The sequence below is a fragment of the Ellagibacter isourolithinifaciens genome (assembly GCF_008831035.1).
Taxonomy (GTDB): domain Bacteria; phylum Actinomycetota; class Coriobacteriia; order Coriobacteriales; family Eggerthellaceae; genus Ellagibacter; species Ellagibacter isourolithinifaciens.
Genome location: NZ_WAJR01000017.1, coordinates 1 through 48,122 on the forward strand (window position 1 = coordinate 1; position 48,122 = coordinate 48,122).

The 48,122-nt window shown below is 58.4% G+C and carries 45 protein-coding genes; 25 read left to right on the plus strand and 20 right to left on the minus strand.

What is annotated here, in order from left to right; genetic code table 11:
- Positions 1 to 237 precede the first annotated feature (237 nt).
- Both F8C90_RS07205 and F8C90_RS07210 read left to right on the plus strand, forming a co-directional pair.
- Positions 238 to 522, plus strand: coding sequence for a hypothetical protein (locus tag F8C90_RS07205; RefSeq protein WP_158049846.1), 285 nt, complete (start codon positions 238 to 240; stop codon positions 520 to 522).
- Between the two features lie 10 nt (positions 523 to 532).
- Entirely contained in the window at positions 533 to 1,207 is a 675-nt protein-coding gene (locus tag F8C90_RS07210; protein ID WP_158049847.1) for a DUF3800 domain-containing protein, read from the plus strand.
- 346 nt (positions 1,208 to 1,553) lie between these two features.
- Here F8C90_RS07210 and F8C90_RS07215 read toward each other — a convergent pair whose 3' ends face one another.
- Positions 1,554 to 1,775 carry a hypothetical protein gene (locus F8C90_RS07215; RefSeq protein WP_158049848.1) on the minus strand — a complete coding sequence of 74 codons (222 nt, stop codon included), beginning with the start codon at positions 1,773 to 1,775 and terminating at the stop codon, positions 1,554 to 1,556.
- 170 nt (positions 1,776 to 1,945) lie between these two features.
- Here F8C90_RS07215 and F8C90_RS07220 point away from each other — a divergent pair, with 170 nt between their 5' ends.
- A complete protein-coding gene (locus F8C90_RS07220) occupies positions 1,946 to 2,683 on the plus strand; it encodes an EcsC family protein (RefSeq protein ID WP_158049849.1) in 738 nt (245 codons plus the stop codon).
- A 408-nt stretch (positions 2,684 to 3,091) separates the two neighbouring features.
- Here the strand turns inward: F8C90_RS07220 and F8C90_RS07225 are convergent, their stop codons facing one another.
- The 6 genes from F8C90_RS07225 to F8C90_RS07250 all read right to left on the minus strand — a co-directional run bounded on the left by F8C90_RS07225 (position 3,092) and on the right by F8C90_RS07250 (position 8,585).
- Entirely contained in the window at positions 3,092 to 3,763 is a 672-nt protein-coding gene (locus F8C90_RS07225; RefSeq protein ID WP_158049850.1) for a DUF3800 domain-containing protein, read from the minus strand.
- 704 nt (positions 3,764 to 4,467) lie between these two features.
- Positions 4,468 to 5,298 (minus strand): class I SAM-dependent methyltransferase, encoded by an 831-nt coding sequence (locus F8C90_RS07230; RefSeq protein WP_158049851.1) that lies wholly within the window; start codon positions 5,296 to 5,298, stop codon positions 4,468 to 4,470.
- A 115-nt stretch (positions 5,299 to 5,413) separates the two neighbouring features.
- Positions 5,414 to 5,968, minus strand: coding sequence for a class I SAM-dependent methyltransferase (locus tag F8C90_RS07235; protein WP_211361059.1), 555 nt, complete (start codon positions 5,966 to 5,968; stop codon positions 5,414 to 5,416).
- Between the two features lie 37 nt (positions 5,969 to 6,005).
- The gene (locus F8C90_RS07240; protein ID WP_158049853.1) at positions 6,006 to 6,635 is read right to left on the minus strand and encodes a class I SAM-dependent methyltransferase; all 630 of its coding nucleotides are present in this window, start codon (positions 6,633 to 6,635) and stop codon (positions 6,006 to 6,008) included.
- A gap of 406 nt (positions 6,636 to 7,041) precedes the next feature.
- Positions 7,042 to 7,392, minus strand: a complete 351-nt coding sequence (locus F8C90_RS07245) for a YjdF family protein (protein WP_158049854.1) — start codon at positions 7,390 to 7,392, stop codon at positions 7,042 to 7,044.
- 542 nt (positions 7,393 to 7,934) lie between these two features.
- Positions 7,935 to 8,585 carry a Crp/Fnr family transcriptional regulator gene (locus tag F8C90_RS07250; protein WP_158049855.1) on the minus strand — a complete coding sequence of 217 codons (651 nt, stop codon included), beginning with the start codon at positions 8,583 to 8,585 and terminating at the stop codon, positions 7,935 to 7,937.
- Between the two features lie 95 nt (positions 8,586 to 8,680).
- On the opposite strand from F8C90_RS07250, the gene hcp reads away from it, so the two are divergent.
- The gene (gene hcp, locus F8C90_RS07255) at positions 8,681 to 10,255 is read left to right on the plus strand and encodes a hydroxylamine reductase (protein WP_211361060.1); all 1,575 of its coding nucleotides are present in this window, start codon (positions 8,681 to 8,683) and stop codon (positions 10,253 to 10,255) included.
- 177 nt (positions 10,256 to 10,432) lie between these two features.
- On the opposite strand, the gene F8C90_RS07260 is transcribed toward hcp, so the two are convergent.
- Together F8C90_RS07260 and F8C90_RS07265 are read right to left on the minus strand one after the other, a co-directional pair.
- Positions 10,433 to 11,566 carry a hypothetical protein gene (locus F8C90_RS07260; protein WP_158049856.1) on the minus strand — a complete coding sequence of 378 codons (1,134 nt, stop codon included), beginning with the start codon at positions 11,564 to 11,566 and terminating at the stop codon, positions 10,433 to 10,435.
- A gap of 93 nt (positions 11,567 to 11,659) precedes the next feature.
- The gene (locus F8C90_RS07265) at positions 11,660 to 12,082 is read right to left on the minus strand and encodes a peptide deformylase (RefSeq protein WP_158049857.1); all 423 of its coding nucleotides are present in this window, start codon (positions 12,080 to 12,082) and stop codon (positions 11,660 to 11,662) included.
- 199 nt (positions 12,083 to 12,281) lie between these two features.
- On the opposite strand from F8C90_RS07265, the gene F8C90_RS07270 reads away from it, so the two are divergent.
- From F8C90_RS07270 to secA, 4 genes are all read left to right on the plus strand, one after another.
- Positions 12,282 to 12,515: a hypothetical protein gene (locus F8C90_RS07270; RefSeq protein ID WP_158049858.1), complete on the plus strand. Its 234-nt coding sequence runs from the start codon at positions 12,282 to 12,284 to the stop codon at positions 12,513 to 12,515.
- Between the two features lie 415 nt (positions 12,516 to 12,930).
- Positions 12,931 to 14,160 carry an IS110 family RNA-guided transposase gene (locus tag F8C90_RS07275; RefSeq protein ID WP_170264591.1) on the plus strand — a complete coding sequence of 410 codons (1,230 nt, stop codon included), beginning with the start codon at positions 12,931 to 12,933 and terminating at the stop codon, positions 14,158 to 14,160.
- Positions 14,161 to 14,281: 121 nt separating this feature from the next.
- A complete protein-coding gene (locus F8C90_RS07280) occupies positions 14,282 to 16,768 on the plus strand; it encodes an S-layer homology domain-containing protein (protein WP_158049860.1) in 2,487 nt (828 codons plus the stop codon).
- 260 nt (positions 16,769 to 17,028) lie between these two features.
- Entirely contained in the window at positions 17,029 to 19,650 is a 2,622-nt protein-coding gene (secA, locus tag F8C90_RS07285) for a preprotein translocase subunit SecA (RefSeq protein WP_158049861.1), read from the plus strand.
- Between the two features lie 289 nt (positions 19,651 to 19,939).
- Here the strand turns inward: secA and F8C90_RS07290 are convergent, their stop codons facing one another.
- Positions 19,940 to 20,866 carry an amidohydrolase family protein gene (locus F8C90_RS07290; protein WP_170264592.1) on the minus strand — a complete coding sequence of 309 codons (927 nt, stop codon included), beginning with the start codon at positions 20,864 to 20,866 and terminating at the stop codon, positions 19,940 to 19,942.
- A gap of 323 nt (positions 20,867 to 21,189) precedes the next feature.
- Between F8C90_RS07290 and F8C90_RS07295 the strand changes: the two genes are divergently transcribed.
- A complete protein-coding gene (locus tag F8C90_RS07295; RefSeq protein ID WP_211361061.1) occupies positions 21,190 to 22,128 on the plus strand; it encodes a LysR family transcriptional regulator in 939 nt (312 codons plus the stop codon).
- A gap of 134 nt (positions 22,129 to 22,262) precedes the next feature.
- Here the strand turns inward: F8C90_RS07295 and F8C90_RS07300 are convergent, their stop codons facing one another.
- Positions 22,263 to 22,535 (minus strand): hypothetical protein, encoded by a 273-nt coding sequence (locus F8C90_RS07300; RefSeq protein ID WP_158049864.1) that lies wholly within the window; start codon positions 22,533 to 22,535, stop codon positions 22,263 to 22,265.
- Between the two features lie 517 nt (positions 22,536 to 23,052).
- Here F8C90_RS07300 and F8C90_RS07305 point away from each other — a divergent pair.
- A complete protein-coding gene (locus F8C90_RS07305; protein ID WP_158049865.1) occupies positions 23,053 to 24,357 on the plus strand; it encodes an ATP-binding protein in 1,305 nt (434 codons plus the stop codon).
- Between the two features lie 80 nt (positions 24,358 to 24,437).
- Here F8C90_RS07305 and F8C90_RS07310 read toward each other — a convergent pair whose 3' ends face one another.
- On the minus strand, positions 24,438 to 24,902 hold the full coding sequence (locus F8C90_RS07310; RefSeq protein ID WP_343030127.1) for a 4Fe-4S dicluster domain-containing protein: 465 nt from the start codon (positions 24,900 to 24,902) through the stop codon (positions 24,438 to 24,440).
- Between the two features lie 101 nt (positions 24,903 to 25,003).
- A complete protein-coding gene (locus F8C90_RS07315; protein WP_158049866.1) occupies positions 25,004 to 26,122 on the minus strand; it encodes a molybdopterin dinucleotide binding domain-containing protein in 1,119 nt (372 codons plus the stop codon).
- A gap of 443 nt (positions 26,123 to 26,565) precedes the next feature.
- Here F8C90_RS07315 and F8C90_RS07320 point away from each other — a divergent pair, with 443 nt between their 5' ends.
- The 6 genes from F8C90_RS07320 to F8C90_RS07345 all read left to right on the plus strand — a co-directional run bounded on the left by F8C90_RS07320 (position 26,566) and on the right by F8C90_RS07345 (position 29,150).
- Positions 26,566 to 26,835 carry a type II toxin-antitoxin system RelB/DinJ family antitoxin gene (locus tag F8C90_RS07320; RefSeq protein WP_211361062.1) on the plus strand — a complete coding sequence of 90 codons (270 nt, stop codon included), beginning with the start codon at positions 26,566 to 26,568 and terminating at the stop codon, positions 26,833 to 26,835.
- Positions 26,832 to 27,095 carry a Txe/YoeB family addiction module toxin gene (locus tag F8C90_RS07325; RefSeq protein ID WP_158049868.1) on the plus strand — a complete coding sequence of 88 codons (264 nt, stop codon included), beginning with the start codon at positions 26,832 to 26,834 and terminating at the stop codon, positions 27,093 to 27,095. Before F8C90_RS07320 ends, F8C90_RS07325 begins: the two co-directional genes overlap by 4 nt.
- A gap of 434 nt (positions 27,096 to 27,529) precedes the next feature.
- Positions 27,530 to 27,769: a type II toxin-antitoxin system TacA family antitoxin gene (locus tag F8C90_RS07330; protein WP_211361063.1), complete on the plus strand. Its 240-nt coding sequence runs from the start codon at positions 27,530 to 27,532 to the stop codon at positions 27,767 to 27,769.
- Positions 27,760 to 28,239, plus strand: a complete 480-nt coding sequence (locus tag F8C90_RS07335; RefSeq protein ID WP_158049870.1) for a GNAT family N-acetyltransferase — start codon at positions 27,760 to 27,762, stop codon at positions 28,237 to 28,239. The genes F8C90_RS07330 and F8C90_RS07335 overlap by 10 nt, the downstream gene beginning before the upstream one ends.
- Positions 28,240 to 28,578: 339 nt before the next feature.
- A complete protein-coding gene (locus F8C90_RS07340) occupies positions 28,579 to 28,851 on the plus strand; it encodes a type II toxin-antitoxin system RelB/DinJ family antitoxin (RefSeq protein WP_170264595.1) in 273 nt (90 codons plus the stop codon).
- Positions 28,851 to 29,150 (plus strand): type II toxin-antitoxin system RelE/ParE family toxin, encoded by a 300-nt coding sequence (locus F8C90_RS07345; protein WP_158049871.1) that lies wholly within the window; start codon positions 28,851 to 28,853, stop codon positions 29,148 to 29,150. Before F8C90_RS07340 ends, F8C90_RS07345 begins: the two co-directional genes overlap by 1 nt.
- A gap of 514 nt (positions 29,151 to 29,664) precedes the next feature.
- Here F8C90_RS07345 and F8C90_RS07350 read toward each other — a convergent pair.
- Both F8C90_RS07350 and F8C90_RS07355 read right to left on the minus strand, forming a co-directional pair.
- Positions 29,665 to 30,645 carry an AEC family transporter gene (locus tag F8C90_RS07350; protein ID WP_158049872.1) on the minus strand — a complete coding sequence of 327 codons (981 nt, stop codon included), beginning with the start codon at positions 30,643 to 30,645 and terminating at the stop codon, positions 29,665 to 29,667.
- Between the two features lie 118 nt (positions 30,646 to 30,763).
- Positions 30,764 to 31,921 (minus strand): TetR/AcrR family transcriptional regulator, encoded by a 1,158-nt coding sequence (locus tag F8C90_RS07355; RefSeq protein ID WP_158049873.1) that lies wholly within the window; start codon positions 31,919 to 31,921, stop codon positions 30,764 to 30,766.
- Positions 31,922 to 32,324: 403 nt separating this feature from the next.
- Here F8C90_RS07355 and F8C90_RS07360 point away from each other — a divergent pair, with 403 nt between their 5' ends.
- From F8C90_RS07360 to F8C90_RS07390, 7 genes are all read left to right on the plus strand, one after another.
- Entirely contained in the window at positions 32,325 to 33,221 is an 897-nt protein-coding gene (locus tag F8C90_RS07360; protein WP_158049874.1) for a hypothetical protein, read from the plus strand.
- Positions 33,222 to 33,787: 566 nt separating this feature from the next.
- Positions 33,788 to 36,184: a molybdopterin-dependent oxidoreductase gene (locus F8C90_RS07365; protein ID WP_158049875.1), complete on the plus strand. Its 2,397-nt coding sequence runs from the start codon at positions 33,788 to 33,790 to the stop codon at positions 36,182 to 36,184.
- A gap of 15 nt (positions 36,185 to 36,199) precedes the next feature.
- The gene (locus F8C90_RS07370; protein ID WP_158049876.1) at positions 36,200 to 36,535 is read left to right on the plus strand and encodes a 4Fe-4S dicluster domain-containing protein; all 336 of its coding nucleotides are present in this window, start codon (positions 36,200 to 36,202) and stop codon (positions 36,533 to 36,535) included.
- A 140-nt stretch (positions 36,536 to 36,675) separates the two neighbouring features.
- Positions 36,676 to 37,932, plus strand: coding sequence for an MFS transporter (locus tag F8C90_RS07375; protein ID WP_158049877.1), 1,257 nt, complete (start codon positions 36,676 to 36,678; stop codon positions 37,930 to 37,932).
- A gap of 112 nt (positions 37,933 to 38,044) precedes the next feature.
- Positions 38,045 to 38,332, plus strand: coding sequence for a hypothetical protein (locus F8C90_RS07380; protein WP_158049878.1), 288 nt, complete (start codon positions 38,045 to 38,047; stop codon positions 38,330 to 38,332).
- Positions 38,333 to 38,379: 47 nt separating this feature from the next.
- Positions 38,380 to 40,773 carry a molybdopterin-dependent oxidoreductase gene (locus F8C90_RS07385; RefSeq protein ID WP_158049879.1) on the plus strand — a complete coding sequence of 798 codons (2,394 nt, stop codon included), beginning with the start codon at positions 38,380 to 38,382 and terminating at the stop codon, positions 40,771 to 40,773.
- Between the two features lie 8 nt (positions 40,774 to 40,781).
- On the plus strand, positions 40,782 to 41,120 hold the full coding sequence (locus tag F8C90_RS07390) for a 4Fe-4S dicluster domain-containing protein (protein ID WP_158049880.1): 339 nt from the start codon (positions 40,782 to 40,784) through the stop codon (positions 41,118 to 41,120).
- 180 nt (positions 41,121 to 41,300) lie between these two features.
- Here F8C90_RS07390 and F8C90_RS07395 read toward each other — a convergent pair whose 3' ends face one another.
- The 5 genes from F8C90_RS07395 to F8C90_RS07415 all read right to left on the minus strand — a co-directional run bounded on the left by F8C90_RS07395 (position 41,301) and on the right by F8C90_RS07415 (position 45,850).
- Positions 41,301 to 41,975, minus strand: a complete 675-nt coding sequence (locus F8C90_RS07395; protein ID WP_158049881.1) for a DUF3800 domain-containing protein — start codon at positions 41,973 to 41,975, stop codon at positions 41,301 to 41,303.
- 150 nt (positions 41,976 to 42,125) lie between these two features.
- A complete protein-coding gene (locus F8C90_RS07400) occupies positions 42,126 to 43,790 on the minus strand; it encodes a PucR family transcriptional regulator (RefSeq protein ID WP_170264596.1) in 1,665 nt (554 codons plus the stop codon).
- Positions 43,791 to 44,048: 258 nt separating this feature from the next.
- Entirely contained in the window at positions 44,049 to 44,555 is a 507-nt protein-coding gene (locus tag F8C90_RS07405) for an aldo/keto reductase (protein WP_158049883.1), read from the minus strand.
- Positions 44,552 to 45,025 (minus strand): hypothetical protein, encoded by a 474-nt coding sequence (locus F8C90_RS07410; protein ID WP_158049884.1) that lies wholly within the window; start codon positions 45,023 to 45,025, stop codon positions 44,552 to 44,554. Before F8C90_RS07410 ends, F8C90_RS07405 begins: the two co-directional genes overlap by 4 nt.
- Before the next feature lie 357 nt (positions 45,026 to 45,382).
- Complete coding sequence (locus F8C90_RS07415) at positions 45,383 to 45,850, minus strand: DUF1893 domain-containing protein (protein ID WP_170264597.1); 468 nt, start codon at positions 45,848 to 45,850, stop codon at positions 45,383 to 45,385.
- A gap of 225 nt (positions 45,851 to 46,075) precedes the next feature.
- On the opposite strand from F8C90_RS07415, the gene F8C90_RS07420 reads away from it, so the two are divergent.
- Together F8C90_RS07420 and F8C90_RS07425 are read left to right on the plus strand one after the other, a co-directional pair.
- The gene (locus tag F8C90_RS07420) at positions 46,076 to 46,231 is read left to right on the plus strand and encodes a M20 family metallopeptidase (RefSeq protein ID WP_158049886.1); all 156 of its coding nucleotides are present in this window, start codon (positions 46,076 to 46,078) and stop codon (positions 46,229 to 46,231) included.
- An 849-nt stretch (positions 46,232 to 47,080) separates the two neighbouring features.
- Positions 47,081 to 47,998 carry a LysR family transcriptional regulator gene (locus F8C90_RS07425; RefSeq protein WP_158049887.1) on the plus strand — a complete coding sequence of 306 codons (918 nt, stop codon included), beginning with the start codon at positions 47,081 to 47,083 and terminating at the stop codon, positions 47,996 to 47,998.
- Positions 47,999 to 48,122: the final 124 nt, after the last annotated feature.

The following is a 48,122-nucleotide window of genomic DNA, read 5'->3' on the forward strand; positions in this document are numbered from 1 at the left end:
TTTGCTGGAAAAGGAAGCGCCCCTTGCGGGGCGCGTGTCAATTCTTCTCGTTGGGGTGTATCAGCCAACCGTGGAACACTGTAGCAGCGATGTTTGGAATGGCGTAGCAAAAGCGGTGAAATAGTCACCCGATACTCTTCGCCGGAGAGCTTGTACTGTTGCCCCCCGGAAAGGATCATTTCCCCCGAGCTTCGCGATGCTTGCCTCCATGGCTTCGCGATTGTTGTAATCGACCTCATGTTCGGTCTGGTAGCGCATCGTCTGAAACTCATCCATGCCCTTTGGAATGGGGACGAGGAGGCTGTCGAGAGCGCTTTTGCTGCCGAAGCAGTACCACTTTTGGCCTCTGAAAAGGTTCGTCTCTGCCAACTGGAGGACAAGCTGTGCATGCCCAAAGTCCTTTGCGAGCAAAAACACGCGCATCCAGGAATAGAGGATTACCGAAGACAGCGACCGCTGGGCTTCAAAAATCTCGAGAAACCAAGTGCCGGGGGCTTATCCCCCGGCTTTTATTATATCTAGGGGCATTATATTGGCGCGAGACCTGAGCATGTTCGTCGACGAGAGCGGTGATCGCGGCGGTAAAGCGTGCTACTACTTGCTCTCGCTCGTGATCCACGACCAGGCCGACTCCATATCCGACATAGTTGCGCGCTACGAGGAGTCCCTCCTCAGGTCCGATCTGCCGAACATACCGTTTCATTCCGAGCCACTGCTGAACGGCCATGGACCTTACCGAGGGATGTCCCTTGAACAGCGGAAGAAGACGCTCTACTCGTTCAACGTCCTCGTGCAGAGGCTCCCCATCAAGTACGCGACGTTCGCATACCGAAGATGCGAGTTCGACGACCTCGCGAAGCTCACCGCCCGCATGAAGCGGGACATCTCCGGGCTCCTGTTCGACCACCTCGACTTCTTTCAATCGTTCGACGACGTGAAGGTCTACTACGACAACGGCCAGGACATCGTCAAGAAGGCCCTCGACCTGTCCTTCGGGTTCGCCCTCTCCAAGGGCGTCTTGGAGCGCCGCAAGACATCGATGACCGACTATCGGCTCGAACAGGCAGCGGACTACCTATGCACGATCGAGCTGGCGGCCATCAAGTACGCCGCGAAGGAAGACGGGGAGACCTACAACAAGTTCTTCGGCGGCATCGGCCCCTTTAAGAGGAATTGGCTCAAGCAGGCGAGGCGCAAGGCCATTTAGCAACGGCCCTCGCAAGCGATGCGCTGGCGTGATTTCGTCCCGAGCCGCCACATCAATCGCAAGCGGAGCGGCCGAAGGGCCGCAGTGAGCGCATCGCGATGACTTAGAGGTGCGTTCGAAAACGCCATCGAGGCCAAAGAGTCCTGGAGGCATACCAAGGCCTTCCCCAGCTCGACTATCACGGGCGAGAGCATGGATATCGTCATGGCTACGCACAGCGAGCGCCGTGTGGAGTCGAGTGCGGCTACGCTCGAAGCAGGTTGACGTTGGCCATCACGACCTCCAGGACGCTTTGGACGACCGTGAACAGAGGGAACCCTGCCACTTGTTGCTCGTCAGAAACGGTTCATCTGTCGCTTTTCTCCTCAAGCGTGTCAGCATCACGCCTGACCACAGCCACGTCCTGCTCGAGTTTGTAGATGTGCTCGATAAGGCAGTTGTATTTCTCGATATGCCGCGTGAGCTCGTCGATTTTGGGCTCCATCACCGTGCGGCTTCGCAAGTTCGGCGCGATCACCCTGGCCAGCGTTACGACACCGCCGGTGAGTGCCACCACAGTAGACTCCACAAGGGCCTCTCAGTGGGACATGGGTCAATCGCATCGGCCCCATCATCCGTCGCTATCTGAAAGTTGAATAGTTGCTATAAAACGCGAGGTAAAATGTCCAGAGATTGATGGACGGTTCGCAGTATTTGCAAGGGTTATTGAGAAAGCGAAGCTGCGAGAAAGGGAGAGCCATGGCTAAGAAGACGGAAGAGAAAGAAACGGTCGGAAAGGCCAAAGGCTTCGAGATGCCCATCGACGAGGAATCGGCCGGCAAGGTGCTCGATGCCATCTACAGGAGCGCACTGAACGGCGTCCCTAAGGTGATTCGTTCGGTCGACGAGATGGTTGCCGACTACATGGGGAAGGCGAAGTCGCCCGATGAAGCCGCGAAGGCGCTCGCAAAGTGGCAGGTCATGAAGTGCGGAACTTCAGGATTCGTCACTGGGCTTGGAGGCTTGATTACGCTTCCAGTCGCCATTCCCGCGAACATAAGCAGCGTTATGTACGTCCAGATGCGCATGATCGCCTGCATCGCGAAGATGGGTGGCTATGACGTCATGTCCGATCAAGTCCAGACGATGGTCTACATGTGTCTCACGGGTACGACGATGAGCGACCTGGTCAAAATAGGGCTCATCAAGACCGGGACAAAGTCAATCGAGGCCGCAATCAAGAAGATTCCCGGCGCGGCGCTCGTGAAGATCAACCAGAGAATCGGCTTCAGGTTCATCACGAAGTTCGGTGAAAAGGGCATTATCAATCTTGGCAAAATGGTGCCTCTCGTCGGCGGCGTCGTAGGCGGAGGCATGGACGTGGCTTCCACAAGCATCGTGGCTAAGAACGCCATCAGGATGGTCATGGAGGGCGAGGACCCGACGATGCCCTGCCCACCGAGGCGGAGGTCGATGGCATCGAGGACATTGAGGTGAAAAGCGACCTGATTTAGTCCTCGCTACACGCCGCCACACCTTGTCGCCTTGCTCGCGCCGTAGAGGCGCGCGCTCACCCCTGGCGGCAGCGTAGTAAGGATACCTGCGCAGCTGCCAAGGGTGCCACTTTGTGCAGGCCCAAGTTGCTATCCGGCAGTGAGATGGCCCGCTCGCCCCCAGCTTGAGAACGGAGGCGCCGTCCTTTCACGGTGCCTCGTCGCGACCAGGTGCGTTGTCTTTGCCATCCGCACCATCTCGGTTAGGAGCGTCGATGGGCCTGAACTCCTGCGACCGTTCATGGAAATAGACGGCGACAAGAGGCTGGTTCGCTTCGGGGGTGCGTGGAACCAAAGGCGGCGGTACATCTCGATGAAATCCTGCAACGAGCACGGCGCTGTTGGCGTTTCATTAGACGAGCTTCTTGCGCGTCTCCTTAAGAATGCCCTTCTTGAAGTCTGACCACTTTCCGAAGAACTTCTCGTCCGTAGCGGTGGTTGTATGGTCCGCGTACTTGATCGCTGTGAGTTCCATGGTGCAGATGTAGTCCGCCGCCTGCGAAAGCCGGTACTCGGAGGGCTGTGCGGAGCGGTAGACTACTGCGTCCTTCGACAGCGCGTACTCGATTGCGAGGTGGAGAGACTCGGCGATGGAGTGCTGGCCGTTGTCGTAGTAGACCTTGACCGCGTCGTAGGCCTGCAGCTCCGCGAGGTTGTCGAACAGGAAGTTCACGATGTCCCTTCGCATCGTCCCCGCGAGCTTGTCGAGCGAGTCGAACTTTTTGGTCGCGTATGCGAAGGTGTGGTACCTCACAGGCATGTGGCGGAAGAAGACTCGGAACGAGCCGAGCAGCATCTTGCGCGTCCTTAGGTCGAGTCCGGAGTACAGGTCCTTGCCGTTCATGAGCGGCGACGCATGGAAGGGTATGTTCGGAAGTCCCTTGGCGCGGAGGGCGTCCTCGTATGCCTTGATCGACTCCGCGATGCTGTCCGATTGGTCGTGCATAACGACGGTAAGCAGGTAGTATCGGTCGGAGAGGCCGTCGCTTCCCGATTCGTCGACGAAGATGCTGAGTTCTCGCATTGCTCTCCTGAATAAGAAAAAAGCCGGGGAAAACGTCCCCGGCACTTGGAGGCCTTCCTTGCGGAAAACCAATTATTTTATATCATGGGCTGCGCGGAAATTCAAGGGAGCTCGAAGCGTTTCCGGTCGTCAGCGGAATCTCAAGGCCCGTTCGCCAACTCATGCGCAAGCCACCTGAGACTACTCACTTTGCTCACCGATGGCGAAGAGTCGCGACCTGGGGTTTTGCAAATGGTGCGCAAACCACCCGCGTTGACTCACTTGCGATTGCGGCTGGCGGCTTGTGCGCTAAAGGGCAGTTGAGTTTCAAAACGGGCGTTTTCGGCGCTATCGAGCCTCCAAAGGCGTCCCGCCGCGCCCTTTGGAACAAAAACGAAAACTCAATGCCTTGAGTTCGAAATGAGTTTTTGAAGTTGTCCCAGCTTTTGTCCCCGAAGGTGACGAAACACGACATGGTGTGACTTGGCGGCACTCGCTTCGAGACGCCGCCGAAAACTGGGCGCAACTGGAATGATCAGACGCTAAAACCAGAGCCATTGAGTGAAAATAGAACAGACGTTCGATAAAATAATATAGTATCAGATAGCGGGCACGGATTCGATTGAATCCGTGCCCGCTGCTGTATGCATGTCCTTGCACGCCCAATATGCGCCGTAAAAGCCGTCTTCTTCAACGTCAAAGTGAGTGCGCCTCGTTTTCGCCTCTCAAAATCTTATTTTCACGATTTGCATTCTCATCCCGTTGTCACCGACCCTTGCGAGAAACCGGAAAAAGCCGCCGACAGAAGGGTCCCTCAAATCGTTGTAGCCCAGCATATAGCCGCGACTCGTGACCTGCAGACGGCTGTCCCACGCGCCGATTTCCCTGGCGGCATCCGAAACCGCAAAATATGCCCCCACATCCTTGATCTTTGCAGTCTTAAGCCATGTTTTTGCGATCATCTTCACTGCCGTCCGATTGGCAGCATCAAAGACCAGCACACCGCCGGGGAAAGCGTCCGCCATCCCCCGCACCAGTTCCCGGACCTGCTGGGTCAGAAAGTAATAGAACACCCCGGAGGCAAAGAACACCGCCCCGCCGGAGGCGTCGACTTCGCCGAACCATGCGGTGTCTTTCAGGTCGCAGGGGATATTTTGCTCCCGATCCCTGGCGGGCAGCAGCTGCTGCCGCAAGGCAATCACATCCGGGAAGTCCAGATTGTAGATCTTGCATCTACCGTTGTCGCAGGTTCTGCCGGTGTTGTCCAGCCCGCAGCCCAGATTGACCACCGCCGCATCGGGGTGGCCTTTCAGGTAATCCCGCACCTCGAAAGCAAGATCACCCTGCCGCATGGCCACCTCCAGCGCACCAAAGCGCTGCATCAGGCCGCGGGAGTTTTTCTCTGCCTCTGAAAAGTCGTAGTCGATCTGGTCGAGCAGGCGAACCGCCGTTTCATCCCTGTAAAGGTTCGGGTACAGCTCCGTACACAGCTTCCGGGAATACAGCGGGAGGATCAGCGTCTCCTGCACGGTGTTTCTCTCGATTTTGCATTTCATAGGTTTCTTCCTCAGTGAATAAAAACTGTCGTAATTGCCGCCGGCGCAGCCGCTATGGCCGTCATGCCTAACGTCATGTGCGGGATGGATGCGAAAATGCCCGTGCTTGATGCCCTTACTTCCGTGCCGTGACGCAGAGCCACCTTTTCTTTTTGCGTATCTGCACCTCGTGAAAGCCCGCCTGCTCCAGGCACGCCTTCAATTCAATGTCCTTGTAGATGGTCATGCCGCCGATGATCTGCGTCCACCTCTCGTCCTTGTCCGTATCGCCATTGCTCTCGTTGCAGATAAGGATTGTCCCGCCTGGCTTCAGCGTCCGCCGGACCTCGCGGAAGCATCGGGGCAAATCAGGCCAGAAATAGACGGTCTCGAAGGCCGTGGCGGCATCGAAGCAGCTATCCTCAAACGCCATATCCGCCACACTGCCTTGCAGAACGGCGCAACGCCCCTCCTGAATTGCGGTTCGGTTGAGCTTCCTGGCCTTCTCCACGCTGACGGGCGAATAGTCGACGCCCTTGACGACGCCGTGCGGGCATTTTTCCAGCAGCCGTTTTATGTTCGCCCCGCCGCCGCAGCCGCAATCCAGCACCTTGGCGTTTGGCGCAAGCCGTAGAAATCGAAGTCCCCACCGCGCCACAGGGCCGTGGCCCAGGTTCATCATGGCAACCATAAGTTTTCCGCCGAGGCCCACGGGCTTGCGGGTGTTTTCAAAGAACGACATCCGGCCCCTCCGATTTCGCGCATTCCGCATAGGTCAACGGGAACGAGGCCTTCAGCACCGCGCTTTTCCGCACCGCCCAGCCGTTTTGACGCAGGAAACGCAGGTATTCCTCGCTTGTCCACCTGCTGTGGAGGGGGAATCCCGCCATACTCATGAAAAAGGCTTTTGCCTTGCCGGAAACCGAGTTCCCCGCGTGGGTGAAGGTTGGCGCGATGAGCACGCCGTCGTCCTTCAGCACCCGCCTGATTTCTTGCAGGGCCTTTTCCGGATGCGGCACTATGTGAAGCGCGTTGGACGCGATCACCACTTCGAAGGACCTCTGCGCATAGGGCAGGCGGAACATATCCTGTACGGAAAAGTGCAGCTTCGCGGATTGATTGCCCCGCTCTGCCTCAAGGATCATCTTTGCAGAGGCGTCCGTAGCCTCGATGCGCGCCGCCGCATCCACGACGCTCTTTGCGATAAGCCCCGTGCCGGCGGCAACCTCCAGCACGGTCTTTGCTTTCACCACCGGCCGGATCAGCCCATACATCTTCTCATACGCCGCCCGGTCCTTTCGCATGAAACGGTCGTACCGACCGGCATTCCTGTCCCAGAAGCCCTTGCGTTCGTGCATGGCTATCGCCCCCAATCAGTTAGAGCCATCTAACTATAACACACGAATCATGCAGTAAGATAAGGCTAACCTTATTTTGTCGGGGTGGCAGACGGGGGCAAAGTCGGCTGAATTAATCAGCGTTTCCCTAGCAAAGCCGTGACCCACCGTGACCCACGAAAACGCCTCGGATGACCCGAAAAACCGTGACCCAAATTTGACCCCATGGATTCGCGGCAATTATTAAGACTGAGTGTAAATAGAACAAACTAAGGCAAACTGCGGCAAGCTGAAACAAACTGGAGAGAGTTTCTAACTATTGAGTGGGAAAGTAAATTGCCCTTTGCGAGGGAGGTCGATATGGCCTCCCTCGTTTTTTGAACAGGGGACGTAGCCCTGTTCACGTCAGGACCCATGTCGGCGCCGATCAATGCCCGCGATGCTTCCGCTTGCGCTTCAGCTTCCGTTGCTCGAAGCGCGCATCCGCCTTTTCCACGTGGCGTTGTCTTCTTGCTCGAGCTGATTCCCGCTTCATTATCTCCCGCTGATTCGCGAGCGCTTGTTGCGCCTTGGTGCCCATCGCCGGCCGCTTAAGGGCCTTCGCCGCCTCGCGGGCGCGTCGCTTGGGGTTCCTCGCGGGCTTGTTCGCCTTGGCGGGATCGTCGCCGAAGACGATGCGGGCGACGCCGTACCTTCCGCCCTCGACGCGCTCCGCCAGCCCGACCCAGAATTGGCCGTCGTGATATACGGTCAAGGTGGACGACACGCTGATCTGCATGGCTGGTTCCTCCTTTATGTAGATGACCATGCAGAGAAGGGACAACCAAGGAGGTAGGTTACTGATGCGGACTCCCGCACGCCCACGACTATCCGACGGGGACTGTGTTTTCATCTCTGGTGGTTGGATTGTAGCACGTGCGAATGCGCCCGGCATCGCTGCTGACATGGCGCTACTGGGATTCGCTCCTCGATGCATCCTTGTGCACATTGCCTTCTCGATTTCGAAACTTAAAAATAATTCGAGTTTCGAAACCGAGAAGGAGAGTTTAAGCGAGATACGACATCAGCTCCGAATCGGCGCTAGAGAGGGAGCTCGCGCCGCTTCTGTCCATCAGGGATGCATTCCCGAAGGTCCTCACCACCCGCAGCCCCATCGGAACTCGATCTGTTGTTCAAGGGTAAACAATAGCGCCAGCTGGAACCGCTGTAGACCACGACCTACCCCTCTGATGCTGGTTTGCTGGCTAGGGGCTAAGGCGCATCTTGGATATGCGGAAGGTCATCTGATTTTGCCGCAGCGTGGCAGGAAATTGTCGTGCGCTACAGCAGCCGGTATGTGCGGCCTTCGTAGTCAATGACGCCTTCCTTGCGCAGCTTCGAGAGCTCGTTCGACAGCGCGCTGCGGTCGACGCTGAGGTAGCTTGCCAGCTTGGTCTGGCTGTAGGGGATGGTGAAGGCGCTGGTGCCGGCCTTCTTCTGCTGCTGCGATAGGAAGGCGAGGATCTTGCCCCGTATGGTCTTGGGAGTCATGGCTATGGCGCGGTGGTTCATGTCCAGGTTGCTTAGCGCCAAGGCGCGCATGAGGTTCGAGGATATGTGCGCGTGGCAGCCGCACTGCTTAGGGCAGGAATGGATGATGCGTTCGGCTTTGAGCAGCACCACCTCGCAGGCCGTATCCGCCAGCACGTCGATATCAAGGGGCTCCATGCTGCAGGCATAGCCGTGCGCGAAAAGCGAGCCGGGCCCCAGCATCTCCAAGATCGTCGTCTCGCCCCAGGCATCCGAGACCTCGATCCGTACGCGTCCGGACAGGACGACGCCGAGGTATTCGGTGGGCTGGCCGGCGCGCATGATCCGCTCCTCCCGGCTGAAAACCCTTCTTGTCGCCCCAAGGCAAGGCAGCATCAGCTTCGCTTCGTCTTGGGTTATGCCGGCGAATAGCATCGAAGAAGAAGTAGGGATATCAAGCATTGGTTTCACCTGTAGGTTCTACAACAGAAATGTATGTGATACCACAGTATAGTGTAGTTGCTTCGAAAATACACCCCCGAGTAGAGGAGCGCGAAATGACTGACGAGAACATGTTTTGCTTCCAGTGCGAGCAGACGGCGGGATGCACCGCCTGCACCGGAGCTGCCGGCGTGTGCGGCAAGACCGCCGACGTGGCTCGGCTGCAAGATGATCTGACCGGGACATTGGTCGCCTTGGCCCGAGCCGAGAGCGACGGAAGGGGGGATACCGAATCCGACGGGCTTATGCTGGAGGGCATGTTCGCCTGTGTGAGCAACGTCAGCTTCGACCCTAAGGCCATTGCCGCTCTTGAGCGTCGCGTTCGCGCGAAGGCTATTTCTCTGGGCGAATTTAGCTCGTACGACATGCGCTTGCTGTGGGACGCGCAGGAGGATATCCGCAGCCTGAAGAGCCTGCTGCTCTTCGGCATGCGCGGCGTGGCGGCGTACGCCTATCATGCGCAGGCGTTGGGGAAGTCGGACCCTGTTGTGGCGGCGTTTCTCTACGAGGGCATGAGGGCTGTCGGCTCCGACCTGGACATGGACGAGCTGCTGCCTTTGGTTCTCAAATGCGGCGAGGTCAACTTAGCCGCCATGGCCGCTTTGGAGGAAGCGAACGTCTCCGCCTACGGCAAACCCGAGCCTGCGACGGTTGAGCTCAAGGTCGAGGCGGGACCCTTCATCGTGGTCACCGGCCACGACCTGCACGACCTCAAGCAGCTTCTGGAGCAGACCGAAGGCCGCGGCGTGAACGTGTACACCCACGGCGAGATGCTCCCCGCGAACGCCTATCCCGAGCTGCGCAAGTATCCGCATCTGAAAGGCAACTACGGTACCGCGTGGCACAACCAGCGCAAGGAGTTCAAAGACCTTCCCGCGCCTATCCTGTGGACGACCAACTGCTTGCTGAAGCCAGACGAGTCGTATGCCGACCGCGTGTTCGCCACCGGACCCGTGAGCTTCCCTGGTGCGCATGTCGTCGAGGCGGGCGAAGACGGCGCCAAGGACTTCTCTGCCCTTATCGACAAAGCACTGGAGCTGGGCGGTTGGGACACTGATCGGACCTTTGCCGGCATCAACGGCGGCACCAGCGTCACCACCGGATTCGGCTACGACACCGTGATGAGCGTTGCTCCCGCCGTCATCGATGCGGTTAAGTCCGGCGACATCAAGCGCTTCATCCTGCTGGCGGGCTGCGATGGCATGCGCAAGGAGCGCAGCTACTACACCGACTTCGCCAAGCTTGCTCCCTCCGACTCCGTCATCTTGACTCTGGCCTGCGGCAAGTACCGTTTCAACGACCTGGATCTGGGCAGCATCGATGGCATCCCGCGCCTGCTGGACGTCGGCCAGTGCAACGACGCCTACGGTGCGATCAAGATCGCGCTCGCGCTGGCGGATGCTTTCGGTTGCGGTGTGAACGATTTGCCGCTTTCCATGGTGCTCTCCTGGTACGAGCAGAAGGCGGTGTGCATCTTGCTCACGCTGCTGCATTTGGGCATCAGGGGCATCTACCTGGGCCCCACGCTTCCGGCGTTCGTGAGCCCTGGCGTGCTGCAGGTGCTGGTAGATAACTACGGCATTCGTCCCATATCCACTCCCGAGGCCGACCTTGCCCAGATCATGGGCTAGCCGCTCTTTTCGAACAGAACCCATTCTCGTTCCCCCGAAGCAGGACGGCATCGTCGGTCCCTGGAATGTAACTCCAGTAGAAACTATCGATCAAGTGGCAGGGGCTTATCCCGCTCGGCGGCATTGGGATTCCAGGCTGCCGCGAAATCGTCGTCCATTCCCTCGCCGATGATATCGCTACGAATTCGCTTTCCATACCGAGAGCGTGATCTGCGGCCTCGAGTATTCGTCGAATTCCTCCTCTGATTCGGTATCGAAGGAGCAGGCGACGCGAACGGGGGTGTCGTTACTGTATACGCGGACACCCCCGTAGAACGACCCTGCTAGGAACGTCTCTTTGAAATCGACGGGGATAGCAGACGTTGCAAGCAGCTCGGGGTCGGCAACGGATATGTTCAGGCCGTTGAGCGGGGCGTTAAGGGTCTGGAAGTCTCGCTCGGCTTGGCTCAGGTTTTCCTCGAGGCTCGCCGCGATATTGACGCCTTCGCAATAATTGATCTCAGTAATCGTCCCGTATTCGTCGAAGGTCAAGTAGACGTAAGCCCCTTCCCAGCTGTAATCGCCTTCTCGCAGATAGCCTCTCACGTGATAGCCGTAATCTTTGTACTTCTCGTGCGGGTCATCTGCCGAAACGCGCTCGCATACCTGCTCCAGCGCGTTTTCCGCCATATCGATTTGCTCGGCGGCGAGGGCGATCTTCTCCTGCGCCTCCTGGCTTCCCTGGGCGTATTGCGGAATATATATCGCAATAAGGACCAGAACGGGCACGATTGAGAACGCAATCAATTGCTTCTTGATGTTCGGAACGGGAACGCCGTAGGCATCGGCCATCGCCTCGGCGTTGTTCGCGCTTTCCGAAAGCATGTCTGCCGCCGTGCTTACCGCGCCAACCGCTCCCGCGACTTGGGCCGCGCCCCCGAGAGCCTGAGCCGCCTTGTTGTCGCTTTTTTGCAGCAGGCGCCCCGCCGCCTGCGTCGCAAGCACGCCGGCAACTTGAGCCGAGCGGTCGCTTTGAGTCTGCTTTACCGCAAGGCGATTCTGCAGGTCAAGCCATTGCTTTCCGCGCATGCCGAACTTCGGGCGAAGCGCGCAGAAGCAGAACACGGCAACGCAGAGCGCGACAAGGGCGATCCCAGCATTGATTCCGGTCGGCTGGAAGCCGTCGTTATGGAAAACCAGGTCGTCGATCATTTCCAATGGCACGATAAGGGCGCACAGCGCAAAGGACATGATGAGCGCCCGCAGGGCGATCTTGGGATACACGCAGTAGCGCTTGATCTGCTTCTTCTCTTTTTCGCTGAGTGCCCGCATGCGATGCCTTTCGTATGCCGTCGGGATAAGCTTGGTGCCGATCGGCAGGGAGAGCGACTGCCGCAAGGTCACTGCTGGGCTGGCTCTTGCGGCTTAGACCAGCTTGCCCTTGCTGTGGTCGATCATGTGCTGGATGATCTCGGCCGTCCAGTCGGTGAACTCGCGGTTCTTCGTGACGAGCTTGTCGCCGGCAAGCTCCTGGTAGCTGATTTTCGCCTTGGCATAGCGCGTGACCTTGGATTCCTCCTCGCGGGACAGGCAATCCTCCGTGGTCTTGAAAGCGCCGAGCGCGCGGATCATCTTCGCGTTGAGCATGATGTGCGGCTTGTCATCGGCATCGAGGTAGATGAAGGCGGCCTTGGTCACGCCGAGCTGGTTGGCGTGCAGACACGCGACGTTCTCAAGCGACTCAAGCGTGTCGGTGAGGTCGGCGGCGAGTGCTGCGGCTTCCTCGGCAGTGACGGCATCGCAGGGCTGTGACAAGACGGCTTCGTCTTTCACCAGGTCTTTGATCATGAGGGTATCCTCCCATAGGTTGCGAACAAAGCGCGCCCGCAAGTTGGGCGCTCGTGTTTGGAATTGTACCACGGAAGGAAAGGCTCGCCCTCGCTGCGCACGCTCGGAACGAGGATAGCGGCTTCGACGGATGGCGCATGTTCGGAGAGCACTATTCCAAGGGACGATTTTGAGACAATCGAGAGGTGCGATGTCCTCCATGATGTACCAAAAAGCGGACAAGCGCCTATTAGCCGAAGATATCCCAAAAAACACTATCACAAACAAAAATAAATTGTTGAAAGGGAATTATTCCTATTGGAATGTGGATACTGCTTTGGGAGCAATTTCACTTCCTCCACGGATGAAACCTAAAGCTAGTGTGCCACCCGTGAAGCAAGCTTCACAACGCCCAAATAACTCTTTTGCATTATACACAACACCGTCAATTTGAAACATTTAATTTTAGTTTTCAGCAGAAATTAACAAGCTGCTCACATTGTTTGCCCTTTTCTCGATAGGGCTTTACTGGCGACGAAATTTACCCTTTCCCTTTCTTAATTCTCACGATGCCGCACCTGAGCTGGTGTTAAATTCGCTATTTTGTCAAGACGCCGTCTTCGCTCATTGTTCTTTTCTGCTTTGGTTCTATACTAACGATTGGGCTCGGCTATGCATGGCCCGCCCATGGCCGCCGCGGGGTTCGGGTACAGGCTCATGCACATTGCCGCCCTATGGCCTTTGGAATCATGCCGCCGTGCCCGGCGGCGTCCGCTCATCACTCATAAGGTTGCTGCTATTTGCTCTTTGGAATGTTGTCGAGGGCTGGCGCGCGGCGGCTTCGTCTCCTTTTTGGGAAGGAGTTGTCTTTGAACAAAGTCGATATTGCTCCATTTGAAGTGTTTTGCGGCATAGATGTTGGGAAAACTTCGAACCATATTGTCGCCCTGGACCGTCATGGCGACAAGCCGTTGATTAATCGGAAGGTTCCTCAGGAGGAAGCGGAGATTCGCGCCGCATTGGAGGAAGCAGTCGATTTTGGGCTTGCTCTCGTTATCGTCGATCAGTTCGGCGCGTTCGGCCGTCTTGTTGTCGGCGTCGCTAAGAGTATGGACATTCCTGTGGCGCACATGCCGCCACGCCGCTTTCGCCAAGTCGCTGAAACGTACGGTGAGGATAAATTCGACGAAAAGGATGCGTTCATCCTGGCTGATGCTTCACGAACGACGCCACGCAACATCGAGTTCGTGGGCAATCGGGCTGAGTTGATGGCCGAGATCAAGGTGCTATCCTCGCGCCGCGACGACATCGTCGAGGAGCGCACGCGCTGCTATAACCGGCTTCATGATTTCATCCATCAGGTAAGCCCTCCCCTTGAAGAGCTCTTCTCGAAGAGGAAACTTCATAACGACCTGGAAATTCGACTGATTGCGCGCTATGGCGGGCCGATTGGCTTTCGCCAGGCGGGCCGCGCTCGCGCGTCGACGTGGGCGGCGGAGCTGAAGTATCACTGCGTGGACGGCCCGAAGAAGGTGGAACAAGTTTTCGACGTGCTCGACCGACAAACTGTCATGCTGCCGGGTGCTGCGGTGATCGAGGAGCAAATACGTTCGATTGCATCGCGCATAATCGAACTTTTGGCCGAAGAGAAGCGCCTGAATCTGATGATCGAGCAGCGCGCGAAGATGATTCCCGAGGTTGATCTTTTGCAGAGCATTCCTGGCGTCGGCCCGGTGTATGCGGCGCTGATCGCCGTCGAGATTGGCGATATTGGTCGGTTTCGCGATTCGAATCATCTGGCATCATACGCGGGTGTGGCACCGCGCAAGGAGGAATCGGGAACGAGCGTTCATAAGAGAAGGAAACGCAAAGGCGGCAATCGCCGGCTGAAGAACGCGCTCATGCAGTCATCGCAGCGTTCGGTGCAGTGCGACTCTTTGGCAAGGGCGTATTACGAACGCAAGCGAGCCGAAGGAAAGAAGCACTTGCAGGCGCTCCGAGCGTTGGCGAGACATCGGGTGACGGTGATCTTCGCGATGCTGAACGAAGGTACTTTCTACGAGCCGCCGGTTGAAGTGGACGAGAATGGCCGCGGATAGGATATGACGCGCGTGGTGGCATACGGCGGTGGGCGAGCAAGTCGTATGAGCGCAATCAGCCAGAGAGCAGAAGGCTCGCTGTTATGAAAACCCTTATAGGTTGATTCCAATAGGAGGAAAAATGACAGCTTGCAAAGACTCCCTTAGCGGGAAGAAGGCAGTGAGCGCGACCCTCGCGGGCGTTCTCGCAGTCGGCATGGTGCCGGCAGCGGCCTTCGCGGCGGAAGCACCCGCCGACGAGGTCCAGAACGACGGCATCGAACTTCTGGACACCACTAGCCCTGTGACCCTGTTCAATGCTGGCACCATTGCGCTGGGCAGCACGTTCAGCCCTGTGAGCGGCCAGACCAACCAGTTTACCGCTAACGCGACCACCGACGGTACCGCGCTCAATCTTGGCACCGTCACGGTTACCCCAAAGGGCCAGTCTGCGGTTGCCGCCACGGGTGACGATTTCAAGGTGACCATCACCAAGAACGGCGCCGAGGTGAAGGAAATCAAGACTCCCGGTACCTACACCGTGACCGTTGAGGCTGTTGGCGGCGACTACGAGGGCGGCCAGGTTTCCGCTACCATCACCGTCAAGGGTGCCTCTCTTGCTAACGCAACGCTGTTCCAGGTGAACCCGGATAACGCCAATGACGTTTCCGATACGACGTTCACCTACACCGGCAATGTGCTTGACCTCGGCGTTCAGGTCGATGGCAAGGCTCTTAAGGCCGGCACCGACTACACGATCAAGTTTGTGAATGCTGGCGGCGACGCCAACAACGATCCTGCAGTCGAAGTGAAGAACGCCGGTAAGTACTATGCGGTCATCACTGGTCAAGGCAACTTCACCGGCAACGTCAAGAAGATTGCCAACGTCACGGTCGCTCAATTCAATCTCGCCAGCGCCACGATTTCTGTCGATGATGTTTACGGCGCAACTGCCGCCAAGCCTTCTACTCCGACTTCTGTCAAGAACGGCTCCGACGTGCTTGCGAACCCGGCTGAAGTCAAGCTGACGCTCAACGATGGCCAGACCTGGGACGCCAAGAGCCAGTACACCTTCACCGCCGCCGCGGACAAGACCAACCCGAACATCACGGGTTCCAAGACTGATGTGACCTGCAACAAGGTCGACGCAGTTGCCACCTTCGAATACGATGGCGCCGCATTCCCGACGGAGTTCACCTCCAACAATGGCGACAAGAAGCCTGTCTACTTCGACCTCGACAAGATCGCCGCCAAGGACGCTGCCGGCAAGGCTGTTGACGAATCCCTGATCGATGTCACCGTCACCGACAAGGACGGCAGCGACGCCACGGCTGATTTCGAGGCTCACAAGGCCGGTACCTACACCGTGAAGGCCGCTATCAACGATGACACCTATGCTCTGGGCGGATCCGTTGAGTGCAAGGTCGTCATCAAGGAAGCCACTGTCGTTACTGCTGAGAACGTTGTCGTTAAGTACAATGGCAAGATCGTTACTTCTGTCGAGAAGAATTATGATGGCGATGATATTGTAGCGAGCGACTTCGAGGTGACCGTCACCGACGCCAAGGGCAATGTGATCGAGGGTTCGACGCAGGGGCTTGTCGATGCAGAAGGCAAAGCTGTCGACAAGGCGCTTAACGCAGGCTCCTACAAACTCGTCATCGAGAACGAGAACGTCGACTTCCAGGGCGAGGCTGTTGTGCCTATCACCATCAACAAGGTTGACCTGAGCACCATCAAGGTCGGTGCTGAGCAGAAGGCGTGGCTCGACCATACCGAGAATCCGGTTCTTACCTATGTCCAGAAGGGTACCGAGGTTGCTGACCTTGACCTCGAATACCAGTCTGGCACCGACGAAAATGGCGAGCCTGTGTGGGAGGCACTCCCCGCTGCCGCTAAGGTGACGGTCAAGGATGCTTCTGGCAAGGAAGTCACCAAGCTTGAGGACGAGGGTATCTACACCATCGAGATCGCGGCTGCAGATGACGACGCTGCTCTGAACTACACGTTCCCGACGGAGGTTTCCATCACGGTTGCGGATGAGGCAAACCTGAAGTTCGCCGACAATGTCGATTCGAGTGCCTGGTACTACAACGAGGTCAACAAGGCTGCCGAACTCGGTCTTATGAACGGTTACGCTGACACCAACCTTTTTGGGCCGAACGACACCATCACTCGTGCTCAGGTTGTACAGGTTCTGTTCAACATGGCTGGCGGTCGCGCCGATATGGACCTTCCCGAGGGCTCTTACAACGAGATCTACGGATATGCGTCCTTTGGCGACGTCAATGGCAAGATGTGGTACGGCAAGGCCATCGCGTGGGCTAAGGCTGCTGGTATCGTGACTGGCTACGGCGACGGCACCTTCGCTCCCGAGAACAACATCATGCGCGAAGAGTTTGCGACCATGCTTGCCCGTTATGCTCAGAAGTACGGCAACTACACTGCCGGTAGCGCTGCTGATTTTGCTGCGTATGGCGATGCTTCCGCGGTTGACTCCTGGGCTGCCGAGTACGTCGCATGGGCGGTCAAGGGCGGTTACATGGGCAAGAACACGAACGTTCTCACGCCGCTCGCCAACATGACTCGCGCCGAGGCGGCTGCTATGGTCGTCCGCTACGCTGGCTAAGCTAACTGCCTAAACGAGGCTCATTTTTCGCCTGCTGGGAGCTCATTCCAGCAGGCTGGCCATGGGGCATGCGGGGATGTCGCCATCCTGCAACAGGCGCGAGAATCCCCCTGCCTCAGGGTCAGCCTTAGGCAATCAATCGCAAGCTGTCGCGTAAGGCTTCGGGCGCGCCGACGCCCCCTCATCCGGGAAACCTGGGAGGGGGCGTCGGCGTTTTCTGACGAAATGCCCGCCCATGTTTTCCCAGGAGGCTTTTTCCCATGCCCAACCCCATATCCAAACTGCTCTCGCTCGGCGACGGCAAGCGTCTTAGGCAGTATCGCCGTATAGTCGACAAGATCAACTCGCTCGAAGACGGCCTCTCCGCATTGACGGATGCCGAATTGCGCGCTACGGCCGACCGTCTGCGCGAGCGTGCGGTTGCTGGCGAGGCCAACGAGAGTCTTCTGCCCGAGTCGTTCGCGCTTATGCGCGAGGCGTCGAAGCGCACGGTGGGGCTGCGCCACTACGATGTGCAGCTCATCGGCGCCATGGCCTTAAACGATGGGTGCGTCGCCGAAATGAAGACTGGCGAGGGAAAGACGCTCGTCTCCACCTCGGTGGGCTTTCTGAGCGCACTGTCGGGCGATCCTGTTCACGTCGTTACCGTCAACGATTACTTGGCGAAGCGCGATGCGGAATGGGTTGGCCGCATATACGGGTTGCTCGGCATGAAGGTTGGGCTTATCCAAAACGGCATGGAGCCCGAGGAACGCAGACCCTCGTACGCCGCCTCCGTCACCTACGGTACCAATTCCGAATTTGGCTTCGACTACCTTCGCGACAACATGGTCTCTTCGCCTCGCGATCGCGTGCAGCGCGGCCATGCGTTCGGCATCGTCGACGAAGCCGATTCGGTGCTTATCGACGAGGCGCGCACGCCGCTTATCATCTCAGGGCTCTCCGGTGCGCCTTCTGCTATCTGCACCACCTTCGCCGAAATTGTGGCTAAGCTCGATCCCGAGAACGACGTCGTCCTCGACGAGAAGCGCCGAACGGTGTACGAGACCGAAAACGGCCTCGCTAAAATCGAGAAAATGCTCGGCAGCGAGGTATATGCTGACCTCTCAGGGGCCACAGCGAACCGGCTGCGCCAGGCGCTCAAGGCCCAGTTCCTGTTCAAGATCGACCATGACTACGTGGTCGACGGGGGCGAAGTGAAGATTGTCGATGCCTTCACGGGCCGCATCATGGAGGGCCGCCGCTATTCCGAGGGTCTCCATCAGGCAATCGAGGCGAAGGAACACGTTCAGATCAAGCCCGAGACGCACACCATCGCAACCGTCACACTGCAGAACTACTTCCGCTTGTACAAGAAGCTCTCCGGCATGACGGGCACGGCGCTCACCGCCGACAGCGAGCTCGATCATATCTACCATATGCCCGTCGTCCCCATCCCCACGAACAAGCCCGTGATCCGCGAAGACAAGGGCGATTTGATCTTCCGCACTGCCGAGGCCAAGTTCGCCGCCGTTGCTGACGAGGTAGAGTGCCGCCATGCCAAGGGGCAGCCCGTGCTCGTGGGCACGGCTTCGGTGAAGGCTTCCGAGCGGTTGTCGGAGAAACTAACCGAACGTGGCATCGGACACCAGGTGCTTAACGCGAAAGAACATGAGCGCGAGGCCGCGATCGTTGCCGAGGCGGGCCGGCTTGGCGCGGTCACCGTTGCCACCAACATGGCTGGCCGCGGAACCGACATTCTGCTCGGAGGCAACTATGAGATGCTTCGGCAGGCCGCCCTTAAGAAATTCGGCGTGGAAGACGAGGAGTCGGCGGCGGAGTGGCAGCTCCATGCGGCCGACGCTGAGGCAAGGTACATCACCGACCGCGAGGGCTATGCCGTCCGCGTGCTCGGAGGACTGTGCGTCATCGGCACCGAGCGTCACGAGGCGCGGCGCATCGACAATCAGCTGCGCGGCCGCGCTGGGCGTCAGGGAGACCCGGGCGAATCCCGCTTCTACCTCTCGCTCGAGGACGACCTTTTGCGCCTTTTCGGGAGGGAGCGCATACACAAGGTTTCTGAGATGATGGTGCAAAGGGGCATCCCTGACGATTCGCCTTTGGAGGACCCGCTGGTCTCGAAGGTGATCACTGCCGCTCAGCAACAGGTGGAGTCGATGCACTTCGCCTCGCGCAAAAACGTGCTCAAGTACGATGATGTCATGGACTTGCAGCGCAAGGCCATCTACGGCGAGCGCAATGCCATCTTGGACGGCAAGAACGTCTGCGAAGGCATGGCCGAGTTCGTGGAGAGCATGGTCGACAGCTTGCTTGAGGAGAACTGCCCTGCTGAAATTCCTTCGGACGACTGGGATTTCGGGACGGTCGATGCGTGGGTTGAGTCGATGACGGGAGAAAAGGGCTACGACGCAAGCGAAATCGAATGCGATCAGGATCCCGATGTGCTCGCCGAAGACGTTCGCAATCATCTGATGAGGGTTTTCGACGAAAAGCGCGAGGCGGTGGGCAATCCTTTGTTCGAGGAGCTCTGCACGCAGATAATGCTTCGCATCATGGACACGCACTGGGTCGCGCATCTTACCGACATGGAGGGCTTGAAAGCGGGCATCGGGCTTCGCGCATACGGACATCGCGATCCGCTTGTTGAATACAAGGAGGAGGCCTACCAGGCGTTCTCGCGGCTCGTGGATTCCATCTACGAGGACAGTCTGCGCGCCATCCTGCGCTTACCCGTCGAGAGCGCAGGCGCTGCCTCTAGCGGGCTTTCCGAGGAGGATAACCCCTTCCGCCCCGAGAGCATGGTGTACTCCGACTCGCGATCGGCCCCCGAGGCCTCGCCGCTCAACGAGCCTGACCCTGCGGGAGGAAACCCCCTAGGGTAGAGGGCGACCCGCATCAATTGTTTGGCAAGTCTTCGGGACAGCTGACAAAGACCCTAACTATCATGCGAAAACGCCCTCGTCGGAGGGTGTTTTCACTATTCGGGATGTGAAGGGGCTTGGAGCTGCTGTGGAAATCCTTCTCGTGATTCCATTCGGCCTAGTCCACGCTAGCTCAGCTTTGCGGAGAAATCCCGAATCTTGATGATGATATAATCCGAATTCTTTTTGCATGAAAATCCGAATAGCGGGAGGGGGAAATTCCGAATGAGCTTCCCCCTCCCAATCTCTCTCAGACAATATGGAGAAGGCGGTTGGCGTTTTCGAAGAAGACGAGGTTTCGCAGCTTTGGGTCTCCTTCCGTGGCTATCATCACTTGCTCGACCTGACGCTTGTAGCTTCCGAACGGATAGTCGGTGCCGAACATGATTCTCTCGCGCCCGAGCAGCTCGATCATAAGCTCGATGTCCTCGTGCGACCTGAAGGAGGTGTCGGCGTATACGTTGTCGAGCCCCTGGGACAATTTTGCGAGCCGCTCGATGTTTCCTGCCGCGGTTCCGCCGCAATGAGCTGCGACGAAGTTGATTTCGGGATGTTTCCTTGCGCATTCGACCAGATGGGCGAGGTCGCCGAACTCGGGTGTGGCGTACTGGTCGTTGATCTCGGGGTAGTAGTACATCCCGGCTCCGCAATGTGATGTCACGGGCTTCCCTGTTTCTGCCCAATAGCGCAGCGCTTCTTCGGTCAGAGGATCGTCGAGGGCGCGCTTGCTCAAAATCGGGTGGAGCTTGAGGGCATAGGCACCCTTTTCGGAATCTTCGAGCAGCTTTTTCCCGGCGTCCTTGCCGAGTCGGTAGTCGATGCAGGTGAACGGGATGCACCGCGGCTCGACCATATGGGCGACTTCGTAGTCCTCGAAGGACAAGGCGGGCATGATCGGCAGCACGCAGATGTAGTCAATGCCGCACTCGTCCATTTCGCGTTGCATGTTCTCGAGCGTGTTCGTCCGGCAGCGCTCGTGGTTCACATCGATGAACTCGCGCAGCGCCTCGTCGGTGTCCTCTGTGATGAACGGCCCTTTGAACCCACGTTCTTCCCTGACGGTAAACGGGTCGGGCATGTCAGCGGGCTTGAGACCCAACTTGTAGATGACGTTGTGCGCATCCTTGAAAATGTCGCCGAGATGCGCATGAAAATCGATGATGGGTTGATCCTTCATTATGTCCTCCATCTGAAACGGCTGGTGGTCGTCGCTTTACGCAACGCTGCCGCGGCAGGCACCGTGAGGGGTGGCTGTAGTGGCTCAGAAAGAGGCGGACATGATGCACTTGCTGAATGCATCATAAACCCCGCAGGCGGTATGCGTGAAATTCGTTTTATGGCGATTGCGAATTCGGAATCTCATTCGCCGTCTTTGCAATCTGAATGAATCGTATTCGATTTGGGAATAGGACTTCCAGAATAGAGGAGCTGAAAGTTGTGCCGTGTTCGAATGCGCTATGCTATGAGCATGCAAAAAAGCGCGGCAGGGGGAGGATGGGCATGCTGAACGCCAACTATGTTATCGAGTTCACGGAACTTGCGAAGCGGCTCAACTACACGGAGACGGCGCGGGCGCTTAACATGAGCCAGCCGTCTCTGAGCAAGCACATCAGCCAATTCGAGAAGGAGCTCAAACTCGAGCTGTTCAAACGCGACGGAAACTCGCTGCGCTTGACGAAATGCGGCGCCGAATTGCTTCCTTTAGCGTACCGCGCGATCGAGGCGATGGAGGAGCTTGATAGCAAGGCGCACTATCTGCGGCGGCATCCGCCCGCTCACCTATCGATTAGCGGCCTGACGGATGAGGGCCCTTCAACGGAGGTTCTCGGCTTCCTCATTTCGCTGATCAACAGCGAATATGGTGCGAATTGCCTCGAGGTGAAGCACCGATACAACAAAAACCCGGCCGAAATGCTCGAGTCGGGGGATGTTGACATCGTGTTCGATCCCGCTCCGGTAGAAGAGATGCCCGAGGGCAGCAACGTTGAGGTGCTGCGAGTCGCCGACTTGAAGCTGACCGCAATCGTCGATGCGGGAAATCCGCTGGCATCGAAGGGGCGAATCGGCGTTAGCGACCTTGAGAAATCGACCTTCGTCAGATATGAGGGAATCTATTTGAGCAGGTCATGGTGCTATATTGAGGAGGCGTGCGAGCGCCACGGTTTCACGCCCAAGACCCGTTCGTGCCTCTGCTCAGGCATCCCCGAGCTGTTCGCCCTGTGCGCTGGCCTCGGAGACATGGTGCTTGTCGTGGGGTCGAACTTCGGTGCGCGAATTCCCGAAGGCATCAAACCCTTCTGCCGCGTGCTCGATGTGGCGGATGGCGATTTCTGCATGCCATTGCAGCTTATGTACCGGAAAGATAACGACAATCCGGTTCTGACGGAGCTCGTTGCACGCATCGAGGCGATGCCGAATCCCCCGTTGAGGTTCGAGTAGGTATCGGCTGCGCGAAGGTATGCCAGCGCAAAAGGGGGAGCCCGTAACGAGGCTCCCCAAAGTTGTGTGCGTATTCCCCTATGATGCACGTTCTGCGTGTGGGCGCAGGCTCCGAGGCGCTGCGCACTCGTTGCCTACCGCTTCTTCGCCTTCTCCGCGATTAGCTGTTTGCCGCCGATGACCATGCCGAGCAGCCCCCATGTGGTGAGCGACCCCATGAGCGCGCCGGGGTTCGGGTCGTTCGGCCAAAATGTGTGGGCGACGAACAGGTTGGTCGAGTTGATGATCATGAAATCGTAGCCGTCGAGCACCTGGGCGAGCGATAGGATGATAAAGAGAACCCAGGAATGCTTCGTGATTCCGAAAGAGTCGATGACTTCCGAAATCGTGAACCGCTTTTCGTTCATTGTTCCCCCTCCCCCTCAAGAACATCAAGGTGAAGTCATATGTTGGCGAAAAAGATTGCAAGTGCTTTGTCCGCCGTGGAGCGACGAGCTTCTCCCTTCTCCCTTTTGCTCGCCGCCTCACGGAAGCTAGTCTATTCCGATAAGGGGACATAAGAAAAATCGCACTTTTTCAAGAAGCGTATTCGGAAAGGAAAGGGTTTATTCAATTTTTTGAAGGGTTGGTGGCTGGGGCGAGGGGTTGCGAGGCGGGCGACGTTGCGGGCGGTGCAAGGGTGAGAGACCACGCAAGGCCATGACCTTTATCTTGTAGGTGGTTCGCATTGCCTTTCATGGGGCAACGTGCGTTTTCGCTGTTTGATGTGCTATTCAATTCGCTAAACTGCACATTGTAAGGAAAATCCGAATGTCAACAATTGGAAAACCCGAATAAATCTAACAGGAAAATCCGAATCAGCATCCGCAATGCACTTAAAAGACGCTACACTTTCACCAATGTTGCGAGCGAGGGGAAGGCGCTATGGGAGCGAAGTACGAGAAGCCTGAAGGGTATATGCCGCGCGTTGCCGATGCGCAAATCGAGCGGTACCTGAAGGCGTTTGGTGCTGTCGAGATAGCGGGGACGAAGTGGTGTGGCAAGACGTGGTCAGCCCTTATGCAAGGAGCCTCGGTTTCCTATGTTGACGAGAACTTGGATTTGGCTCGAGCTGACCCGTCTATGATGCTGATAGGGGATCGTCCTCATGTAATCGACGAATGGCAGCGCGTCCCCGCCATCTGGGATTGCGTCCGCCATGAGGTCGACCGAGCGCGAGGGACGCGCGGCGCTTTCATACTTACAGGGTCCTCGACGCCTGCAACCCGCCAAGGCGAGCAGGGGCCCGCGCATAGCGGCGCTGGGCGGATAGGTCGCGTTCGCATGAGCCCCATGAGCTTGTTCGAGTCCGGGGAGTCAACCGGACAGGTCAGTCTCGAGGGTTTGTTCGCTGGTGAATTCACGCCGTGTGTTGCCGAGCGCGACACGGTGGGGCTTGTCGAAGCTGCTTGTCGAGGCGGCTGGCCGGAGGCTGTCGACATGGAAGTCGATGCGGCGCAGCTTATTGCCCGCGAGTACGTTACGGCGGCACTTGGCGTGAGCATTCCTGCGCTCGGCCTCGATCCTGATATCGCCCGCAGGCTCGCGTCCTCGCTTGCTCGGAACCTGGGGCAAGCTGCTACGTACAAGACGATAATCAACGACATGTTCGGCGCCGAGGAGAATCCGCTCAGCGTAATCGACGAGGGGCGGGTGCGCGCCTACCTCGATGCGCTCAAGGGCATGTACATCGTGGAGGAGGTTCCCGGATGGGCGCCTCCTGCCCGCGATAGGAAGCGTTTCGCGACGAAGCCCAAGCGCTACCTTGCCGACCCGAGCCTTGCTTGCGCGCTGCTCGGCATGTCGCCTGCTGCGCTCCTTGCCGATTGGCAGACGTTCGGGCTGGTGTTCGAGAACATGGCGGTGCGCGATCTGTCGGTTTACGCTCGGGCGCTCGATCTGCTCGATGATGTGCCCGTTCGCTACTATCGCGATGACTCGGGGGTCGAGGCTGACGCTATCGTGCAGCTTGCCGATGGCCGTTGGGCGGCATTCGAGTTCAAGGTCAGCGAGGACAAGGTGGAAAAAGGGGTCGCGAGCCTTGAACGCATGCGTCGCAAGGTGTGCGAAAACCCCCGCTCACAGACAAGGCCTCCTGAGTTCATGGCGGTGATCACAGGAGTGGGCGAGTACGCTCACGAAGTTGCCGAGGGGATCGTTGTGGTGCCGATTCGTCTCCTTGGGAAGTAGGAGAAGCGGCACCGCGAAATTCCCTCGTGGACTGTCAACGCGAAGCCAATTGTTGTTCGAACGCGCGCCATATAAACTCATCACCTGCTCATGAAACGGCCCGGGGCAATCAATGCCTCGGGCCGTTGTAGAGTGTCGCCTGGTGCACGAAGGGGGATACTTTCCCAGGCGATATGAGGGGAGCTATGCGTATCGCTACGCCTTGCAGGTGTATGGTCCGGGGACGAAAGCACCTGGTTAGGCTTCTTGTCAAGCTCCTCGACGAGCTGATCGATCGGCCCAAACTTCATGACGCCGGCGAGGCAGTGGTGCACGCAGGTCGGCAGTTTTCCTCCTGCCGTGCGCTCTGCGCAGAGGTCGCACAGAGAAGTCGGGGTCGGGATTTTGTTCCAGTTCACCGTCTTCTCGTCGATTTCCCAAGGCCCCTCATCAAGCACGCGAATGCCCCATTTTCCGATGCCGAATCCGTGCTCTTGCTTGCAGGCGATCTCGCAGGACTGGCATCCGGTGCAGAACTCGTAGTCAATCAGAAGTCCGTTTCTCATATCTCGGCGCTCCTTACTTCGCGATCTTTTCAACTTTGCAGATAAGGCATTTGAACGGCGCACCAAAGCCAAGTTTGCCGACATTTTTATGCGGAACAAGCTCATTGATATTGGAGCGCCATACGCCGAACAGATGCGGTTCCTCCCCCATCTTCTTCGGGGAACCAGAAGCCGTGCTGAGCGTGGACGACACCTGGCTTCACGACGGGGACGACCCTCGCTTTCAGCTCGCATTTGTCGAATTGGTTCTCGACGTTGACCCACTCGCCGTCCGCAATGCCAAGCTTGGCGGCGTCCTTCGGGTGAATCTCAAGCAGCGGATCGGGATTGAGCTCGCGAAGCAGGGGAATCTGCTTGCCCTCGGAGTGGAAATAAGCGTAGGTGCGCGCACCCGTGGTGAGAACGAACGGGTACTCGTCCATAAGCTCCGGTGTCGATACGGGGGACTGCTGCGGCTCTTCATAATAAGGCAGCGGATCCTCGCCGAACTGGCGGAACATTGTGGAGTACAGCTCGATGCGGCCCGTCGGCGTGTTGAAGCCGGGCTGTCCGTCGGGGCGAAGGCGTCCGGTCTCGTACTTTCGGTAGTTGACCTCGCGCTGGTAAACGACCTTCTCCTTGAGCTCTTCATAGGTCATGCCGCAATTGCCCATGCGGAACTCGGCCCTGAACTCCTCGAAGTTGGCAAAGCGTGCATAGGTGCCGGGGTTGAGGCGGGTACCGAGTTCGTACTGGATTTCAAGGTCGCCCTTCGTTTCGCCGACTTTCACTGCGTCGACTACGGAACCGAGCATGTTCGGCGAGGCGCCGTAGTGGGTACCGACCATGGACCTGTGGCGTTCGCGAAACTCGACGTCGAGACCGCAGATCTCCGCAGCTTTTTCGGCGGGCATCGTGGCGACGCGCTCCGCCAGCTGCTCGAAGCCGTAGCAGAAACGATCGACGAAGTCGTGGTCGTACAAGTCTTCCTGGATGATGATGTCGATCATCGCCATGCCGTAGGGCCCGCACATGGGTCCGCCTTCTCGGCCGGTTCCGCCGAACACCACTATCGATTCAGGCCCATGCTCTTTTTTGATTCGGCCGATGTTCTCTTCAATGATGTTGTAGGCGTCTTCCCACGTGGTGCGCTCCCACTCGTTCTTCCCGCGGTCTTCCTTCGCGCGCTTCATCGGGTAGATGACGCGGTCGGGATGATAGGTGAAGTCGGGCAGTGGCAAAGGGGGTCTCTACGGTAACGGTGTAGATCTTGTTGCAGCGGCGATGCGCTGATGGGAAGGCTCGCAGCGGAATATTATCTCCCGCTTTCTCGCGTGACCCCAAAAAGACGCAAGGCGGCAAAAAGGGAAGAGCGCGCAGCCTTCGGCACACGGCGGTCACGCTGGCACTCCTGGGCGGGGCGAGTCTCCGGCAGGTGCAGTCGATGGCGCGCCATGCGATCGTCGACACGACGCTCGTGTGCTCCCGCAACATTGACCGCGCCTCCCAGGTGGGCGAGTTCGCGGTCGATAGGATGCTCGGAGAATCGTAGAGCGCGCAGGATGACTTTCGTCGATAGTTACGAAATTTAGCCATACATTGTACGAAATAATAGAAACAACGTATAAACAAATTGCATACTATGTAGTGAAAAGAGTATACTGCTAATAAGGAGGTGGCCATTATGGCGCAAACAACATTGAGCGTTCGCATGGACGAAGACGTTAAAAAAGGCCTGGAAGCGTTCTGCGCAGACGTGGGCATGAACACTTCCGTCGCCATCAACATGTTCGCCAAAGCCGTCTTGCGCGAGCGCCGCTTGCCGTTCGACGTCGTGTCCTACAACCTCGACCCATTCTACAGCCAAGCGAACCAAGACCGCTTGATCAAAGCGAAAGAGCGCATGGAGCGAAGCGGCGGAACCGTCCATGAGCCGATCGAGGACGAGGCATGATCAAAGCTTGGGACGATGACGCCTGGGACGACTACCTGCATTGGCAGACGCAGGACCGAAAGACCTTGAGGCGAATCAACGCCCTCCTAAAGGACATCGACCGCAACGGCTACGACGGCATCGGGAAACCCGAGCCGCTGAGGGAGAACTTATCTGGATGGTGGAGCCGCAGGATTGACGACAGCAATCGCATCGTTTACCGCATTCGAGAAGGTCGCATCGAGATCATCCAATGCGGCTCGCATTACCGAGGCAGCTGATGCTCTCTGCGGTTTGATTACAAGGCGAAGGCCGCACTCGGCAGATATCGGGTAATTTCTCCGAGGCGTTTGACGACGCTTTTCCGGCCGAACAAAGGGATGCCCTTGCCGCACTTCTTCAGATGTTTTCTTTGCGTTCGAGAGTACTGAGAAATGGGCAGGACTCCCTCTCTCAAGGAGCCGTGTCGCATTTTGAGGCTCGCTTTATGTGAAGTCTGCGTTTGCTTCTTTGTGCAGCTAGGGCTAGAAACTCCCGCGCAGTCTGCTCAGGAGCCGTTTCTGGGGAGGCTTCGCAAATTGCCCCCTCGTTCAATTCGCGTAGGATGCTGTCTCTTGTTATGTACGGAAAAACTCCGTGCAATGAGTTAAGACGCTATGCATCGGATTGAACGGAGGCAGCAATGGCAGCAGCGACGGTAGAAAAGGATTGCCGAATGGATATCCGGCTGACTCAATCGCAGAGGAAAAACTACGAGAAGGCGGCCGAGCTTCGCGGCCAGACGCTTTCCCAATGGACAACGATGCACCTTGACGAGTGCGCGCGGCGCGACATCGACGAGGCGCACACCATCCGACTGTCAGATGAGGCATTCGAACGTTTCTCAGCGCTGCTTGACGAGCCGATGCCCGAGGCGGCTCGCGAGCTTCTTGCGAGGGAGTCGATATGGGGCTGACGTTCGCGAAGCCCGATCGCCTTGCCCCTGGTGAGAGGATGGACGGGTTTCGTTGCGGGGACCCCATAGTCGACGTATGGGCGGCCACTTACGCCTCTCGCGCTCGCGAGCGCGGCACCGCGATCGTGCACGTTACGCGATGTGGGGACGATATCGTCGGGTTCTACTCGCTGTCGACCCATTCGGTTGCGCGCGAAGAGGTGTCGGGCGGCTGGTTTCGGAGGAACGCCCCGAGCCAGGTCCCTGCGATTCTTCTGGGCATGCTCGGCGTAGACGAGCGCTATCAGGGCATGGGCCTGGGAGTCCAACTCCTGCGCGATGCGATCCTGAACTCTCTTAAGGTTTCTGAGCTTGCTGGCGCGAGGGCTCTTGTCGTCGACCCGACGGGGGAGGCCGTATCGGCTTTTTATCGCCGCTTCGGGTTTTCCGATTTGCCGGGCGCGACGCGCATGGTCCTGCGACTTATATAACCTGCGGGTCGTCTGCAGGTAAAGTATCCACGGGCTCAAATTGGGAAAGGCGAGGGATACCTGGCTCGCTGGCACCATGGTCTGCGTGAAGAGGCTGAAGAGGATTGGCTCGGAAAGAAGGGGGCTAGAAATACCGTTTGCTATAGCTGCGAGCAGCACAAGTGAGACAGATCATCCGAGCTCTGTCTCGGCCGTCAATCGGGTAGATTGCCCTCATGTTGCCTATTTAATCTATCTGGCTGATGCTTTTTGAGTTATTGGCGACTGGTTGGTTCTTGAAACTTAAACTGTCAGTGCATTACAATATATTTGCACATACGAAAGCTGATTGGAGTGTTTATGGCGAGCTCGACTTTGACCATTCGCATCGACGAGGATCTGAAACGAGATGCCTCCGAGGTGGCCGACTACTACGGTCTCGACCTGTCTTCCGTAACGCGCGCGTTTTACAAGCAGATGGTGAACACCCGCCGCATCCCCCTCACCTTCGCCCCCGAAGAGCCAAATGCCGAAAGCCTTGAGGCGATTCGCGAGGGCGATGCCTTCCTCTCTTCCGGCAAAGAGGGTCGCTACGATAACGGCGCGGATCTTATCGCAGCGGCGATGCGCTGATGGGGAGGTTGACGGCGGAATTCTCCGCCGCGTTCTCGCGCGACCTCAAAAAGAAGGCCCATCGTCGCAATTGGGATCTCGTCGAACTCCAGAGCCTCATCGATTTTGTTCTCGAGAACTCGCCCGAGTCCATGGAGATTCTTCGGCGCCGGCACAATATGCACCGGCTTTCGGGAAGTTGGGCGGGCAGGAGCGAATGCCATGTTGCGAACTCGGGCGACTGGCTTGTTATCTGGTCGTCAAATGATAGCGTCGCCTATTTCGAGCGCACCGGCAGTCACGACGAATTGTTCAGATGAGCCTTTGCAGCTTCGTCTGGGTGGTGGCTTCTCCTTGCATCGGCAACGGCAGCTGCAACTGAGGTAGCACCTCGTTCGCGGGGATGCATTTTCTGGCAGGACCCCCCGATATTTGTGCGCATCTGGGAAGTGGAGGAGCGCGAGATAAATCACCCGACCCCTGTCTCGTAGCTCGGGCGCTTTTGCGGAGGCAAGCGGTGACGGACCCCATCTCGCTTATCGCTCCGCGTACGGGAATCGTTCGTCTGGCGCCTGTCCCGTAGCCCGCCGTGGCGGATCTCGGCTGATGCCCCATTCCCATCCCTGCTTGTCGTGTATTCGCTACGATAAAACTCGGCACATGGGGATGCTGACGAAAACCCGTCCCGAATCATCGCGATTTGGATGAAGCGTCGGCGTGTGCGCAAGCTCCACTCCGTCGAGGTTCAGCTTGTCGTCCAGCCGGATGACGCTTCTGAATCCCGCCTCTTGCATGAAGGCAGCATCCTCCGTAAATGGTCTTTCCGTCTTGCGTCTACAGCACGAGGAACGTGACGAGTGGGATGGTGACGAGGGACAGCGCAAGCGTGGCCACGGTGATGCCTGCGGCATAGTCGCCGTAGGGGCCGCGCTGCGCGGCGATCATGGGGACGATGGTCATGGTGGGAAGCGCCGCGATGAGCGTGATGGCGGTCACCATGTCGGAGGGCAGCGGCGTCTGGTGCAGCAGAAGCGCGATAGCGCAAGGAAGCAGCACCATCTTCACAACGACGCCCACGTAGAGCTCTTTGCGTCTGACGGCGGCAAGGACATTCGAGAAACATAAGAGCGCCCCCAGGTAAATCATGCACATGGCCGAAGTGGCCGACGCCACCATGGAAAACGCATCGGCAAGCAGGCCGGGCAGCGGGATCTCGGCCAAGACGAATACAAAGGCGAGCGCCATGGCCACGATGTTGGGAACGAGCAGCACGTCTGCCACGTTCTTCGCCATATGGCGGAGGCTGTGGACGCTGCCGCCTTCCGTCTCACTCCCCTCGAAGTGCTCGGCCCTGCGCTCCTTGGGCGTAGCCAGCCACACGCCTAGTGTCCAGAACACGGGCGTGTCCACGATGCTGAAGAGCGCCATGTAGAGTAGCCCCAGGTCGGGGAAGACCGACGACATGAGAGGAATGCCCACGAATCCCGTGTTGCCGAAGATGAAGCAGAACATGAAGACGCGTCCCTGGTCGTAGGGCAGTCGCATCAGCTTCATGAGCAAAAACGTGATGAGTGTGATGGTCGCGTAGAACCCGGCGGCGAGCGCCATCATGGGAAGGTTGTCGGCCATCGCTTGGCGCGTGCAGCCGGTGACCGTCGCGTAGAAGATGAGGCAAGGCAGGAGCACCTTGGTGATAAGCCTGGCGAACTCGGGCAGGAAATCGCGCTTGATGACGCCGATCTTGCCCGCCACGAAGCCGGTGGCCAGGATGAGGAAGAAGATGAGCATGGTATGCATGACTACGTCGAAAATCAAAGTGAGGGCGCCTTCCTGCCAGAATCGGAGCTAATGCCCTGATTTTAGTCGGGCGAGTCTCACTCTTTGGTGAGGCATGCAAAGTGCGAACAGGCAACCCTCAAGTGTCGAGACGAGCCTATTGTGGGAAAGACCCCTTCGTGAGGCGATCGAAGCCGCCCGAGACGAACTCGTCCAGCGTCCTTCGCGTCAGGCTCCAGTCATCGCGTTTGCCGAAGGGCGAGCGGGCGACCATGAGGCATCCGCTCGACTGGAAGAGCATCACCGCCTCGGCTTGGGGCAGGGGGATTCCTGCATCCGTGAGGACGCCGCGCGTGGGCGCGCTCGTCGGACTGGCGCCGAGACGGTTCATCCAGACGCGGGAGAACTGGGGGTCCTCTATCACGACAGCGTACTCATCCCGAACCCGCAGGCGCTCACAGAAGGGCATCTTCTCCGAAGCAGCGCATCGGCCGCACCCGAACTGATCGATGACGGTGCGGACGTCGGAGAAGGAGTCGTCCACGAGCTCCTGGTAGACCGCGAGGATGTTGGGGTAATAGTCATAGAACGTCGTCCTTCCGATGTTCGCCCCCGCCGCCAGCTCGCGCACCGAGATGCGGCTCAAGAGCTTCTCGGAAAGGAGATCGAGCAGGCTGCGCTTGAGCGCCGCGGGTACGGCGGAATCCACGATAGCGGGAGAATCGTATTCCACGTGCGAACCTCCCTGAGCGGTGGCAAAAGAGACATCCGTGAGGCTGAGGAAGCTCGCCAGCGCGGCTTTCGGCCCTTCGGCAAGTTTTCCGGCGAACCACCACCGCACCACTTCGCAGAGCGTCTTTCCAAGATGCTCTGCATAAAGCTCATCCTGCACGCCCGGCTTAATCCTCACGCTCGTCCCGATGCGCTCCTCGAAGAAGGCGACGAACTGGCTTTCGATAGCCTCCCAGAACAAATGGCTGCTCGGGCTCGCGAGCAGCGGTGCCAGCCGATCGCGTTGCTCGGCCAGATGGTAGAGCACGTGGAGAAGCTGCTCTTCCGTGCTGTCGGAAGAGAAGGAGTGCCCCTTTTCCGGCGCAGGGGCGATCACATGGGCGAAAATGTCCTTGCAAAGCTCGTCGAGCAAGGCGTCCTTCGTCTGGAAGTGTGCGTAGAACGTCGTGCGTCCGACGTCCGCGGTCTCGGTGATGTCGCCGACCGTTATCGACGCATAGCTCTTCTGTCGCAACAGCTCTTCGAATGCGCCGAAGATGGCGGCTCTGCTCTTGCGCACGCGTCTATCCATTGAATCGTTCATTTCGCCTCTCTTGTTCGAATGGCACGATGGCTGCCATTTGCCCTTGCCTGTGGTGTTCTCCTCTTGGAAAGATACGGAACACTATGTTCGGTAACCTATTATAAGTCTGCGAGGCATCATGAACGGCAGGGGCGAGATTGCGCCGTTGGCGTAGTTCATAGCCATCACGCTCTCGGGGCTGCTCCTGGGCTGGGAGGGAGGCGATGGCCTTCTGCCTCCTGGTGCTCTCCTCATCACGCTCGCTTGTCCCGCAGCCCGCCGTGGCTGATCGTGGCTGGTGCCCCATTCCCATCCCTGCTTGTCGCTTTGCACAATCTCGGTTGGAAAGCATTGGGCCTCTGTGCGCGCCTAGCTCACGTTGGTGCCCGCATAATGAGAAACAGGCCGAATACAAGGGGGTCCCATGGTTTCCTACACGTTGCCGGGAATGACGGAATTTCCCGACTTGAACCTGCTGTTCCTGTCGTTTTACCGCGACGCTCGCGACATCTTCTTCGACGACGTCGCGATAGAGAGCGTCTACGGCGGGTTCCCCGGAAGCCTTCTCTGCGGCGGGCGCAACAACCTCGGGGAGGCCATTTCTCTCGGCGACGTGGAGAAATGCCTTGCGCGATATCGCAACCTGGGCGTCGCCTGCAACGTCACGTTCACCAACCAGCTCGCAACGTCCGCCGCAATCGAGCGCGGCGCGTACGGCAAGCGTATCCTGTCCCTGCTTGATGAGCAATCGCCTGACGGCGACCTGCCCAACGGGGTGATTCTCTACACCGACGCGATGGATGAATATGTCCGAAGCACGCACCCTCGCCTTCGTCGAATATCGTCGACAACTAAGCAGCTGCCATCTGTCGAAGCGACGAACCGCGAGATCGGCGAGTTCGATCGCGTGGTGCTCAACTACAACCTCACTCATGACGAGCAGGTGATATCTTCCATCGACCATCCCGAAAAGCTCGAGGTCATGGCGAACGAGTACTGCACGCTCGGCTGCCCGTACCGCACCGAGCATTACCGCGCGACGAGCGAGAGCCAGATCAAGGGTGTCCCTTGCGCCTTCGAGTGCAAGCACAAGCCCGCGCCTCAGGCGTGGGGCTTCCTAAACGGCCTCATTGAGGGCGACGTCTTCCTGAAAAACGATCAAATCCGCCATTACGCGAACGATCTCGGCGTAGGCAGCTTCAAAATCGTGGGTCGGGGGCTTTCCCGCTACGATGTGATCGACTCGTACCTGTATTACCTGGTGAAGCCTGAGCATTGGTACGAGGTTCGCGACTACCTCATTCATCGAAGCTACCTCTAACGTCGCTTTCGATGCGCTGTTATTCGCGCTCGTCCGATTGCACCTAGTCTCAGCGACTTCTTTGGACAGGACTGCGGTTTCGTCTCGAATCGCAGTCCTTTTTTGCACAGGCAACGTATCTTACATTTGTGCATCTGCACAATCAATTGCCGTTTACCATGTGTCAACGACCTTTCAATTCGTCAATAATATGCTATCCAGGCGCCCCAACTAGTGCATTTTCTTTCAAAAAAATACCAGTTTGCGCAATCTACCTGCGAAAACAAACTGCCCAAATAAATCGCGGCAACTTTGGCTGCTCGACGGTGCTTTGTGCATCTGCACCCTCGCATACTAGCGTTATCTCGAAGGGGTTTGAGGGGGAAACGATTAAGGCGGGCTCTCGCCAAAGCACGAACTGCTTCTCCGCAAGTGCCGACGCCAATGGCTTCCTCAACTCCAAGAGACTCCCCCTGCGGGTGGCCGAAGGCGAGCATGCGCACCGCTGTTCTTGTGCGCTTGTCCCTCCATCGTCTCCGACCGCCCGCTGTGGATGACTTCAGACGAAGAGGAGAAGGAGAGAAGGAATGGAGCAGAAGAATCTCGAAGAGCTCTATCACAAGGGCGAGCTCGAGTGGGAAGAGGGGGAGTACACGGTTTGCCGTGGCTTCCAATGGACCCCTCCCGGATGTCACAACAGCTGCGGCATCCTGTACTACCTGAAAGACGGCGTGATGGACCACGCCGAGGGCGATCCGCTGTTCCCCTACAACAACGGCCGCCTGTGTGCGCGCTGCCTGAACCTGCACGAAGCGGGCTATCAGGAAAACCGCTTGAAGTACCCCTTGCTCCGCAAGAAGGAAGATCGCGGCAACATCGACGCTTTCGAGCGCATCAGCTGGGATGAGGCCCTCGACTACATCGCCAACTACGTGAAGAACGAGATCGACGGCAAGGGCTACGGCCGCGAATCGATCTTCGGCATGGTGGGTACCGGCCGCAACATCTGCTGGCAGGTCCCCTGGATCATAAACAATGCGTTCGGCTCGCCGAACACCTTCTGCGCGCTGTTCTCCGGCGACTCCTGCGCTGTTCCGCGCACGGCGGCGACCGTGGCCCTCATGGGCGGTTATCCGGTGTCCGACTTCGGCCAGTTCAACGAGCAGATGATGGATTACCCCGACTTCACCGTTCCGGGAACCATCCTCATCTGGGGCGCGAACCCGCTGCGTTCCAACGCCGACTGCTTCCAGGGCTTCTGGATTACCGACGCCATGAAGCGCGGCTCGCAGCTCGTGGTCATCGACCCGATGATCAACTGGATGTCCGCGAAGGCTGCGGTGCAGATCCAGATCCGTCCCGGCACCGACGCGGCGGTCGCGATGGCCATGAACCACGTCATCATGGAGGAGGACCTCTACGACCACGAATTCGTCGAGAAGTGGTGCTACGGCTTTGACGAGTGGCGCGAGCGCTGCTCGGAGTGGACGCCTGAGAAGGCGGCCGAAGTCGCCTGGTGCGATGCCGACGACATCCGCAAGGCTGCCCGCTTCATCGCTACAAACGGCGCCTGCGCCGCTCCTTTCGGCGTTTCGAACGACCAGAAGCGCAACGGCGTCGCTGCGTACCAGTCCATCTTCAACATGCTCGCCATCACCGGCAACTACGAGAACCCCGGCGGCAACACCATCGCCTACGACCCGTGGGGCACGGTCATGTCCTACGTCGCCGGTTGGGACGAGGGCGTCCTCACCCCCGAGATGAAGGCGAAGCGCCTGGGCGACAAGGAATTCCCGCTGCACTCCGTGGGCTTCTCCGCGCTCGGTCAGCCCGACATCCTCATGAAGGCGCTCGAGACGAACAACCCGCCGATGCGCATGAGCTTCTGCATGGGCACGAACCCGTTCGTGAACATGGCGCCCGACGCCTCCCGCGCCTATCACGCGCTTATGAACGTCGACTTCGCCGTCGCGTGCGACTACCGCATGACGCCGTACATCGCTGGCTGTGTTGACCTGGTCCTTCCCATCGCTATGAATTGGGAGCGCAACACGCTTCGCTGCTGGTTCACCCCGATGCGCGCGAACCGCAAGATCTCGACGTACTACGAGGCGAAGTCCGACGAGGAGATCGTGGTGCTGCTCGGCAACAAGATGAACCCCGAGTTCTTCCAGTCGAAGGGCATCAGCACCGACATGGACATGCTCGAGTACATCGTTCAGCAGGCTCCGAACCATACGTGGAGCTTCCAGGATCTCTACGACGGCAAGGCCGACGGCAAGAACTACGACTGGCCCGACCGTCCGTACTACCAGTACAAGACCGGCGGCCTGCGTCCCGACGGCCAGCCCGGTTTCGCCACCGCGACGGGCCGCATCGAGCTGTGGTGCACCATGTTCTCCAACCTTGGCCTTGAGCCTATGCCCAAGTACGAGGAGCCGGCCGAAAGCCCCGTCTCCACGCCGGAGCTCTTCGAGAAGTTCCCGCTCGTCCTTACCACGGGTGCGCGCAACTTCGAGTTCTTCCACTCCGAGCAGCGCGAACAGGCCCATATGCGCGCGACGTACCCCGATCCGCGTGTCCGCATCAATCCTGAGGACGCGAAGGAACTCGGCGTTTCCGACAACGCCTGGGTGTGGATCGAGGGCAAGCGCGGCCGCTGCCGTCAGCGCGCCCTTATCACCGAGGGCATCATGAAGGGCGTCGTCGAGGCTGACCACGGCTGGTGGTTTCCTGAGCAGGACGGCAATGCCCCGCATCTGTTCGGCGCGTTCGACAGCAACATCAACAACCTCACCGAAAACTGCAACCCCGGGCCCTACAGCTTCGGCGCCGACTTCCGCAGCACGCTGTGCAAGATCTATCCCTGCACGCCGGAGAACAGCGCGGTCATGCCTGGCACCGAGGTCGTGGTGAACGGCGGTTTCACGAAGAATCCCGAATACGGCAACCCGGCGGTCGCCGCGTACGGCGAGCAACAGTAAGAGAGGGGGACGAACATGAGCAAGATGGGTCTTTTCATCAACTACGACATCTGCTTCGGCTGCCACGCCTGCGAAATGGCGTGCTCCCAGGAGAAGAAGCTTCCTGCGGGCGAGTTCGGCATCAAGATCGCCCAGTACGGTCCGCACAAGAACATCAACGGCGATTGGGAATACACCTACCTTCCCATTCCCACCAAGCTGTGTGACCTGTGCGCCGAGCGCACCGAGATCGGCAAGCTTCCCAGCTGCGTGCACCACTGCGAGGCAGCATGCATGGAATACGGCGACATGGAGGAGCTCTCCAAGCGCCTTGTCGAGCAGCCGCGCTCCGTCGTGTTCTCGCTTGACTAACTGATTGGTCGATATCGCGCCCTTTGCCGGCGCCCCTCGGGGGCGTCGGCAAGCGGGGGGAGCGCGGTAACATCGAGTGATGTCGCTTCGCCGATGCGCGCGGGATTGCATCGGCGAGGTGCAACAATGAAAGGGGAAAAATGAACTACAAGATTATCGATGGCGAAAAGGTATACGGCTATCGCTGGATCATTCTGGCGCTCATGGGCCTTGCCTGCATCGTCGTGAACGGCTCCACGCTCGTGTTCGCGGGCATGGCCGGCATCCTTTTGAATCCAACAGGTCCGTGGGCCTTCGATGCCCAGCAGTTCATGATGCTCACGAGCTGCTCGTATCTGACTGGCTTTCTGTTCTGCATGGTAACCGGCACCATGGCCGACCGCATGGGCATCAAGAAGGTGCTCGTCATCGGCTTGGCAATCTCCGCGATCGGCGCTATCCTGCGCATCTTCTGGGGCGGGTTCGCCGGCATGTTCGTGACGTCGGTCATCTTCGGCTTCGGTCTGGCTGCTCTGAACGCGAACTCCGCGAAGATCATCAGCCTGTGGTTCCCTGGCAAGATGATCAGCGTCGCCATGGGTATTTATCTCTGCTGCGCCACCGTCGGTTGCGCGCTCGCCGTGCCGCTGGCCGGCATGGCCACCGAGCCCACTCCGGTGTTCGTCGCGGTCGCCGTGCTCTCCGTGATCGTCGCCGTGCTGTGGGCGGTGCTCTACAAGAAGCACCCCGATAACGAGCAGCGCATCGTCGAGCCTGTCATGAAGCATCTCGGCGTCGTCGTGAAGTCGAAGAACCTGTGGGTTGCCTGCCTCGTCATCGGCTTTGTCATGGCTGCCGGCGCGGTCAACAACGGCTACCTCGTCGCTGCGCTCTCCGGCGATCCCACCGTCGGCGGCAAGGCACTCGACTACACCTTCGCGACGCTCACTTCGTCTATCTGCAACATCACCTGCTCGGTTGGCGGCATCATGTTCCCGCTCATCTTCTCGAAGACCCACAACGAGAAGTGGTGGCTCGTCGGCCTGTGCGCGGCAGTTATCGTCGGCATCGGCATCTACTGGTTCATGCTTGACGGCATTGCCACTGCCGTGGGCGTCATGATTGTGTCCGTCCTGGTCGGCGGTGTGCTTCCGCTGTCGAAAGCGCTTCCGGCGCAGCTTCCCGACATCAGCCGCGAGCACATGGGCGCTGCAGGCGGCCTGCACTCCACCATCCAGAACGCCTTCGCGTTCCTCATCCCGTCCTATGTGGTGGCTCCTATCTGTGGCCTGAACTACGACCTGCTCAACGGTGCAGCGTATGCGATCCTGACGGCGCTTGTGCTGATTTCCGCCCTGTTCCTCCCGAAGCTCGTCACGGGCAATCGCGCCTCTGCGGCCGAGGAATCCAGCAAGTAAGACAACCTTTGCCTCGCAGCGCGTATCCCCCCTGTGCGCTGGGAAGGTCAAATCCCTCGCGGGCGGGACTTCGAAATCGGGGTCCCGCCCTTTTTGCTAGATAGGAGACGATATGTGCTGGGCGTGCAACCCTGTCTGCGGAAGGTGCAAGCCGCCGAAGCAGAAGGTCGCGACGTGCCCCTCGTGCGGCGCGGTCACGTTCTTCTCCAAGGGAGAAGTCCTCTCGGCGGGCAGCCTTCCTTGTCCCAAATGCGGCGAAGAGCTGTTGGGGATGGTCGCGGTCGCTTCCGTGTTGTGCCAGCGCAGTGGGAAATGGTGTGCGTGGCCTTGCGGGCAGGGCGACAAACCTGCGGATTCCGGCTTTGTGGACTGTCCGTACAACACGCCGATTGCGAATTGAAACGAAAACGACAAGGTGAAGTGAGAGAAATCGAGAGGGGAGAGAAGATGACGAAGTACAACGAAGAGCTCTATCGAGGCGAGCGGCACTGGAAAGAAGGGGAATTCGACGTGTTCCGCTCGACCCATTGGTCGGCGCCCGGCTGTCATAACGGGTGCGGTCTGGTGTATTACGTGAAGGATGGTGTGCTCGACCACGTCGAGGGCGACCCGCGCGCTGCCTTCAACCAGGGGCGCCTGTGCATCCGCTGCCTGAATCAACTCGAGGCGATTTACGGGAAGGACCGAATCGTCCACCCCATGCGCCGCGACCCCGCCAAGCGTGGCGACGACGGTGCGTGGGAGCAGTGCAGCTGGGACGAGGCGTACGACCTTATCGAGGAGAACGTTCGCCGCATCCAGAAGGACTACGGCCCCGAGTCCATCGTCGGGCTCGTCGGCACCGGGCGCGACGTGAACTGCCAGCTGGCGCTCACGTGCTATATCGCGTTCAAGACGCCGAACTTGGCGTGCGGCTTTCTGACGGGCGACTCATGCATGCTCCCCCGCATGGCGGGCACGATGATCACGCACGGCGATTGCCCCGTCGCCGACATGTCGCAGTTCTCCGAGCTACGCTACGACGATCCCCGCTACATATGGCCGGAAGTGTGCTTGATCTGGGGTAACAACCCGATCGTTTCCAACGGCGACGGCTTTTTCGGGCATTGGATCGTTGATGCGATGCGCCGTGGCGGCACGAAGCTTGTGGTCGTCGATCCTGAGGTCACCTGGCTTGCGGCGCACGCCGAGGTGCTCCTGCAGGTTCGTCCCGCGACCGATGCGGCGCTTGCTATGGCGATGATCAACGTGGTCATCGGCGAAGACCTTTACGACCACGATTTCGTGGAGAAGTGGACCTACGGGTTCGATGAGCTCTCCGAGCGCGTGAAGGACTGGACGCCCGAGCGCGCGGCGGAAGTGTGCGGAATCGACGCGGAGGACATTCGACGTGCCGCGCGACTGTTTGGCTCTGCGCGGCCTGCAACGCTGCAATGGGGCCTTGCGACCGACGCCCACGCCAACGGTGTTCACGAGGTGCACGCCATCATGGCGCTTTCGGCACTGACTGGAAACCTCGAGGCCCCCGGCGGAATGCGCATGGCGCGCCTTCCGTGGGACATGGAGCTCTCTTACTCGTGCGGGTGGAAATGGCTCGATCCAGAGCTTCAAGCGAAGCGGCTCGGCAACACCATGTCCCCCATGCATCAGTTCGGCGTTACGGCGTGTGCCCAGGCAGACTGCATGCTTAATGCCATCGAGACGGGCGATCCGTACCCCATCAAGATGCTCTATCTCGAGGGCACCAATCCCATCACGAACATGGGCGCCGAGGCTCCGCGCGTGTACGAGGCCATGATGAAGATGGACTTCAACGTGGTGCTCGACTACGTCATGACGCCGACGGCGAGCGCGGTTTGCGACCTGTTCCTTCCCATCGCGATGGCAGCCGAGCGAACCTCCATCCGCGAATGGTGGGCCCCGACGCGCGCGTGCATGCCCGTTGTGGCGCCGCAGGGCGAAGCGCGCTCGGACAATCAGATTACTATCGACCTGATCAACCGCTTGAACCCCGAGCTCGCGCACGAGGTCTTCCACGACATCACCACCGAAGCTGAGCTCTGTCAGTGGCAGATAACCTACAACTCGCACAATGCGCCGGAGGGGCAAACCTTCGCCGACCAGGTGGAGAAGGTCACGACGTGGCCGCAGGTTGAATACTATCGCCACGAGAAGGGCCTGCTGAGAACCGACGGCAAGCCAGGGTTCAACACGGCGACCGGCCGCATCGAGCTATATTCGCCCGCGTTCGCGTCGTTTAGGCTCGACCCGTTGCCGAAGTACGAAGAGCCGTGGGAGAGCCCTGTGAGCAGTCCTGAGAAGCTCAAGGAGTATCCGATCGTCATCACGACGGGGCATCGCTCCTGGGAGTTCTTCCACTCTGAGGGTCGCAATCAGGAAACGATGCGCGAGCTTCATCCAGACCCGCTGTTCGACGTGAACCCTGAGACCGCCGAGGAGTACGGAATTGGCGAAGGCGACTGGTGCTGGATTGAGAACGGTCGGGGCCGTTGCCGCCAACGCGCCCACCTGACGCCCCAGATGAAGCCGGGCGTGATCAACGCCGAGCACGGCTGGTGGTTCCCCGAGACCGAGGCCGGCGCCCCGAACCTGTTTGGCGTCTTCGACTCGAACATCAACAACCTCACCACGCAGATGGCGTACGGCGAGACGGGCTATGGTGCTCCGTACAAGGGCTTTTTGTGCAAAATCTATCGCTGCACGCCCGAGAACAGCGCACCGACCCCGACCGAAATAGTGGCAGGTGGCGGCTGGGATTACGAGCGCATCACCATGTCCAACCACGACGAGATGATCCATCCGTCCGAGAGCGCGTGCTAGGGGGCATCATGACTTACGGTCTTTTCATCGATTACGGGTATTGCACGGGATGCCACACTTGCGAGGTTGCGTGCAAGAAGGAACACCATCTGAAGAAGGGGCAATGGGGAATCCATGTGCTGCAGGATGGTCCCCGTCAAAAAGAGGACGGTTCGTGGGAGTTCACCTACCTTCCGTTGCCGACAAGCTTGTGTGATCTGTGCAGCGAGCGCGTTGGCGAGGGACGGCTTCCCATGTGTGTCCACCATTGCCAGGCGGGGGTGATGGAGTTTGGAGAGCTTGAGGAGCTGACGAAGTTGCAGCGTCGCACGCCGAACTCGGTCGTCTTCCGCCCCGCCGCGGGGTAGGGGGCACAGCTTCCACTCGATAGGGTGCTTAACGAGGTGAAACGGGGTCGGGCATCCGTCCCACCTGCAGAAAGGGGGGCCTTTCTCCACGGAGGGAGGCCCCCCTTATGTGCTTGGAACTGGATTAGGGTCGGGTGATTTCTCCCGCCCTGTTCTGCGAATGGAGCGCAGTCTTACGTATCAGATCGACATGCGACGTGCCTGCTTGAGCCAGTTCTTCTTGAAATCTCGGGACCCTCCGAAGAATTTGTTGTATGTCTTTCCGTCTTCGTTGGCGTCATATTTGACGGCGGCCAATTCTATAGTGCAGAAGTAGTCCGCGGCCTGTTCGAGCGTGTAGTCCGTCATCGAAGTTTTGCGGCGTTCCACCACACCTTTCGATAGCATAAAGCAGATGGACTGGTCGAGCGCCTGCTTTACGATGTCCTGACCGTTGTCGTAGTAGACTTTTACCTCGTCGAAGGACTGGAAGAACTGGAGGCGGTTATACAATAGATTGGAGATGTCGCGCTTCATACGAGCGGTGAGCTTCGCCAGGTCGTCGTATTCGTTTCTGCGGTAGACGAACGAGGTGTAGCTGATAGGAAGGCGGCGCACGAGCGCAGAGAAGGTGACGAGCATCTTTTTTCGTTGCTCGATAGTGAGGTTCCCGTATTCTTTGTGGCCATTTAATAATGGTTCGGAATGGAACGCGATGTTGGGTAGGCCAGCCACGGACAGTCGCTTCTCGTAGGCAAGAATTTCCCTCATGATATCGTTTGCCTGATCGTGGAAAACGAGGGTGAGGAGATAATAGCGCGCCTCGCCTCCACGGTCGCCGCTTTCATCTACGAATATACTGAGCTCTTTTGCCATTGGCCTCTTTGAAACATAGAAAAAATCGCCGGGGGACTTCCCCCGGCACTTGGAGGTAGCGACAAGCGCCACCAACATTCTTATATCACATGGCGGTATCTTCGCGCAAGATGAAAGGCGCAGGTGCTGCTCTGCTATGCCATTTCGCCCCTAGACAAGCAGCTGGCGGAACTTGTTCGAGGTGAGAATCTTGTACCGATAGCAGCTGATCAGGCGCTCGCGCGTGCCGAACTGTCCCAGGTCGATTCCGAAGCGCTTCTCGATGCTGCCGATGCGGTAGAGCACGTTGTTGCGGTGCATATGCAGCTGCTGCGCCGTCGGCGTGGTCTTGCGCTCGTTGAACAGGTAGCAGTACAAAAGCTTCACGTCGCTTATGCTGTGGCCAGGCTCGGCGGCGACGATGTCGTCCAAGATGGTGTGGTCCATGCAAAACGACCACAGGTCGGGGTCCGTCTCGCGCCCGTCGAGGCAGTAGTACGCGAACGCGTCGCCGAAGTGGAACACTCGCCGGCTGTCGATGTTGTCGAGCGGTCGCATTTCGATATCGATGCAGGATTTATACGACCGCGCGATGCGGGTTTGCGCGAACGCGAAACGAAGGTTGCGCAGGTGCTCGAACGTGTCTGACGCGTAAGCCGCGCATTTCATCTCCTGGCAAAACGCGTCGAGCTTCTCGAAATCCTCCTTGCGTCGCTCGACGTGCCCTTCCTTGCAAAAGCTCAGCACAAGAAGCGAATCCTCGTAGGAAAAGACCTGGTAGTCAGGGAAGGTCTTCTGCAACATGGATGCGACCCACGATGGCTGCTCGGAGTATTCGCCCCCACGGTAGTCGATCATTCCCAGTCCGAACCAACCCGTGGTATCTAGGCCAAGCAGGGATGATTGCTCGTCGAAGTAGGCTTGGGTCAACCGTGCGTTGTCGATGAGCTTTCTTAAGAAAAGCGCGGTGGGAGACTCGTTGAAAAACGCGCTGCTTACGATTTGTTGGCAGGCGTTCGATAGTATCCTGAACATATCCACCATGCCGGGCGTCACGTTATGGTTGTTGCAGACCATGACGATGTGGCCAGCGTAGGAGTTCCCGTCCTTCAAAACGCACGTGACGTACTTGAACGGAACGGTCTCGTCCGGCCCGAACACATTGACCTCCGCTTGATCGCGCCATTCTCCGAAGGCGCCGATCGACTCTGCGGCTTTGATGGCGTCGAGATTGTGGCAGCCCAGGCGCACGAGCTCGGTCGAAAGCGGATCGGCGGGCTCGATTTTTTTGGTACGTGCGATGAGGCTGTACGTTGAGTCGTTCACATCGATGAAGTTGTCGAACAGCTGCTCGCTCTCGTCGATGAGCTCCTGAATTGTGCCCTCTCTCGATACGATTCCCGCAAGGTTGGCTGCCCATTCACGTATCGAGAAGAGGCAGGAATAGACCGTCGACATGACGGCCCCCAAAAGCTTTGTCTTGCTGATCGGCGTTTTGCTGCGGACGATAACGAGCTGGCGCAAAAGGTCTGCGGGGAAGGGCGGCGCATCGGGCGAGAAAGGCTCGTCTTGCTGCAGGGCGATTAGCCCGATTGCATGCGAACGCTGCGCGAAAAGCTCCTCGGCATCGCTGGCCTCGATGACGTAGAGGGTGACGCGGTCGTCGTAAGGAGCCTGCTTATCGGGTGGAAGAGGGGCGCTGCACCAGGACACGGTGCGATTCGGGTTCTCAGGCGTCGAGACGATCTCGAAATCGCTTAGATGGTCGAGAACGATGTTGATGGTTGCCGTCCCAAGCGTGTTTCTCGGGAAAGAACTCCGTCCGCCAATTTCCATATGCCCCCCTTGCATCCCCTCATTTGCTAGCAACCATTATAGGGAATCGCCCCGCCAAAATGCGCGGCGCCACGAGGATGCGAAGTCTCGGCGCGAGCCTGGCTCCTTCTCGTTACGAAGAGAGGCGGATCACTCGATTTCTGCTCTGCCTGTGCAGTCTGCGGTGCGAAACGTAAACGCCGCAAATGAACAGGCCGTCCGAGGGGGGAACTCTTAGAGCGGCCCGCTTGCCTACGATATGAGGCCTCGGCGTCGCCTTTACTTGCCGGCCAGGGCGTCGTTTCCACCCTGCTCCTCCTCGTTCACGTTCATATGGATGATGCTCTTGTATCGTGGGCTCTCGCGCTCGAGTGTGTAGCAGTCGCCCTGAAGGCGCGGGTATCCGTCGAGGAACGCCGTGATGGCCGCCTCGTCCTCGGGCGAAAGTTCGAACCCGAAGATCTTGCAGTTATCGGCAACGTGGCGGCTGTTGCGCACGCCGACGATGGCGCAGGCAACGCTTGGTCGGTTCAGGATGTACTTAGTCGCGACATGCGAGACGCCGACGCCGTAGTGGGAGGCGATCTCTTCGAGCAGCTCGAGCAGCTTCTGATATCCCTCGTACCCGACGGAATCCTCGAGCACCTGGAGGTATTTCACCTGCGAGCGCGTCTCGGGCTTGATCGCACCGACGCCTTCCCACCGCTTCGCGAGAAGTCCGCCTGCTAGCGTCCCGTAGCAGACGTGCTTGATGTTGGCGCCTTCGCAATACTTCGCGTGCTCTATTCCTTTCCGCGCGAGAGCGTAAGGAAGCTAAAGGGGCACGTTGCGGGGGTGCCGCTGCGACGCGCGAAGCGCACGAGGAAGCTTACGCCCGAAAGCGCGAGTGCGATGCCCAAACCGGTGTAGAAGAAGGCGATGAACCACATCGGGACCAGGCCAAACGCGCGCAGCGAGATTCCGCCCGACATCATGATCGCCATCATGATGTAGCCCGATGCGTCGAAGAAGCGCCAAAAGCCGATTTTGTCGTCTTCGTAGGCGGCGATTCGATTCGAATGCTTGCCCACCATCTTCGAGAAGATCTTCATGTGGAACAGGGTGAACACCACGACGGCGCCGAGGATGATTGCCCAGACGTAGCTCATGTTGATTTGAGCGAACGCCTGGATGCCCAGCCAGGCAATGTTACCGCCGGCGGCAAGCCAAACAATGCCGGCGATAAGAAGCAGCGTGCGCTTAGAGACTTTGAACATATCCGTTCCTCCTCATAAGGAAGTTATTGGCTCAATCATATTCTCCAGCCTGGGAGAATGGGGCTATCGAGCCAAATCTACAAATATCGGGAAAGTCGACGATTATGGGCCGTCTTCCGCGGCACCGGGCGTCGTCGAGGGATTTCCGCCATCATGCAAGGCGGGCGCTGCAAACCGGATTGCCTGCGCCCGCTTCGACATCATCTATGGTATGACCCTTGTAGGTGAACATCAAAGGGTTCTTGTTCAGATACTGCGGCCCGTTCTCGACTTCGCCGTGATTGCATGTTTGCCCGTGATGGGAGCGCCTTGCTTGCCGAGGCGCCTCGGCGTATGCGCGACAGCTACAGCGGCCCACTACTTGCGCGAGGCCGCCATCTGGCGGGCGCATTCGCGAATCGCTCGTTCGGCTTCGCGTGGGTCGGAGATACCAGCGACGCAGGCGTCCATGGGACACTGCCCGTCACCCGCGTGGTTCATTATAAAGGGAACCAGGTCCTCGCAGCCGCAGGCTATCCCGTTTGCCAGCAGGATATCGCGTGCGGCCTCGCTCATGGCAATCGCGTAGACCACAGCGGGCTTGAGCTGCACGTACAGAAGAGCTGGCGCTTTGCCCACAACCTTGTCGGCGACAGACCAGCCCTCGAAGCTTCGGCCCTCGGAAATCCATTGGAGGAGGGGCTTTACGCCGCGTTCTCGAGTGATCGCGACCTCGTCGTTGCGAACGGCAACGCACGTTGCGCCCTCGGTGGTGAGAAGCGTTGCGTGTGCGAGTTCGGCGTCGTCTGCCTTGAGAGTGATGTCGTTCGGGGTTTCCAACTGCATCCAGGCTCCTTCGATGGCTCGTAAGACTCTCTGCAAAGCGTACCACGCAAGTGGATACGCGTCGCTTGTGACGAGTACAAAAGCCGCGCTCATCGACGATGGCCCCATTAGACACCCCCATCAAGATCTGCGTCGTCACCACCGACGAGGAGATGCGCATCGCGCGCGAGACCGACAACTTGGTAAGCCAGATGTAGCGGCAGGGCCGCGACGTTTGCGCGAACGATGAGGAACACCGTCGCTTTCGGCCCGATCTTTCCCGGTCAGGTGGAGATGTCGCATCTCCCGAACGAGTTTATTGCCATCGAGGACCTCGACAAGTGCACTGAAATCTACGTTCGCGCGCTCTCGAACCTGCTGACGCGCGAGAACAAGGGCTAACAACCTGAGTTACGCGAGCTGATGCGGGCTGCGAGACGGCGAGCGCGCGCGAGTGAGAATCTCCAGAGTGGCTCAATCTTGCGAAACTAGCAAGGAAGCTAATCGAATCTCGCAAAAGTACACAGCAAACAAGGAATTCTGGCACGAAAACCGAGGGATCCCACGGATGAAGCCCCTCCTCAGGAGGCTGCTGCGGGTTGATGGATCGCTCTCGAGAAGAAACGCCAGGCCGCACAAACGCCCAACTCGAGGGCTTTTCCGTCCCTACGCACTCCCCGTGGGATACCTCGGCTTTCGTGCCGGAATCGGCCATTCCTCGTGTTCTTTTTCGAAAGCAGAAGCAAGTATCTCGACTTCAGTCTTCGCACAACAACTCGTGGGGGTGGGTCTCACTGTTAGTTGCTTGGAACGCACTGACTCGCTCGATACTATTGGCTTGCGATTTCGTTAAGGCGAGTCAATGCATAGCGATAGTAACGAAAGAGGAGGATGTTATGTGTTTCAGGCCACCGGACACAACGTCAGGTCCGCTCATTTGCCCAGAATGCGGAAAGAAAATCGTGTCACCGAATTTCCGACCAGTTAATTGCCCCTTCTGTAAGGCTCCGCTTCCGCCCGAAGGCGCTCCCGCGGCTCCTTCGGCAGGTGGAGCACCAGTTGCTCCCGGCGCTCCGACGGTGCCGGGTGCGCCGAAGCCTCCATCTGGGAAATAGCTCAACTGACATAATGGCGCGACCCAGGGCTTTGCTACTGCCCAGGTCGCGCCATTTTGTTCTATCCAGCCAAATGATGGGGCTTCCATGATACAGTAATTACTATGCATTTCTTGACTGAGGGGGAGGCGGTCTTATGCATATTGAGTACCTGTATTATTTTCGGGACTTTTCCAAGTCGCTCTCGATATCGAAGACCGCGGCGGAGTATTACATGACGCCACAGGGTCTGAGCAGGGCATTGCACCAGCTTGAAAAAGACTTCGGTATCACTCTTATGGCCTACAACAACAATGCGGTGACTCTCACTCCGGCGGGAAAGGAACTTGCCGAGCGCGTCGAGGGCATAATCGCGCAGTACGACGACGCACGTGGGGCGCTCACTAAGTACAAGCTCTCGGAAATCGCCCCAAGTCAGGGAATCGTGAGGGTGACGGTCACTTCCTGCGTGTCGCGCTATCTGCTCACGTTGCTCGGCTTGCAACAGCCAGGCTTATTCCCCTTTGCGGTAAAAGTCAACGAGGCAAATATCTATCGCCTGGTTCCTCACTTATTGTCAAGGGAGAATGAGGACTGCTTGGGAATTGTGTCGTTTCCTGCGACCAATCGACATCGGCAAATCGTCGAGGCGGCAATCGAGGAAGAGGATTTGGTGTATCGCCCTCTCGCCGTGTCGCCCCTCGTTGCGGTGGTATCCGAATTCTCTCCGCTCTCTTCGAAAAAGGTGATTACTCCGAAGGATCTTGACTCATGTCAGATTGCGCGGTACCGGGATACTGTCCTAGGCGACGCTCTCGATGATTATGTAAGAGAAGACAATATCAAAACGATTACCAATGCTAGCTCTGTTGTGTACGACCAAGTCATCGAGCATCAGGCGGTCAGTTTTGCCCCTAAGCTCGCCGAGGGAATGCGAACGCTCCCTCAACATGTTGTCTTAAAGCCGACAGAAGGACTATTCAGCACGGAGTTCGGCACTCTTGTGGCTAAACGCAATATCTCTTCAGCCAATGTCGATCGCGTTTTGGATTATATCGAGCAAAAGCTCGAATGAGTAGTAAGCCCTCTTGGTACTGACAGTCAGCAAATTCCGGTACTGCGAATCAACCAATTGCGGTACCGCCATAGAATCCGTCGCAAGCATCCAATCCGGGATGCGATAGACGGAAAGGAATCAC

Bases quoted from the DNA above. Each gene is read 5' to 3' on its own strand.
- F8C90_RS07205 (WP_158049846.1), top strand. From the start codon at position 238: ATGTTCGGTCTGGTAGCGCATCGTCTGAAACTCATCCATGCCCTTTGG.
- F8C90_RS07220 (WP_158049849.1), top strand. From the start codon at position 1,946: ATGGCTAAGAAGACGGAAGAGAAAGAAACGGTCGGAAAGGCCAAAGGC.
- F8C90_RS07225 (WP_158049850.1), bottom strand. From the start codon at position 3,763: ATGCGAGAACTCAGCATCTTCGTCGACGAATCGGGAAGCGACGGCCTC.
- F8C90_RS07230 (WP_158049851.1), bottom strand. From the start codon at position 5,298: ATGAAATGCAAAATCGAGAGAAACACCGTGCAGGAGACGCTGATCCTC.
- F8C90_RS07235 (WP_211361059.1), bottom strand. From the start codon at position 5,968: ATGGTTGCCATGATGAACCTGGGCCACGGCCCTGTGGCGCGGTGGGGA.
- F8C90_RS07240 (WP_158049853.1), bottom strand. From the start codon at position 6,635: ATGCACGAACGCAAGGGCTTCTGGGACAGGAATGCCGGTCGGTACGAC.
- F8C90_RS07245 (WP_158049854.1), bottom strand. From the start codon at position 7,392: ATGCAGATCAGCGTGTCGTCCACCTTGACCGTATATCACGACGGCCAA.
- F8C90_RS07250 (WP_158049855.1), bottom strand. From the start codon at position 8,585: ATGCTTGATATCCCTACTTCTTCTTCGATGCTATTCGCCGGCATAACC.
- hcp (WP_211361060.1), top strand. From the start codon at position 8,681: ATGACTGACGAGAACATGTTTTGCTTCCAGTGCGAGCAGACGGCGGGA.
- F8C90_RS07260 (WP_158049856.1), bottom strand. From the start codon at position 11,566: ATGCGGGCACTCAGCGAAAAAGAGAAGAAGCAGATCAAGCGCTACTGC.
- F8C90_RS07265 (WP_158049857.1), bottom strand. From the start codon at position 12,082: ATGATCAAAGACCTGGTGAAAGACGAAGCCGTCTTGTCACAGCCCTGC.
- F8C90_RS07270 (WP_158049858.1), top strand. From the start codon at position 12,282: ATGATGTACCAAAAAGCGGACAAGCGCCTATTAGCCGAAGATATCCCA.
- F8C90_RS07280 (WP_158049860.1), top strand. From the start codon at position 14,282: ATGACAGCTTGCAAAGACTCCCTTAGCGGGAAGAAGGCAGTGAGCGCG.
- secA (WP_158049861.1), top strand. From the start codon at position 17,029: ATGCCCAACCCCATATCCAAACTGCTCTCGCTCGGCGACGGCAAGCGT.
- F8C90_RS07290 (WP_170264592.1), bottom strand. From the start codon at position 20,866: ATGAAGGATCAACCCATCATCGATTTTCATGCGCATCTCGGCGACATT.
- F8C90_RS07295 (WP_211361061.1), top strand. From the start codon at position 21,190: ATGCTGAACGCCAACTATGTTATCGAGTTCACGGAACTTGCGAAGCGG.
- F8C90_RS07300 (WP_158049864.1), bottom strand. From the start codon at position 22,535: ATGAACGAAAAGCGGTTCACGATTTCGGAAGTCATCGACTCTTTCGGA.
- F8C90_RS07305 (WP_158049865.1), top strand. From the start codon at position 23,053: ATGGGAGCGAAGTACGAGAAGCCTGAAGGGTATATGCCGCGCGTTGCC.
- F8C90_RS07310 (WP_343030127.1), bottom strand. From the start codon at position 24,902: ATGAGAAACGGACTTCTGATTGACTACGAGTTCTGCACCGGATGCCAG.
- F8C90_RS07320 (WP_211361062.1), top strand. From the start codon at position 26,566: ATGGCGCAAACAACATTGAGCGTTCGCATGGACGAAGACGTTAAAAAA.
- F8C90_RS07325 (WP_158049868.1), top strand. From the start codon at position 26,832: ATGATCAAAGCTTGGGACGATGACGCCTGGGACGACTACCTGCATTGG.
- F8C90_RS07330 (WP_211361063.1), top strand. From the start codon at position 27,530: ATGGATATCCGGCTGACTCAATCGCAGAGGAAAAACTACGAGAAGGCG.
- F8C90_RS07335 (WP_158049870.1), top strand. From the start codon at position 27,760: ATGGGGCTGACGTTCGCGAAGCCCGATCGCCTTGCCCCTGGTGAGAGG.
- F8C90_RS07340 (WP_170264595.1), top strand. From the start codon at position 28,579: ATGGCGAGCTCGACTTTGACCATTCGCATCGACGAGGATCTGAAACGA.
- F8C90_RS07345 (WP_158049871.1), top strand. From the start codon at position 28,851: ATGGGGAGGTTGACGGCGGAATTCTCCGCCGCGTTCTCGCGCGACCTC.
- F8C90_RS07355 (WP_158049873.1), bottom strand. From the start codon at position 31,921: ATGAACGATTCAATGGATAGACGCGTGCGCAAGAGCAGAGCCGCCATC.
- F8C90_RS07360 (WP_158049874.1), top strand. From the start codon at position 32,325: ATGGTTTCCTACACGTTGCCGGGAATGACGGAATTTCCCGACTTGAAC.
- F8C90_RS07365 (WP_158049875.1), top strand. From the start codon at position 33,788: ATGGAGCAGAAGAATCTCGAAGAGCTCTATCACAAGGGCGAGCTCGAG.
- F8C90_RS07370 (WP_158049876.1), top strand. From the start codon at position 36,200: ATGAGCAAGATGGGTCTTTTCATCAACTACGACATCTGCTTCGGCTGC.
- F8C90_RS07375 (WP_158049877.1), top strand. From the start codon at position 36,676: ATGAACTACAAGATTATCGATGGCGAAAAGGTATACGGCTATCGCTGG.
- F8C90_RS07380 (WP_158049878.1), top strand. From the start codon at position 38,045: ATGTGCTGGGCGTGCAACCCTGTCTGCGGAAGGTGCAAGCCGCCGAAG.
- F8C90_RS07385 (WP_158049879.1), top strand. From the start codon at position 38,380: ATGACGAAGTACAACGAAGAGCTCTATCGAGGCGAGCGGCACTGGAAA.
- F8C90_RS07390 (WP_158049880.1), top strand. From the start codon at position 40,782: ATGACTTACGGTCTTTTCATCGATTACGGGTATTGCACGGGATGCCAC.
- F8C90_RS07395 (WP_158049881.1), bottom strand. From the start codon at position 41,975: ATGGCAAAAGAGCTCAGTATATTCGTAGATGAAAGCGGCGACCGTGGA.
- F8C90_RS07400 (WP_170264596.1), bottom strand. From the start codon at position 43,790: ATGGAAATTGGCGGACGGAGTTCTTTCCCGAGAAACACGCTTGGGACG.
- F8C90_RS07410 (WP_158049884.1), bottom strand. From the start codon at position 45,025: ATGTTCAAAGTCTCTAAGCGCACGCTGCTTCTTATCGCCGGCATTGTT.
- F8C90_RS07415 (WP_170264597.1), bottom strand. From the start codon at position 45,850: ATGCAGTTGGAAACCCCGAACGACATCACTCTCAAGGCAGACGACGCC.
- F8C90_RS07420 (WP_158049886.1), top strand. From the start codon at position 46,076: ATGAGGAACACCGTCGCTTTCGGCCCGATCTTTCCCGGTCAGGTGGAG.
- F8C90_RS07425 (WP_158049887.1), top strand. From the start codon at position 47,081: ATGCATATTGAGTACCTGTATTATTTTCGGGACTTTTCCAAGTCGCTC.